The organism is Flavobacterium ponti (assembly GCF_042652765.1).
Taxonomy (GTDB): domain Bacteria; phylum Bacteroidota; class Bacteroidia; order Flavobacteriales; family Flavobacteriaceae; genus Flavobacterium; species Flavobacterium ponti.
This window is the reverse complement of sequence record NZ_JBHSGW010000001.1, coordinates 288,357-346,027: the sequence shown is the minus strand read 5'-3', so window position 1 is coordinate 346,027 and position 57,671 is coordinate 288,357. Positions and strand designations below refer to the sequence as shown.

Sequence of the window (57,671 nt, the reverse complement as noted above, 5' to 3'; positions counted from 1 at the left end):
AAAATCAAATGAAAATAATTATCAAAGTTTGAAATCGAAATCGTTTTTGGAACTTCAAAAAAATAATCCGAAAGAAGCGATTTCGTATTTTGAAAATGCTAAAACGTATTTTTTTAAAACCAATAATTTTACCGCTAGAGAAGTTGCCAAAATGTATATGGATGAAGCTTCTCTTTATTTATTTTTAAAAGATGATACGAAAGCTAAAAACCTTCTTTCAAAAGCTTTACAAACTTTATTGCCTTTAGAAAAAAATATGACTTTGCCCAAGAAAAATAGTTTGTATGCAGAAAATACGTTTCTTGCTATTTTTGATGTTTTAGCACAATTAGAAACCAATTCGCAAAAGAAAATTGATTATTACAACCTGAGTTTTTATGTCAGTGATTTGATAAAAGACAATATTGCTTCACAAGAATCTTTAATAATTCAGCAATTTGATGACCGAAAACGAACTGAAAAATGCCTAGAGACATTTTGGAACGAATATCAAAAAACCAATGAAGATTCTTGGATTGAGAAAGCCTTTTTGTTTGCCGAAAAGAGTAAAAGCGTGGTTTTAAAAGAAAAAAATCAACTCAAAACTTTATTAGAATTACATCCAAAAAATAAAGATTTACTTGTTCAAAATCAACTGACTTCACAACAAGAAAAATTGATAAATAAATTAATACGATTGCAAATTACAGGAGAAAATCCGAACGAAATTGAAACAATAAATTCTGAATTAGCTTCAATTAGTATGGAATTGAAAAGTTATAATGAAAAAATTCAAAAGCAATTCAAAAATGATATTCAAAAACAATTTAGACTTTCTGATTTATTTGATAAAATCGAAAATGATAAAGCTCAATTGGTATATTTCTTTTGGGGAAATGAATCGGTTTATGAATTTCAAATAATTGATGGGAAAATCATTTGGAATCAAATTAAAATCGATGGATCTTTTGCTTCTAATTTAAAGAATTTCATTCACTTTTTTGATAATGCTTCTGTGATTAATAATGATATTAATTTATTTACTAAAACCAGTTTTCAATTGTTTGAAAATTTGAAAATTTCAGCTTTACAAAAAGACAAAAACACCATCATTATTCCTGATGGCTTATTGAATTTTGTTTCTTTTGATGCTTTGGTTACTCAAAAAACGACTTCTAAAAATTATAGTAAAGTTCCTTTTTTGGTGTTTCAAAACAAATTGGCTTATCAAACTAATGCGACATTTTACATTGAAAATATTCCGAGAGAAAAACAAAATACTATTGTCGGATTTTTTCCTGTTTTTGAAAACACCAATGCCGAATTAATGTATTCCAAAGAAGAAGCAAAAGCATTGCAATCTTTAAAAGCTAAATTGTTCATGAATGAAAATGCTTCTAAAGAAAATTTTATAAAAAATTGCAGTAAGTACAATATTTTACATGTATCAACACACGGAACTAGCGGTACATTTAATGAACCAGCAACTTTGGTTTTTTATGATGAATTACTTTTGATTCAAGAATTATATGCTTTGGAAAACTGTCATCCACAATTAGTAGTTTTAAGTGCTTGTGAAACTGGTATTGGAAAATTGCAAAAAGGAGAAGGAGCTATTAGTATTGCCAGAGCTTTTCAATATGCTGGAGCCGAAAACATCTTATTCAGTTTATGGAAAATTAACGATTACGCAACCGCTCAATTGATGACCAATTTTTACAAAAACTTTGAAAAAACCAATTCTTTTTTTGAATCAAATTATCTTTCAAAAATGGACTATTTGCAAAACGAAGAGATTTCTAATGCCAAAAAATCACCTTATTATTGGAGTTCTTTTGTCTATTATGGAAGTATTGATGTTGAAGAAAATAATTATTTTTATTACCTGCTTTTTGGAGGAATTCTAATTATTATTTTACTTTTGATTTATGGAAGAAATTCAAGATTTTTTAAAAGGGAAAAAATACAAAAAGATAAAGTTTAAGGTTTTAAAAACGCAACATTTATTGGTAACTGCTAAAATAAATGGCATAAAAGGAACATTCATTTTGGATACTGGTGCAAGCAATAGTTGTGTAGGTTTTGAAGAAATTATAAAATTTGAATTATTAGCTGAAAATTCAGAAACCAAAGCTGCTGGTGCTGGTGCAACAGGAATGCTTACACAATTATCACAAAAAAATAAATTACAATTGGGAAGATGGAAATCAGAAACTCTAAATTTAGTGGTTTTTGATATGAGTCACGTTAATGAAGCTTTAGTAAGTTATAAAACCAAACCTGTAAACGGAATTATTGGTGCTGATGTTTTATTGCAAGGAAAAGCGATTATTGATTACGCGAATTGCTTTTTGTATTTGATATAAAAAATCCCAAACTCAATTAAGAATTTGGGATATATATTTAAGATTCTGAAACGAATTCAGAATGACAAAAAATCAATTAAAGTTCTAAAGCTTTTTTAGGATTGTTATCCATTAATAATTCCATTGGGTTTTCTAATGCTTCTTTAACAGCTACTAAGAAACCAACAGACTCACGACCATCAATAATTCTGTGGTCATAAGATAAAGCTACGTACATCATTGGATGAATTTCAACTTTACCATCAACAGCAATTGGACGCTCAATAATATTGTGCATTCCTAAAATTCCAGATTGTGGAGGATTGATAATTGGTGTAGATAACATACTTCCAAAAACACCACCATTTGTAATAGTAAATGTTCCTCCAGTCATATCATCAACTGTAATTTGTCCATCACGAGCTCTTAAAGCCAATCTTTTGATTTCTGCTTCAATACCACGGAAAGTCAATAATTCTGCATTTCTAACAACAGGAACCATAAGTCCTTTTGGTCCAGAAACTGCAATTGAAATATCAGCAAAGTCATAAGCTACTTTATAATCACCATCCATCATTGAATTCACATCTGGATACAATTGTAAAGCTCTTGTAACTGCTTTTGTGAAGAATGACATATATCCTAAACCAACACCATTGTGTTTTGCTTTGAATTCGTCTTTATATTGGTTACGGATTTTATTAATTGGTGTCATGTTAACTTCATTGAAAGTCGTTAACATTGCTGTTTCATTTTTAGCAGCTACTAAACGTTCAGCCACTTTTCTACGTAACATTGACAATTTTGTTCTTTCAGAGCTACGAGAACCACCAGTTGGAGTTCCCATTGAAGGCACAGCATTTACTGCATCATCTTTAGTGATTCTTCCACCTTTTCCTGTTCCAACAATGTCAGAAGGTTGAATGTTTTTCTCTTCTAAAATTTTTCTTGCTGCAGGAGAAGGAGTTTGAGAAGCGTATGTTTTCTCAGCTGCTGGAGCTGCTTTTGGTGCTTCTGATTTTTTCTCTTCTACTTTAGGTTCTTCTTTAGTTTCAGTTTTTGCTGATGAATCTCCTTCTGGTTTTGCAGCACTTGTATCAATTAAACATACAACTGCTCCAACTGCTACTGCATCACCTTCTTCTGCTTTTAGTGTGATAATTCCACTTTCTTCAGCTGGTAATTCTAAGGTAGCTTTGTCTGAGTCAACCTCAGCAATCGCTTGATCTTTTTCTACGTAATCACCATCTTGTACTAACCAAGTTGCGATTTCTACTTCTGTAATTGATTCTCCCGGTGATGGGACTTTCATTTCTAAAATCATGTTCTTTTAGTTTAAAAGTTTTCCCTTAGACAAGCTTAGGGTTGTATTTGTGTTGTTTTTATTGAAATAATGTTTTGTCAAAAATCATAGCAATTGCATTTTTTTGACGTTTTTTAGAACGCTCATAACTTCCTGCTGCTGGTGCACTGTAAGCTTTTGGTGATGCTAAACGAAGTTTAACTAAGTCAAAATTCATCAACATATAACTATAAGCTCCCATGTTTTTAGGTTCTTCTTGAGCCCAAACATAGTCATCAACATTTGGATAACTTGCGATAATTTCTTTTATTTGATCGATTGCTAATGGAAATAATTGTTCTAAACGAACTACAGCAACGTCATTTCTTTCTAACTCTTCTCTTTTTTCAATGATATCATAATATACTTTTCCTGTACAGAATACCAATGATTTAATTGCTTTTTTATCTTTTACATTTGGATCATCCAATATTTCTTGGAATTTACCATTTGCCATTTCATCCGCTTTTGAAACTGCTAACGGATGACGTAATAAACTTTTTGGTGTAAACACAATTAATGGTTTACGGAAATTTGTTTTCATTTGTCTTCTCAACAAGTGGAAGAAATTAGCTGGAGTGGTACAATCTGCAATATACATATTGTGTTTTGCACACATTTGTAAATAACGCTCCATACGTGCTGATGAATGTTCCGCTCCTTGGTTTTCATAACCATGAGGTAATAAAAGTACTAATCCATTTTGATTGTTCCATTTGTCTTCCCCAGCAGAAATGTATTGGTCAATCATGATTTGTGCACCGTTAGAGAAATCTCCAAATTGTGCTTCCCAAATTGTTAATGTTTTTGGTGAAGCCAATGCATAACCATACTCATAACCTACAACACCATATTCTGAAAGGTGTGAATTATAGATGTAAAAGTTTCCTTTTTTGTCTTTTATTTTATCAATTAAGATTACTTCTTCTTCTGACTCTTCTACTTTAACAACAGCATGACGGTGAGAGAAAGTTCCTCTTTCCACATCTTGACCTGTAATACGAACATCATATCCTTCAGTAACCAAAGAACCATAAGCTAATAATTCACCCATAGCCCAATCCAAATTATCCGATTCGAAATACATATTCTTTCTATCGTTGATAATTTTCTTAATTTTACTAATGAATTTTTTATCTTCTGGTAATTCTGAAATTGTTTTAGCAATCTCAGTTAATTTAGCTTTTTCAAAAGATGTGTCATATTTTTTAAGCATTTCATCATCTGAAACTTGTTCAAAACCAGTCCATTCATTTTGCATAAAAGGAGTGATAACTGTTAAATCTTTTTTACGAGATTCTTCCAAATTTTCGTCTAATTTTGCTTTATATTTTGCCTCTAATTCTTTTACATATCCAGCATCAATAATACCTTCTTGTTTTAATTTTTCAGCATAAATATCTCGAGAATTTTTTTGTTTAGCAATTGCTTTGTATAAAATTGGTTGGGTAAATTTAGGCTCATCACCTTCATTGTGACCATATTTTCTGTATCCTAATAAATCGATAAATACATCTGAACCAAATTCCATTCTGTAATCTAAAGCAAATAACATAGCATGAACCACAGCTTCTGCATCATCTGCATTTACGTGAAGTACTGGTGACAAAGTTACTTTTGCAATATCTGTACAATAAGTAGATGAACGAGCATCTAAATAATTTGTTGTAAATCCAACTTGGTTATTAATTACAAGATGAATAGTTCCACCTGTTTTAAAACCATCTAAATTTGCCATTTGAATGATTTCATAAACAATTCCTTGACCAGCAATTGCAGCATCACCATGAACAGCGATTGGCAATACTTTTGAAACTTCGTCTGGATATAATCTATCTTGTTTAGCTCTTGCAATTCCTTCAATAACTGCTCCTACTGTTTCAAGGTGTGAAGGATTTGGTGCTAAGTTTAAGTTTATTTTTTTACCTGAATTTGTACTTCTATCTGAAGTTAACCCTAAATGGTATTTTACATCACCATCAAAAGATAAATCATCATCATAATCTTTTCCGTCAAATTCAGAGAAAATATTTTGAGTGTTTTTACCAAAAATATTCGCTAATACATTCAAACGACCTCTATGAGCCATTCCCATTACAAATTGTTCTACTCCTTTATCAGCAGCTGCTTCAATCAAAGCATCTAAAGCTGGAATTGCAGATTCACAACCTTCTAATGAGAAACGTTTTTGTCCAACATATTTTGCATGTAAAAAAGTTTCAAATGAAACTGCTTCATTTAGTTTTCCAAGTATATTTTTCTTTTGTTCTGGATTAAAATTTGGTTGATTGTCATTTATATCTAATCTGTTTTTAATCCAACTCAATTTTCTTGGCTCACGAATATACATGTATTCTACTCCAATTGATTGACAGTACACTTTTTCTAAATGCTTTAAGATATCTGCCAAAGTACTTGGTGGCATATTAACAATCTTAGCAGCATCAAAAACTGTGTTTAAATCAGCATCCGATAAATCAAAATTTTCTAAAGCTAATGTTGGAGTATATGTTCTTCTATCCCTTACTGGGTTTGTTTTTGTAAATAAATGACCTCTTGTTCTGTAGCCATCAATTAAGCGAAGTACATTGAATTCTTTATTTGTTTTTTCGGCAACATGGTCACATGAAAAGTCACCATTTGCAATTTGTTGAGCCACATCTTGAGCTCCAAAATTAGATTGACCAAAGTCAAATCCTTGAAAAAAACTTCTCCAACTTGGTTCAATACCATCTGGATTTTCTAAATATTGTTCGTATAAATCTGCGAAAAATGCAGTATGTGCAGCGTTTAAAAAGGAAAACCTATCCATATTGTGGTCTAAAAAGACATTTTGGTTAAATAATTGCACAAAAGTACAATAATTGCAAATATATTTTACTTATTTTTGGATACATTTATGAATTATTTTGGAAATTTCTCATAGTTTACTAGAATTTCTAAATATTTTACATTTTTATAAAAATTAACCCCTAAAATTTAAAGAAATGAAAATTTATGCTTTAAAAATATATACTACTATAATTACTTTATTTTTATTTCAACTAGCTTTTTGTCAGGAGCCAAGTCAAAAAAGTGAATTTTGGAAAAAGGTTCAATTTGGAGGTGGACTTGGGTTAGGTTTTGGAAATAATTCAACGAATATTTCTGTTGCTCCAAGTGCTATTTATAATTTTAATGAAAAAGTGGCTTTAGGTCTTGGTATTCAGTATAGTTACATTAGACAAAAAGATTTTTATACTTCTCATTTGTATGGTGGAAGTATTATTGGTTTGGTAAATCCGATTCCAGAAGTTCAATTATCTGCTGAATTAGAAGAATTAAGAGTCAATACTGATTTTGAAGACTCAAATTTAAACACCGATAATTTTTGGAATACTGCTTTATTTTTGGGTGCTGGTTACAGAACGAATAATGCAACAATTGGAATTCGATACAATGTTCTTCACAAGGATAGAAATAATATTTATACTACTGCTTTTATGCCTTTTGTAAGGGTTTATTTTTAAAACTTATTCCTAAACCAAACCTTTTGCCATTCTCTTTTTAAGATTAAAAAAGAAACTTGTTCGGCTAATTCTACCAAATCAGAACCATCTAATTTTTTGATTTCAGCTTCTGAAACATCGATAATATAAAGCAGGTTTAAATATTCAGCGAATTTAAACTGGATTAATTTTAGCACCTTTTCATGCACCAAATTTTTAAATTGGAACGGAAAAATATCCAAAGGAATGTCAATAGCTTCATTTGCTAAAGCGAAATCTTTATTTGTCTGCTCAATTAACTTGAAGTATAAATGTTCGTCTTCTGCTTGAGAAATTAAAGAATCGATATTTTTTGGAAACTCAAACATTAAATTTAGACATTTCTATTCATTAATTTTTCTCCAAAAACATATAAAATCTGTTTTTTTTCTTCAGAAATATCCATTTTTTGAAGTGTTTCAAAGGCTTTTTGAGTGTATTCTTTTATAGCTTCCTGAGTAACTTTACTTGCTCCAGATTCGTTGAAAATTGATTTTACAGTTTCGATTTTATCTGAATTATCTTTAGGTTGAATTGAAAATAAATGTAACAATTGATCCTTGTCATCTTTACTGCTAAACTCTAACGCTTTTAAATATAAATAGGTCTTTTTGTTTTCAATAATATCACCTCCTATTTGTTTACCAAAAGTTTCTGGATTTCCAAATGCATCTAAATAATCATCTTGCAACTGAAAAGCGATTCCTAAATTTAATCCAAAATCATAAATTAAATCCGCATTTTCTTTTGAAGTTTCGGCTACAATTGCTCCCATTTTCATGGCTGCTCCAACCAAAACGGCTGTTTTATATTCAATCATTTTTAGATATTCTGGAATTGTAACATCATCACGAGTTTCAAAATCCACATCATATTGTTGTCCTTCACAAACTTCTAAAGCTGTTTTGCTGAATAATTTTGCTAAGTCTCTAAAAACGCTTGGTTCGTAATCTTCAAAATATTGATACGCCAAAATCAACATCGCATCACCAGAAAGAATTCCTGTATTAATATTCCATTTTTCGTGAACAGTTACTTTTCCTCTTCGTAGTGGAGCATCGTCCATAATATCATCATGAATTAAAGAGAAATTATGAAAAACCTCAACAGCTGTAGCTGCTTGCAATGCTTTTTTATAATTGCAATCAAAAATCTCTGCAGTCATTAATGTCAAAACTGGACGCATTCGTTTTCCACCTAAACTCAAAATGTACTGAATTGGTTCGTATAGATTTTTTGGTTCTTTTGCTACAACTAATGAATTAAAATGACTAGAAATAACTTCTTGATATTCTGAAATGGAATGCATCTTTTGGTATTAGAATTATAAAACTTCACAAAAGTAAAATATTTATAGCTAATAACCGCTTAACAAATGAATCAATAATATGAATGTTTCCAAAATGTTAAATTTTGTTAAAAACTTTGGAAACTTTTTTTGTATTCAAAGTTTCCGTTGTAAGTTTGCACTCTAATTTTATCACAAATGAATGTTTCAAGTTTACAATTAAATCACAGCGAATCTGATTTTTTAATCAAAGTAAGAAAAAAAATTACTTCTTATCTTCAGAATAGAGTAAGAAGGTCGAGTGGTTTTGTGATTTTGAAAGATAATACTATTGAAAATGTATCTCTTGAATTTGAACTTGAAATTTCTAAAGACAATATAATTAAGAAAAACGGTATTCTTATTAATGATATGGCTTATACAAATGACAACATCATAAGTTTTAAATCAACTTCATTTCAAAAAATAAACCCAAACATTAATTTCATCAAAGGTTATTTAACCATTAATAACATTACTCAAAGTATAGAACTTGAAGCTTATATCAATGTTTTAAAAGAAAGTGACGAAAAATCTAAAGTGATTTTTGAATTGGTTGGTGAAATTGACAAAAGCAGTTTCAATATTGGCTTAAATGAAAAGGTAAGAATAAACGGAAAAGCAATAGGAAAACAAATAAATATCGAAGGAAACTTTGAATTCAACAGCAACTAAAAATGAAAGACCAAATTTTAAATAAAGCAACTGAAATGTTTCTTACACTTGGATTTAAAAGTGTAACAATGGATGATATTGCTTCCGAAATGGGTATTTCGAAAAAAACGATTTATCAGCATTTTTCAAACAAAGATGCTTTGGTAAAAGCAACTACAACTAATCTTTTTGAAACAATTTCTTGTGGAATAGATGAAATAATTTTGGCAGATAAAAATCCAATAGAAGAGCTTTTTGCTATTAAGGAATTTGTATTGAAAAATTTAAAAGACGAAAATACTTCTCCAATCTATCAATTGCATAAATATTACCCAAGAATACATAAATCGTTAATGCTTAAGCAATTTGACAAAATGGGAAGTTGTGTTGTTAAAAATTTAGAAAAAGGTATTTCTTTAGGGCTTTTTAGAAAAGACATTAACAAAGATTACATCAGTCGTTTTTACTTTTCTGGTATGAATAGTATTAAAGATGTTGAACTTTTTAATCCAGAAGTTTTTAGTCTAAAAGATTTACAAGCTAAATATTTAGAATATCATTTGAGAGGAATATGTACTCCAAAAGGAATAGAGCAATTAGAAACAATTATAAAAACCAAATAAATAATAAACAATAACCAATGAAACAAACAATAATAATCACGCTTTTATTATTTGCAAGTTTAATCAATGCACAAGACAAAAAAGAAACTTACTCTTTTACGTTAGAGCAAGCTATTGAGCATGCACTTCAAAATAATTATAAAGCCATTAATGCAGCCAGAGATATTGAATCTGCTGAACAAAAGAAATGGGAAACAACAGCAAGTGGTTTACCTCAACTTAATGCTGGTTTAGATTACATCAACAATTTTAATCTTCAAAAACAAGGTGTAACGGGTAATGCATTTGGTCCTTCAGCTGGTGGTGATCCTAACGCAGTTTCAACAATTGCTTTTGGAACAAAACATAGTATGAATGCAAGAGCAACATTGAGCCAATTAATTTTTGATGGCTCTTATATTGTAGCACTTCAAGCATCAAAAACATATTTGCAATTTTATCAAAACTCTAAACAAAAAACAGATAATGATATTCGCGAAATGGTGACCAATTATTATGGAAATGTCTTATTAGCTCAAGAAAATATTTTAATTCTTGAAAAGAATAAAGCAACTCTTGAAAAGAACTTATTTGATACTAAAGAAACTTATAAAAACGGATTAATTGAAGAAGAAAGTGTAGAACAACTTCAAATTACATTAGCTTCTGTAAATAGTAGTTTGAGTAATGTTACTCGTTTAATTGATGTTTCTAACAAAATGTTAAAAATTACATTGGGTCTTGACATTGATGATGAATTAATCTTAACTGAAAAGTTAGATGATTTAACTTCAAAAAATGTTGATTTAACTTTTGGAAGTAATTCATTTAATGTGGCAAATAATATTGATTATAAAATTGCTGAAAACTTTAAAGAGCAAAGAAGGTTAGAATACAAATCTCAAAAAGCAACAGCTCTTCCTTCAATGTCTGCTAATTTTAATTTTGGATATAATTCATTTGCAAATAGTTTTGATTTTCTTAAACAAGATCAACCTTGGAATAATTATTCCAATTTAGGAGTAAGTTTAAACGTTCCTATCTTTAGTAGTTTTGGAAGAAAAGCAAAAAACCAACAAGCAAAAATTGCTTTTGAACAAGCTGAAACGCAATTAACAGAAGCAGAACAAATGCTTAAACTTCAATATGAATCTGCAAAAAGTGAATATGAATATAGCATTGAACAATACGCAACTTCAAAATCAAATTTAAATTTAGCAGAAAGAATTGAGAAAAAACAGCAAATTAAATTTATAGAAGGATTGTCTACAAGTTTTGAATTTACTGAAGCGCAAAGACAATTATATTCTGCACAACAAAGCTACCTTCAATCTATGATTGATGTTATCAATAAGAAGACAGCTTTAGACAAAATCACAAATAACTAATACAATAAACATAAAAATGAAAAAAATATACCTAATCCTAGCAACATCACTTATACTAATTTCATGTGGTGGTGACAAAAAGAACTCTACTGCTTCTCTTATTGAAAAAGGAACTTTAGAACAATTGAGAGCAAAAAGAACTGAATTAGTCGCTCAATCTGATGAATTAAGAAAAGAACTTGAATTATTAGACAAAGCAATTGGAGAAAAAGATACTAATGAAAAGTTAGCACTAATCACAACTTTCCCGGCAAAAGATACTATTTTCAATCACTATGTAGAATTACAAGCTACTGTTCAAACTAAAGAAAACTTGATGTTGAATGCAGAATATGGTGGAATTCTACAACAAGTATATGTTACTGAAGGACAAAAAGTTTCTAAAGGTCAAACATTAGCTCGTATTGATGATGGTGGTTTAAGCTCGCAATTGGCTCAAATGGAAACGCAAGCTGCTTTAGCAAAAACAACTTTTGAAAGACAACAAAATCTTTGGAATCAAAAAATTGGTTCAGAAATTCAATTCTTACAAGCCAAAACAAATTATAATGCACAATTAAAATCTTTAGCTCAAATGAAAGCTCAAATTGCAAAAACAGTTATTAGAGCTCCATTCTCAGGAACTATTGATGAAATTGCAACAGATAGAGGAAGTGTTGTTGGACCTGGAACTCCAGTAATGAGAATTGTAAGTTTAGGAAATATGTATTTAGAAGCAGAAGTTCCTGAAAAAAATATTGGAAGTATTAAAAAAGGGTCAGATGTAATTGTAGATTTTCCAGTTTTAGGAGAAACCTTGAACACAAAAGTTACTCAAGCTAGTAATTACATCAATCCAGAAAATCGCTCATTTACAATTCAGGTGGCTGTTCCAAATAAAAACGGAAAAATCAAACCAAACCTTTCTTCTAAAATCCAAATTAAAGATTACTCAAATCCAAAAGCAATTACAGTTCCAACAAGTATTATTTCTGAAAATGCTGATGGAGAACAATTTTTATACATTGCACAAAATCCTGATAAAAATGGTAATGCAATTGCAAAAAGAGTTATTGTAAAAGTTGGATTATCTCAAGGTGAATTAGTAGAAATTGTTGATGGAATTAAAGATGGTGATTTAATCATCAGTGAAGGTGCTCGTAGCGTTAAAGACGGACAAAAAGTATCTATAATCAAATAATCAAAAAGAAAATATGAGTACTAACAATAATAACGAATTTAAATTATCGTCTTGGGCTATTGAAAACAAGATGACGATTTATGTAGCAATGGCACTGTTTCTGTTTTTAGGATTATCTGCCTATTACAATATGCCAAGGGAAGATTTTCCTGAAATTAAAGAAACTAAAATTTACATTAGTACAGTTTATCCAGGAAATACGGCTGAAGACATTGAGCGTTTGATTATTGACCCTTTAGAGGAAGAAATTAAAAACGTTAGTAATGTGGTAAAAATTCTTTCTACTTCTCAAGAAGATTATGGAATTATCACTGTAGAATTTGATGAAAAAATTTCAGTTGAAGCAGCAAAACAAAAAATTAAAGATAAAATTGATACAAAAACGGGTGGTGAAGATTGGCCAGTTTTTAATGGTGCTAAGGTTGAACCAAACGTTTTTGATTTAAATATTTCTGAAGAAGTTCCAATTCTAAATATCAATATTCAAGGTGATTATCCTATTGAACAATTAAAAGTTTTCGCTGAACATTTAGAAGACGAAATTGAAGGTTTGGAAGAAATCAAACAAGTAGATATTCGTGGAGCTCAAGAAAAAGAAGTTGAAGTTGCTGTTGATATTTATAAAATGATGGCTTCAAGAGTAAGTTTTGATGATGTTATCAATGCAATAAGAAATGGTAACGTTACAATGTCTGCTGGTAACTTGATTGCAAATGATCAAAGAAGAACCATCAGAATTCTTGGTGAAATTGACAAACCTACAGATTTAGAAAACTTTGTTGTTAAAACACAAGGTGGTCCAGTTTATTTAAGAGATGTTGCAAAAGTTACTTTCAAAGAAGTTGACAAAACTACTTATGCAAGAGAATTTGGAACTAGTGTTGTAATGCTTGACGTTAAAAAACGTGCTGGTAAAAACATGATTGAAGCAACTGAAAAAATCAAAGAAAAACTGGAAGATGCCAAAGAGAACTATTTTCCAAAAGATTTAACTATTTCGGTAACAAATGATCAATCTTCTAGAACTTTAAATCAAGTAGATGACTTAGTAAATAACATTATTTTTGGTATCATCTTAGTAGTTGGTGTCTTAATGTTCTTCTTAGGTTTTAGAAATGCATTATTTGTCGGATTTGCAATTCCAATGTCAATGTTCTTGTCATTCATGATTTTGAATGCTTTAGGATACACGATGAATACCATGATTCTTTTCGGATTAATTATGGGATTAGGAATGCTCGTTGATAACGGAATTGTGGTTGTAGAAAACGTCTATCGTTTGATGGAAGAAGAAGGAATGAGTCGTATTCAAGCAGCTAAAGAAGGAATTGGAGAAATTGCTTTGCCAATTATTATTTCAACAGCTACAACAGTTGCAGCCTTTGTTCCTCTTGGTCTTTGGCCTGGTGTAATGGGACAATTTATGATTTATTTCCCAATTACATTATCTGTCGTTTTAGGTTCTTCCCTATTTGTAGCTATATTTTTCAATTCTGTTTTGGTCTCTCAATTCATGGATATCAATGAAAAAATATTAACCAAAAAACAATTAATTCGCTTAACCTTAATATTAGGTAGTTTTGGTTTAGTTATTTTAATTTTTGGAGGAGCAATGAGAGCTTTGGGTTCTGTAATGATTTTTACAGTGCTAATGTTTTGGTTGTATAAATATTTTATAAAAGGACTTACACTTTCATTTCAAAACAAAATTTTAACTAAATGGGAAAATGGTTACGAAAAATGGTTGCGTTTTTTCCTAACAGGTAGAAAACCTATTTACACTACAATAGGAATGATTGTAATGTTTTTTGCAGTAATCATGTTGTACTTTGGATGGAGCGTTGGAAGTGGAAGAACTAAAGTTGAGTTTTTCCCTGATAACAAACCAAATCAAGTTATTGTTTATATTGAATATCCTCAAGGAACAGATATCCAAAAAACAAATGAAATCACTAAATCCATTGAAAAAAGGGTTTATGCTGTGCTAGATAGTAAAGAATATGTCTATACTGAAAATGGAGAAACTGGAAATTATTTAGTAGAAAACGGAGTTTCTCAAGTGGGTGAAGGTGCAGGAAATCCTCAAACAGATGGTGGTTCTACTGCAGAAATGCCTCACAAAGGAAAAATTACCATTTCAATGAAAGAATATAAATTTCGTGATGGTAGAGATTCTGAACAATTACGTCAAAAAATTCAAGAAGCTTTAAAAGATATTTATCCTGGAGTTACAATTTCTGTTGAAAAAGATGCTGTTGGTCCTCCAGCTGGTTATCCAATCAATATCGAAATTAAAGGTGATGATTACACAGAATTAATCATAACCGCGGAAAGAATGAAAGATTTCTTAACGGCTAAAAACATTCCTGGTGTGGACGAACTTAAAGTGGATGTTAACAAAGACAAACCAGCCATGAAAGTGGTAGTTGATAGAGAAAAAGCTGGTGAAATGGGTGTTTCTGCTGGTCAAGTTGGTAATCAATTAAGACGTTCTATATTTGGTGAAAAAGCTGGAATCTATAAAAAAGATGGTGAAGATTATGATATTTATGTTCGTTTCAATGAAGAAAACAGATATAATAAAAGTGCGATTTTTAATCAAAACATCACTTTTAGAGACCAAGCTTCTGGACAAATCAAAGAAATTCCGGTTTCTACGGTAGCTAGTCAAAAAAACACTTCTTCTTTTAGTGCTATCAAACACAAGCAATTAGATAGAGTTGTGGTTTTATATTCTGCTCTTTCTCCTGGTTTTACTGATGCTGGTGCTGTTGTTGCTCAAATCCAAGCTGAAATGGCAGAGTTTGATGCTCCAAAAACAGTGAAATTTGATTTCACAGGACAAATTGAAGAACAAACAAAACAAATGACATTCTTAATGGGTGCTTTGGTAACAGGTTTATTCTTGATTTTCTTAATCTTAATTTTCCAATTTAATTCAATTTCAAGACCAGCAATTATTATGGTGGCTGTATTTTTGAGTTTCATTGGTGTATTCTTAGGATTAATGGCAACAGGTTGGCCGTTTGTTATTATGATGACCATGATGGGAATTATCTCTCTCGCAGGAATTGTAGTAAACAATGGAGTTGTATTGCTCGATTACACTGATTTACTTATTGCTAGAAAAAGAAAAGATTTGGGCTTACCAAAAGATGAAATTTTGAGCAATGAAGATGTTTTTGAAGCTATTGTAAAAGGTGGAAAAGCTCGTTTAAGACCTGTATTGCTAACAGCAATTACAACAGTCTTAGGTTTAATTCCTTTAGCAATTGGTTTCAATATTGATTTCTTTAGTTTATTTGCAACTGGTAATCCTCATATTTATATGGGTGGTGATAACGTTATTTTCTGGGGACCATTAGCTTGGACTGTAATCTTCGGATTAATCTTCGCTACATTCCTAACATTAATTGTTGTGCCTGTATTATTCTATTTGGTAAATAGATTAAAAAACAGAATGAAAAATAGAAAAAATCATTCTAAAACTATTGCTGAAATAGGAGATTAAATTCTAATCATATAAAAACTCCTTAATTATTAAATAAATTAAGGAGTTTTTTTTGCAATCCAAAGTTTTGAATTTACTAAAATCAAAAAGCTCCTTACAATGTAAGGAGCTTTTTTTAAATGAACCAATTAAGTTTTAATTTTTAACTAAAACTTCTTTAGACCATTTACGAACATCAGCAACTCTATTGTCTGAATAATCAACTTCGTTTAAAGTATCATCAGTCCAAAAGAACCATTTTCCTACTTTAACTCCGTTATTATATTCTCCAATAGCTTCTTTATTTCCATTTTCATTGTAAGAAACCCATTTTCCCTGCAACTTACCGTTTAAATAGTTTCCTTCTTGTTTAACTTGACCGTTATCGTGAAAATATGTTGCTTTAACTTCGTTTCCTACTACTTCAAATTTTGGCTGAATTTCTTGTGCATAAAAAACACCTGAAATCAACAATGCTGCCATAATTACTACTTTTTTCATCTTCTTTCTTATTAATAGGTTAATTTTATTAAACCAAATGTACAAAATTAATTTACAATAAAAAAACTTTTTCTTAACAATTTGGTAACATTGGAAAAATAATCATAAAAAAACCAGCAAAAATTTGCTGGCTCTTAAAATAGAATTTATGTGAGATTAATTCACTAACTCACTTAATACTTTATCTAAATCTTCAGAAGAAGGTCTATCTGCATTTGCATTAACAATATTTCCATCTGGTCCTATTAAAATAAATCTTGGAATTCCATTAATGCCATAATCCTTAACAAATTGAGAATTCCAATCGTTATCAGCAAACAATTGTACTCCTCCTAATTGCTTATCGTCAACCATAGCTCTCCATTTATCTTTGTCTTTAAGCTTGTCAATTGAAATACTTACAAACTCGATATTTTTTCCATGATATTTTTCTTCAGTCTTTTTCAAAAAAGGAATTTCTGCTCTACAAGGACCACACCAAGTTGCCCAAACATCAATATAAACATATTTACCTTTGAAATCCTCAAGTTTTGTTACACCACCTTTATGATTTTCATAAGCAAAAGATGGAGAAGGATTTCCGTTTAGTTTTTTAATTTGTAAATTCTCAGTATACATCCTTTGCATTCCAGAGAATTGTTGCGTCATCATTTTTTTAATAGTAGCTTTAAAAGTCTCATCCAATTTCCCTTTTTCTAAAGATTCAAAATCAGCTGTCTTTTTAGCTTCAAACATTTTATTGAATTCTTCACTTTCTTTATCAAAAGCCGTTAATTCAAATTGTTCATCTTTTAATGCTTTTTGAGCCATAAAATTGTTTTCTTCAGCTCCTTTTCCTTTATAAACTATAGATTCGTCGAACTCTTTAGTATTCATAGTCATGGCTAAATCATCACCATTTTTTAAATACATTAAAGATGATTCAACCCCATCTGAAAATTGATGAATCCCATCAGCTGTTTCTAAAGTAGCTTCAAAAACACCATTTTTATTCACAGGAATAATCTGTTTAAATCTATTTGGACCATAGATAGTTAACGTATCACTATTTCTATTTTCAATTTTTGCTGAAAACTTTACAGCACTTTTTTTCTCTGTTTGTGCAAACGATATAAAAACCGAAAGCAACAATAAATAAGTTAATTTTCTCATGTTGATTTAATAATTTACGTAAAGTTATATTTTTTATTCGAAAAAAAATCAAAAAAAAGTTAAAACACAGCTTTTTAAAATGTTTTAATACTTCAAAAATTGAATTTTATATTACTTTTGCACCCAAGACCAAAGGTCAAACAATAAGAAATAAAAATAGTTGTAAATGTATAGAAGTCACAATTGTGGAGAGTTAAATATTTCACACATCAATAAAGAAGTTACACTGGCTGGTTGGGTACAAAAATCTAGAGATAAAGGGTTTATGATATGGGTAGATTTAAGAGATCGCTATGGAATTACTCAATTAATCTTTGATGAACAAAGAACAGACAAATCCGTTATTGAAAAAGCAAAATCATTAGGTAGAGAATTTGTAATTCAAATCAAAGGAACCGTTATTGAACGTGTTTCTAAAAATCCTAATATGGCAACAGGTGATGTTGAAATTTTAGTCACTGAACTTACTATTTTAAATGAAGCACAATTACCTCCTTTTACCATTGAAGATGAAACCGATGGTGGTGAAGATATTCGAATGAAATATCGTTATTTAGACATTAGAAGAAATCCTGTAAAAAATAATTTACTTTTCCGTCATAAAGTATCTATGGAAGTTAGAAAATATCTTTCTGACCAAGGTTTTTGTGATGTAGAAACACCTTATTTAATCAAGTCAACACCAGAAGGAGCACGTGATTTTGTGGTGCCAAGTAGAATGAACGAAGGTCAGTTTTATGCCTTACCACAATCTCCTCAAACGTTCAAACAATTGTTGATGGTTGGTGGAATGGATAAGTATTTTCAGATTGTAAAATGTTTCCGTGATGAAGACTTACGTGCAGACAGACAACCTGAATTTACACAAATCGACTGTGAAATGGCTTTTGTAGAACAAGAAGACATTCTGAATATGTTTGAAGGTTTAACACGTCACTTATTAAAAGAAATCAAAGGAATTGAAGTAAATAAATTCCCAAGAATGACGTATGATTATGCGATGAAAACCTACGGAAATGACAAACCAGATATTCGTTTTGAAATGAAGTTTGGTGAGTTAAACGAAGTAGCACAACATAAAGAATTTGGCGTTTTCAATTCAGCTGAATTAGTAGTGGGAATTGCTGCTCCAGGTTGTGCCAATTACACCAGAAAAGAAATTGATGCTTTGATTGATTGGGTAAAACGTCCTCAAGTTGGTGCCTCAGGAATGGTTTATGTAAAATGTGAAGAAGACGGAACTTTCAAATCATCTGTAGATAAATTTTACGCCCAAGATGATTTGAAAAAATGGGCTGAAGCAACCAATGCAAAAGCTGGAGATTTAATTTTAGTTCTTTCTGGAAATGCAGATAAAACTAGAACACAACTTTCTGCTTTAAGAATGGAAGTTGCAACTCGTTTAGGTTTACGTAAATCAGATGAATTTGCTCCACTTTGGGTTGTAGATTTTCCTCTATTAGAATGGGATGAAGAAAGTGGAAGATATCACGCTATGCATCATCCATTTACTTCTCCAAAACCAGAAGATATTAAATTAATTGAAACTGAACCAGGAAAAGTAAGAGCAAACGCTTACGATATGGTATTGAATGGAAACGAAATTGGTGGAGGTTCTATCCGTATTCACGACAGAGAATTACAGTCAAGAATGTTTGATTTACTAGGATTTAGCAAAGAAGAAGCCGAAGCTCAATTTGGATTTTTAATGAATGCTTTCGAATTTGGAGCACCACCTCATGGAGGTTTAGCTTTCGGATTAGATAGATTAGTTTCTATTTTAGGAGGACAAGAAACGATTCGCGATTTTATTGCTTTCCCAAAAAATAATTCAGGAAGAGATGTTATGATTGATGCTCCTGCAAAAATTGATGATACTCAATTGAAAGAGTTATCTATTAAATTAGATTTAAAATAAATGAAATATCTCGTTAGAATATTGTTTTTAATTGTTGTCGGTTTTGTAGCTTTTGGTTACTTCTATAAAAACAATGGCAATAATGAAGGTGACAAATGGATAGGAATTGGTGTCTTAATTCTTGCTTTTGTCTTGATGCCTGTTTTTATTTATCATAGATATAGAAACAAAAAATTGAAAGATTTTGAGCTGAATTTTAACCTCAAAGAAGAGGAAGATACTGAAAATCAATAAAATTATTTCAAAAAAATCTTTTTTATGTCAATTAAAAAATTATCTTTGAGCATTATTAATAATTTTTACAATACAAAATGAGAACAGGAAAAGTTAAGTTCTTCAATGAATCAAAAGGTTACGGTTTTATCACAGATGACGAAACTGGAAAAGACATTTTCGTACACGCAAGTGGAATGAGAGTTGAGTCATTAACTGAAGGCGAAAGCGTTAGTTACGAAGAAGAAGAAGGAAGAAAAGGTAAAGTAGCTGCACAAGTTGTAGTTATCGAAGACTAATATATATTATTTTTTGATTACCCAAGTACAACGCTCTGCAACTGCAGAGCGTTTTTTTTGTGCATAATTTTAACGTGTGTTTTATAAATTTAGCAACCATATGTTTTAAATTTGTAAAATGTATGCTCTAGTCGATTGTAATAATTTTTATGCTTCATGCGAACGTGTTTTTCAACCACAATACGTTGGCAAACCTATTGTTATCTTGTCAAACAACGATGGATGCATCATTTCTAGAAGTTATGAAGCAAAAGATTTAGGCATTCCAATGGGTGCTCCTGAATTCAAAATCAGAAATGAGTTAAAAGAAAAAAACGTGAAAGTATTTTCTTCTAATTATGCTCTCTATGGTGATTTGAGCAATCGTGTAATGAAAATTTTGGAAGGCTTTACTCCAAATGTAGAAGTATATAGCATTGATGAATCTTTTTTGAATTTTGATGGAATGAGTATTGAAAATTATCACGATTATGGAGTTAAAATAAAAGCAAGAATCAATAAATGGTTGAGTATTCCGGTTTGCATTGGCTTTGCTCCTACTAAAGCTTTGTCTAAAGTTGCCAATAAAATTGCCAAAAAATACCAAGAACGCACTCAAGGAATTTACGTAATTGACTCCGAAGAAAAACGCACCAAAGCTCTAAAATGGACTAAAATTGAAGATGTTTGGGGGATTGGCTATAGATTAACCAAAAAAATGAAAGCCAAAAACATTTTAACTGCTTATGATTTTACCTTACCTCACAACGAAAATTTCATTAAAAAAGAAATGGGAGTTGTTGGTTTACGTTTAAAATATGAATTAGAAGGAAAATCTGTTTTAGAACTTGAAGAAGCTCCTTCTGCAAAAAAAAGTATTGCCATCACCCGAAGTTTTGACGGAAACATAACGACTTTTAACGAAATGAAAGAACGTGTTTCAACTTTTGCAACGGTTTGTGCTGAAAAATTACGCAAGCAAAACTCTTGTTGCTATGGTGTTATTTTATATTTACAGAAAGATAAATTCAAAATAGAAAAACAGCGTTATAGTTTTTACAAATTAGAAACGCTCTCTTTTGCCAGTAATTCAAACATTACTATTAGTAATTTGGCAATTAAAATGTTAAAAGAAATATTTGAAGAAGGAGCAATTTATAAAAAAGCAGGTGTAATTGTAACAGAAATTATTCCCGAAAATCAAAAGCAATTTCATCTGTTTGAAGAAGAAAATCCAAAACACCAAGCTTTGATGAAAGTGATGGATGATTTTCATAAAAAAACAGGAGAACGCAAAATAAAACTTGGAAATCAAGATCTACGTAGAACTTGGAAAATGAAGCAAAATCATTTATCAAATAAGTACACAACAGATTTCAAGGAAATCTTAAAAGTCAAATGTTAATTCAAAATGAACACAAACAATAAAATACATTTTTTTGTTCCAGATTTTGAGAATCAAATCGAACTACCCTACATTTCTAGCGGAATAAAAGCTGGCTTCCCATCTCCTGCAGCCGATTTTGATGAAAGTAAAATAAGCTTAGACAATGTTTTAGTTAAAAACAAAGAAGCAACATTTTATGCCAAAGCCAGTGGAAACTCTATGACTGGAGCAGGAATAGATGATGGTGACATTTTAGTAATTGACAGAAGCATTGAACCTCAAAGCAACAAAATAGCCGTTTGCTTCATTGATGGAGAATTTACTGTCAAAAGAATCAAGATTGAGAACGAAGATGTTTATTTAATGCCTGAAAATAAAAACTACATGCCCATTCAAATTTCAGAAGAAAACAATCTAATCATTTGGGGAATTGTTACCTATGTGATAAAAAAAGTATAAGAAAAATTCTCAAAATAAAATTAAACTAACATATAATCTACTGAAAAACAAGTTATAAATTCTCTTTTTTCTATATTTGTAAGTCACATAAATTTAAAATTATGAAAAAAGATTTACTTATTTTTTTGGGAATTATATTATTTTCAAACTTAAATTTTGCACAAGATAGGATTTGGAATGAAGTTTCAGAAGAACAGATTGTAAGTTCAAAAAAACTAGAGAGAAGTTCTATTCCTTCAGAGTTTAAACTTTTTTCCCTAAACTTAGACATTTTAAAACAACGTCTTTTAAGTGCTCCAAATGATTTAAGCGGGCAATTTTCTAATGTAGTAATTGCTTTTCCAAATGCAGATGGTGAAATGATGAATTTTAGAATTTATAATTCACCTATAATGGAAGATGGTCTAGCTGAAAAGTTCCCAGATATTAAAACTTTTTTAGGTAAAGGTATTGATGATTCCACAGCAATCATGAGAATTAGTATTACGCAATTTGGATTACATGTCATTACATTGTCTGGTAACTCTGGAGCTGTTTTCATTGATCCTTATACCGCAGATTTAAAAAATTATATAGTTTATAAAAAGTCAAATCTAACAAAAACTAAATCCTTTGAATGTAATTTTGATGAATTAAATCATGATGCATTTAATCCATTAACTGAAAATAAAAATAGTACTGCTAAAACTAGTGATGGTAACTTTAGAATTTATAGATTAGCGATGGCTTGTACTGGTGAATATGCAGCATTTCATGGTGGTACTGTTGCTGCTGCCCAAGCTGCAATAGTAGTAACAGTTAATAGAGTTAACACAATTTATGAAAGAGATTTTTCAGCTCGATTAACTTTAGTTTCAAACAACAATCTCTTGATTTATACAAATGCTACTACTGATCCATATACTAACAATAATGGAGTTACGATGCTTGGTCAAAACCAAACTAATGTAACTGCCGTAATTGGTTCTGCAAATTATGACGTTGGTCATGTTGTAAGCACAAACGGAGGTGGAATTGCTGGTTTAGGAGTATTTTGCAACAACAGTCAAAAAGCAAGAGGTGTAACAGGAACAAATTCTCCTGTAGGTGATCCATTTGATATAGATTATGTCGCTCACGAAATAGGACATCAATTTGGTTGTAATCATACTTTTAATGGAGATGAAGGTTCTTGTAGTGGTGGAAATAGAAATAATTCAACAGCAGTAGAACCTGGAAGCGGAACTACCATTATGGCTTATGCTGGTATATGCTCTCCACAAAATGTTCAATCAAATTCTGATGCTCATTTCAGTTTTATAAGTATTCAAGAAGCTAATTCGTCAACATTGTTTGGTACTTCTTGTGCTACAGTTATTTCAAATGGAAATTTTGCTCCACTTGTAGATGCAGGCCCAGATTACACAATTCCTAAAGGAACTGCTTTTATTTTGAAAGGTTCTGCTACTGATAATAATGGTGATGCCCTAACCTACTGTTGGGAACAAACAAATAATGAAATTTCTACTCAACCACCATTACAAACATCAACTAATGGCCCAAATTTTAGATCTAGATTACCTTCTGCCTCTTCTGATAGATACATGCCAAGAATAGAAGATGTAATCAATAATAATTTAGCTCCAACATGGGAAGTTGTTCCAAATGTAGCTAGAACGATGAATTTTGCATTAACTGTTAGAGACAATAGAGTTCCAAATGGAGGACAAACAGGCAGAGATGACACAGTGATTACAACATCAACTGTTGGTCCCTTTTTAGTTAATTCACCAAATACAAATGTGTCTTGGCCAGTTGGTTCAAATCAAAATATTACTTGGGATGTTGCTGGAACTGACGCAAATGGTATTAATGCTACTTTTGTTGATATTTTACTTTCTACAGATGGAGGTTTTACGTATCCAATATTATTAGCTAGTAAAGTTCCAAATGATGGTTCAGAATTAGTTACTATGCCAAACTCAACTGGCACAAACAGAAGAATAATGGTAAGAGGTAATAATCATATTTTTTATGACATATCAAATACTAACTTTACAATAAACGCATCGGCAGCAACTTATGCACTTTCTTATGACGGAACAATAGATGGTCAAAACAAAGCTGTTTGTCAAGGTGATGATGTTTCTTATGATATTAAATATGAAACAATAGGTGGTTTTTCTGCTAATACAACTTTTAGCGTTTCAGGAAACCCCGTTGGAACAATAGCCACATTTTCTCCATCTACAGTGAATTCAAATGGAACAGTTACAATGACTTTATCAAATACAGATTCAGTCAGCCCTGGCTTGTATACAATGACTATTACTGGAACATCTGGAAGTACAATAAAAACTGTGAACCTTTATTTACAAATTAGAAATTCTGCTTTTTCTCCAATGACTTTAACTAGTCCAGCTGATGGGTCATTTGCACAACCAACAACTTTTGATTTACAATGGAATGCTGATTCAGCAGCAACGAACTATGATCTTGAAGTAGCTACTGATGTTGATTTTAATTCTATTTTCTTAACTGCAAATACTGCTTCTACAAGTTACCAATTAACTAGTTTGTCTGAAAATACAAATTATTTTTGGAGAGTGCTTCCTAAAAATGAAGGCTGTCAAGGAGTAATTAGCCCAATATATAGATTTACAACTGGGCAAAATTCTTGTTCTAATGTAAGCTCTACAAATGTTCCATTAACCATTTCAGCAAGTGGAACACCAACAGTAAATTCAACTTTAACAATTCCTACCTTAAATAATGTTACCATTTCTGATATAAGTGTAACATTAAATATTACACATTCTTGGATTAGTGATTTAACTGTTACTTTAATTAGTCCATCAGGAACTGAAGTACAATTATTTTCAGGTCAATGTGCCGATAATAATAATGCTATAGCAACATTTACCACAAATGGCACAATCTTAAGTTGTGGAACAAATCCAGCAATATCAGGAACATTAGCTCCATCAGGTTCTTTTAGTCCACTTATTAATACAAATTCTCAAGGAACTTGGACATTGAGAGTATATGATGCTTTTAATCAAGATGGAGGAACTATAAATAGTTGGAGTTTAAATATTTGTTCAATTCCAAATACTGCATTACCATGTGGAGCAATTACAACAACTTGGAATGGAAGTACTTGGTCAAATGGTTATCCAGTTAGTAATGTAGCTGCAGTGATTAATGGTAATTTAACTACTAATCGAGATTTAGAAGCTTGTTCGTTAAATATTATTGGAAACTCAAATGTAATTCTTTCATCCGGTGATAATTTTATTATTGAAAATGAAGTTAATATAGAAAATACTGCAAGTTTAACACTTCAAAATAATTCAAATCTAATTCAAATTGAAGATGCTTCAAACAGTGGAAATGCAACTGTTTTTAGAGAAACAAACCCTTTAAAACGATTAGATTATGTATTATGGTCAAATCCTTTAGCAAGTTCACAGACTTTAAAAAACTTCTCACCTGAAACATTAAACAACAGGTTTTACTATTATAACACACAAGCAAATGCTTACAATGTAATTGCTAATCCGGTTTCAACAACACTTCAACCAGCTAATGGATATTTAATCAGAATGCCAAATAATCATCCTACAACTCCTACAATATGGACAGGGCACTTTACAAGTGGTGTGCCAAATAACGGAAATTTTGTTGTTAATTTAGCCTATTTTGGGTCTGGTTTTAATTATAATTTAATTGGAAACCCTTATCCTTCAACGGTTAATGCTGAAACATTTTTAATAAATAATGCCTCAGATATTGAGGGTGTAATTTATTTATTTAGAGAAGAAAATAATGCCGCTGGAAGTGGATATGCAACATACACATTAGGAGGAGCAACTACAACTACTGCTACTAGTCCAATTCCAAATGGAACTATACAAGTTGGACAAGGTTTTGTTGTTGCTTCAAAAAACACTACAAATCCAAAGGTAACTTTTAGCAACGATTTGAGAGTAGACAATAATAACAATCAGTTTTTTAGAATGAATTTTGAAAAGTCAATTTTTCAAACATTAACGTTAGAAAAAAATAGAATTTGGTTAAACTTAACCAATGATAATGGGTTTTTCAGTCAAATGATGATAGGTTATATTTCAAATGCAACTTTAGGTTTTGATAATTTAATTGATGGAAAATCGATAAATGATAGCCCAACATTTTTAAGCTCTTTGATTAACAATGAAGAATATACAATTCAAGGAAGACCATTACCTTTTGATAATCAAGATATTGTTTCTCTTAAGTTCAAAACACAGATTGCAGGTAATTTTACTATTTCGATTAATAATTTTGATGGATTGTTTGAAGGAAATCAAGAAATTTACTTAAAAGATAATCTATTGAATGTAACACATAATATTAAAAATAGTCCTTATACATTTACAAGTGCAATTGGAGAATTTGATTCTAGATTTGAAATAGTCTATCAAAATTCTGTTTTAGATTCAGTAAATTTTAACCCAAACAATGAAATTTTAGTTTCAACTGAAAATAACCAAATTAATGTTCGTTCAAATAATCAATTGATTCAGGAAATAACAATTTTTGACATATTAGGGAGAAATTTAAGTTCAAACTCAAAAATTGAAAATAATGATTTTATAATTTCTAATATCCTTCCAACTAGACAAACTTTGATTGTAAAAATTTTATTATCAAACGGAATTACCGAAGTTAGAAAAATTCAGTTTTAATAAAACAACATTGTAAATATAAAGAAAAAAGCCTCAAGAATTAACTTGAGGCTTTTTGTACCTTGGGTGGGAATCGAACCCACACTCCGAAGAACACGAGTTTGAGTCGTGCGCGTCTACCAATTCCGCCACCAAGGCTGCTGTAAATTAGGATTGCAAATGTAATAATTTTTTTAATTAAAAAAGAAAAATACTTCAAAATATCCTTTCAGAGTTAAAATTAATTTCTAAATTTGCACCTCGTTAAAGCGACACACAACTAACTAACTACTAAACAACAAATTAACATGCCACATCAAGAACCAGAAGCAAAAGTGTTTGCCTGTTCTCAGAGCGTGTACTTAGCGGAAAAAATTGCCGAGAATTATGGTACAACGCTAGGAAAAATAACGTTCTCTAAATATAGTGATGGAGAATTCCAACCTTCTTTTGAGGAATCAATAAGAGGATTAAGGGTTTTTCTTGTTTGTTCTACTTTTCCAAGTTCAGACAATTTAATGGAATTATTGTTAATGATTGATGCTGCTAAAAGAGCTTCAGCACGTCATATTACTGCAGTAATACCTTATTTTGGTTGGGCAAGACAAGACAGAAAAGATAAGCCTAGAGTACCAATTGGAGCAAAATTAGTAGCTAAACTATTAGAAACTGCAGGAGCAACTCGTATTATGACAATGGATTTGCATGCTGATCAAATTCAAGGTTTCTTTGAAAAGCCAGTAGATCATTTATTTGCTTCTACTATCTTTTTGCCTTACTTGAAAAGTTTGAATCTTGAAAATCTTACAATTGCTTCTCCTGATATGGGTGGTTCAAAAAGAGCATATGCTTATTCTAAATTTTTAGAATCAGATGTTGTAGTTTGCTACAAACAACGTAAAAAAGCAAATGTTATTGACACTATGGAGTTGATTGGTGATGTAAAAGGAAGAAATGTTGTCCTTGTTGATGACATGATTGATACAGGAGGCACACTAGCTAAAGCTGCTGATGTTATGATTGAAAAAGGAGCTTTAAGCGTTAGAGCAATTTGTACGCATCCTATTTTATCTGGTGATGCTTATGAAAAAATAGAAAATTCTAAATTATTAGAATTGATTGTTACAGATTCTATTCCATTAAAGAAAGAATCAAACAAAATAAAAGTTGTAAGTTGTGCTAATTTATTTGCAGAAGTAATGCATATGGTACAAAACAACAATTCCATCAGTGGAAAATTTTTAATGTAGAAATATTAATTAATTTATATATATTTAAAATGAAGTCAATTACAATTAAAGGACAAGAAAGAGAAAACGTAGGTAAAAAGGCAACTAAAGCCGTACGTGATGCTGGAATGGTTCCGTGTGTTATATACGGTGGAGACCAACCAGTGCATTTTGCAGCAGACGAAAGAGCATTCAAAGGATTGGTTTACACTCCAAATGCACATACTGTTGTTGTTGAATTAGAAAGTGGTAAAAAAATTGATGCTATCTTACAAGATATCCAATTTCACCCAGTTACTGACAAAATTTTACACATCGATTTCTTCCAATTACAAGATGATAGAGAAGTTATCATGGAAGTACCAGTTAAAGTTACAGGAAAATCTCCAGGTGTTATGGCCGGTGGTGTTTTACGTTTAGCTCAAAGAAGACTGAAAGTAAAAGCTTTACCAAAAAATTTACCTGATTTTGTTGAAGCAGATATTACTCCATTAGAAATGGGTAACAAACTATATATTACAAAATTACCTACTGCTGATTTTAAATTCATGCACCCAGACAATACTGTTGTTTGTCAAGTAAGAATTTCTCGTGCTGCTATGAAAGCTGCTCAAGAAGCTGCAAAAGCAGAAAAAACAGCTGGAAAGAAAAAATAATCTTTTTCAAAATTATATTAAAAGCATCAGTTTATTCTGGTGCTTTTTTTTTTTTGAATTGTTTTTTCTAACTATAAAATTTAAAAAATAGTATTTTTACAAAATGAAATGGATATTCAATATTTTCAAACAAAAACAAATAGAAACAATTGACCCAATGAAAAAATTTTTAATTGTTGGACTAGGAAACATAGGTTCAGAATATGTAAACACTAGACACAACATAGGTTTCAAAGTATTAAATCACTATGCCAAAAAAGAAAATATAGATTTTCAAACCGCAAAACTTGGAGAAATAGCACAACACAGAATCAAAGGAAGAACTGTTTTTCTTTTAAAACCAAATACATATATGAATCTTAGCGGAAAAGCCATTAAATATTGGTTAGAAAAAGAAAATATTCCTAAAGAAAATTTATTGGTAATTACAGATGATCTAAACCTTTCTTTTGGAACAATAAGAATAAAAGGAAAAGGAACAGATGGAGGACATAATGGATTAAAAAATACGCAACTTTTATTAAATTCTTCTGAATATCCAAGATATAGGTTTGGGATAAGTGATGAATTTAAAAAAGGGCAACAAGTTAATTATGTATTAGGAGAATGGTCCGATGAAGAAAAAGCCAAACTTGAAGAACGATTAAATATTTCTGCTGAAATAATAAATTCTTTTATTTTAACTGGTTTAAATGAAACTATGAATCTATTTAATGGAAAATAATAAAGGATGCTAAAATAGCATCCTTTATTGTATTTTAAATAAATTTTTGAAATTTATTCAACAACTATTTTCTTAACTTCTTTTCTGTTTCCATCTTGAACTGTTACAAGATAAATTCCTGAAGCTGTATTATTTAATTGTAATTCTTGGTTAAACAATCCATTATTTTGGAAAGATTTAGTATAAACTTGTCTTCCTCTTAAATCATGAACCATAATATTTACATCATTACCAGTTTCAGATGAAAACTGTACTGTAAAATTACCATTATTTGGATTTGGATATAAAGCAAAATCTGTCAATCCAAAAGATTCATTTGAAAGAAGAACAGGTACATATTCAGATTTACATAATTGAATAGTAAATGAATTAAATAATGCATTAGCAACATTTGAATCAACAACCGTATCTTTAAAATAAATCAACCAGCTACCCGCACTATTATTCCCATTATATCCATTAATATTTGTTGTAGAATAAGGTAAAAAAGGACCTCCACTAGTAACAGACGCACAATTTACAGCAGTACCTGCAGTGTCAAACCATTTGTCCATATTTGCCGTTGTACAAGTATTACCATACCATAAAGCAGTATTTAATGATGTTTGCCATGGAGCTTTTATTAACAAACTAAACTGCCCAATATTTGGATGCGTAACATTCGCATAAAAATTTGCATCAGTTATAACAAATGAATCTGGAACAGTAAGAGACATTCCTGGATAAGAATTGTCAGAACTTTCAGTAATTGCAGCATTTAAATTAAAAGGATAATCTGTACAAACATCTTGTAATTGATAAGCAACATTTCCAATAGCTATGTTTTTTGTATTAATGTCGTAATAAATATTTCCTGTTGGCTTAACCATTACTCTGCAGTAAGCTGCATTAATTGAAGGAACAGTAATAACATAAGAACCATTATTTGGCACATTTGAAGCCAAAGTAGTTGTAAAAGTTTGACCACCATCTGTTGATAATAAAATATCTACGTTTGTTGAACCTACTAATGAAGTTGTTCCATTAACTGTCCAAGTAATAGTTTGTGAAGAACCTTGAGCCCAAACAATTTGGTCTGTATTTTGTGAAGTTACATCAAAAGGTCCAGTTGTTGCAGAAACGGTTAAAAGCATCTCATCAACTCCTGTTTGACCACCACCAGCAACATTATCTCTAGCCATTAAACTAAAAGTCATAACTCTAGCAACTGAATTTACTGATTCCCAATCTGCTGTTAGAGTATTGTTTAATACACTACTTAATTTTGGCATATATCTATAAGGAACTGTTTCTGGATTTCTTGATCTCCAGTTTGGCCCATTAGTTTTAGTTGGGGAAACTAAAGAATTTGTGGCTCCTAAACCAGGTGATGTAGCATCATTATTTTGCTCCCAACAATAAGTCAAAGGATTTCCTCCAGAATCTGTTGCAGAACCTGTTAAAATAAACGGAGTGCTTTTAGGAATTGTCCAATCAGAACCAGCATTGACAACTGGTGTGCCATGAGTAATGGCTGTATTTGTTGTACATGTTTTAGACAACAAATTAGTCTGAATTTGTAAGATACTTCTATAAGTAAAATAATCATCAGAATGTGGTTGAACATCAGTTGCACCAGTAATTCCTGCATACCCCATAATAGTTGATCCTGAACCTGGTTCTACATTTACTGAATTATTTTCTGTACCCATAGAAAAAGTGTGATTTGCACCTAATTGATGTCCCATTTCATGAGCTACATAATCAATATCAAAATTATCTCCAGTTGGGATTCCATCAGCTGGGGATGTATAACCACTTCCTTTACTTCCGTCAGTACTACAAACACAACCAATACAACCAGCATTTCCTCCACCTCCAGTTGCTCCAAATAAGTGTCCAATATCGTATGTTGTAGTTCCTAACATATTAGTTAAGGTAGTTTGTAATTCTCCATTCCAAGCACCACCTGCTCCAGTTGAAGCTGGAGAATATGGATCAGTTATAGGGTTATAGTATATTACATTTACACTATTTGCTGTAATATTCATGTGAATAGCTAAATCTTTTTCAAAAACACCATTAACTCTAGTCATTGTTGCATTATAAGCTGCTAAAACTAATCCTGATTGCGCAGCACTTGTAGCTCCAAAATAATTTGCATATTCAGCTGTACAAGACATTGCCAATCTAAATGTTTTCAATACTCCATTATCAGATTTTAAAGCGTTTGGTGTTAATTGTATCCCAGAAATAATTTCATGATCCACAGTTGAACAAGTAAAAGGCAAATTTCCTTTCACTCTAGATGAATTATAAACAGCATAAACAGAACCATCTTTCGAATATGGCTCAATAAATTCATTATTTTTTCCAGCTCTAAAAATCATAGCCTGTATTCCATTTTGATCAACACTAAGTCTTACTTGAGCGAATTTATCATCGATTCCTATACCAACATAAGAACGAATACTTGGGTATTGTGCTTGCAAATCTGAATCAAAGTTTGATGCTTCAAAAAACTCATATCTTTCCATTTCTCCATTTACATTTGGTAATGAAATTATTGTATTTGATTTTTTTGCAACAAATCTATCAGGTGAAGATTGCAGTAATTGCTTTAAAGTTTCAACATTTCCTTGAAACAATTTAAATTCTTGAGGGAAAGATTGTCTTTCCACATTTTTGTTAACTTTTTTTACATCATTTTTTGTAGCAGATTTCCAACTATTGCTGGTCTGTGCATAAAAACTAGATGAAATTAGCATACTAAAAGTAAATAGTAATAATTTTTTCATGATTAATTATTTAATAGGGGGTAAATATATTAAAGTAATTTTATTTAAACTAAAAAAAAAAGCAAGAAATATTATAATTAACATTTCTTGCTTTTTGGTAAATAAAACACTATTTACTATTCAACAACAATCTTTTTAACTTCTTTTCTTGACCCATCTTGTACAGTTACTAGATAAACCCCAGACATGATATTATTAAGTTGAATTGTTTGATTGAATAATCCATTATTTTGATATGTTTTTAGAAAAACTTCTCTCCCTCTCAAGTCATGAACTCTAATGTCTATATTATTAGATGTTTCTGAATTAAATTGAACCGTAAAATTACCACTATTTGGATTAGGATATAATGAAAACTCAGAAAGCCCAAAAGATTCTGAAGTTAAAACTGCTGTTTGTGAGCAAATTTCAACAGACCAATTTTGAATTGTTCCTGTATCTCCAACATAATAATCAACAGCTAATAAAGTCCATGTGCCACTATTATCTTTACCATTTAAAGTTGCCAAAGAGCCAACTGGTTTCCATGTCCCTGAAGTAGCAGTACAACCTGTGTTAGGAACAACAGCTGCCGCTGCATCGTCAAAAACATATTGCAGACTACCTGGAGCATCATCACAATTTCTATTCCATAAAACAACTTGAGTTCCATCTGGATGATTCATTCCAATAACTAAATCTTCTATATAAGTATGTGTAAACCCTAAAGTTACATTAACATCTGAAATTGTGTTAGTGGGTGTAGGTACAACTAATGTTTTTGTAACAACTGCACCAGGTGTATTTGCTCCAGTTCCATCAGGAACAGACAGAGCAGTATTATTAGTATATGTATCACAAGTTGTGCTTACGATATAACCTACTGCAAAATCTTTTGTGTTTATATCGTAATAAATATTTCCAGTTGGCTTAACCATTACTCTACAATAAGGTGAAGCTACATTTGGAACGGTAATTACTTCAGATCCATCATTTGGTGTATTAGAAACTAAAGTTGTAGTAAATGTTTGACCTCCATCAGTAGATAAAAGAATATCAACATTTGATGAACCAACTAAAGAAGTTGTACCATTAACTGTCCATGTTATAGTTTGAGTTGAACCTTGAGTCCAAGAAATTCCGTCTGTTGCTTGAGAAGTGACATCAAAAGGACCTACTGTCCCTGAAACATTAACAATCATTTCATCAAAGCCAGTTTGAGCACCATTGGCAACATTATCTCTTCCTGTTAAAGTAAAGTTTAATGTTCTAGCTACTGAAGAAACAGACTCAAAATCTGCAGTTAATGTATTTGCCAAAACACTTTCTAATTTTGGCATATATCTTATTGGAGTAGTTTCTGGATTTCTTGATCTCCAATTAGGACTTGTAGTATTTGTAGGAGACACAACGGTAAAAGCAGATGTTGCACTATTATTTTGTTCCCAACAAAATGTTAGTGGATCATTATTAGGATCTGTTCCAGAACCTGTTAAAATAAAAGGGGTGCTTTTTGGAATTGTCCAGTCTGGCCCAGCATTAATAACAGGAGCACCATGAGTTATTGCTGTTGTTGTTGGACAGGTTTTAGACAGTAAATTTGTTTGAACTTGTAAAATACTTCTGTGTGTAAAATAATCGTCTGAATGTTGTTGAACATCTGTAGCTCCAGTAATTCCAGCATATCCCATTATTGAAGACCCAGAACCAGGTTCAACATTTACTCCTGTTCCTTCTAAACTCATTGAGAAAGTATGATTTCCTCCAAATTGATGTCCTAATTCGTGAGCTACATAATCAATATCAAAATTATCACCTGATGGAACTCCATCTGCAGGAGAAGTAATACCTCTTCCTTTAGTGCTTCCTGTTCCACTAACGTTACCATCTACACAAACACAGCCTATACAACCTGCATTACCTCCACCACCAGAAGCACCAAACATATGACCTACATCATAAGCTGCATTATTAGCTGCTAAAGAAGTTGATGGTCCCGTTAGAGATGTATTTAACGCCACCTGGAGTTGTGTATTCCAACTTGATAATGTAGTGTAAGGATCTGTTGCTGGATTGTAATAAATTACATTTGTTGTTTGTGCAACAATGTTCATGTGAACAGCAAAATCATTTTCAAATACACCATTAACTCTTGTCATTGTTGCATTAAAAGCAGCCAAAACATTTGCAACTTGAGCAGAACTTGTTGCTCCAAAATAATTAGCATACTCTCCATTACAAGATAAAGCTAATCTAAAAGTTTTTAAAACTGCATTATTTGCTTTTAAAGTCTCTAAATTTCCATTTGCAATGACTGCATGGTCTTCAGTAGAACAAGTAAATGGAAGTTTTCCTTTATTTCTAGAAGAATTATAAATGGCATAAACAGACCCATCTGCTGAATATGGCTCCATAAATTCATTTTTCTTACCTGCTCTGAAAATCATTGCTTGAATTCCACTTGGATCAACACTCAATCTAATTTGAGCGTACTTATCATCAATTCCTACACCTACATAAGATCTAATTTCTGGAAATTGAGCTTGTAAATCTGCTTCAAAATTTGAAGCTTCATATACTTCATATTTCTCTAACTCACCATACATGTTTGGTAACGAAATAATTGTATTAGATTTGATTTTTGAGGATCTATCTGGTGCAGACTGTATTGATTGTTTAATTTGATCAACATTAACTTGATATAATTTAAAATCCTGTGGAAATGATAGCCTATCCACTTTTTTGTTAGTCTGCCCTACTTGAGCTCTAGAAACTTCTTTCCAATTCTTGCTTGTTTGAGCAGAAATTGATGAAGAAATTAACGCAATAGAAGCGAAAAGTAAAAATTTTTTCATAATTTAATGGTAAATAGTTAGTTAACAAATTTAGTAAAAATAAATTATTTTATAACAAAAAAACATTTTATTTTATTCTGTTAGGATTATACATATCAATATCAATACTTTTGTATTTATTTATTTATTTTGAAGACATTCCATTCTATATTTGATTATACCAAAAGCAAGAAAAGCATCTTAACGTTAGGAACTTTTGATGGTGTGCATATTGGACATCAAAAAATCTTAAGAAAATTAGTTAATGAAGCAAGAAAAGAGGATTATGAAAGCATCTTGTTGACTTTTTTTCCTCATCCAAGAATGGTTTTAAAGCAAGATTCAAAAATTCAATTATTAAATACAATTAGAGAAAAAACAAAATTGATTGAAGAAAATGGTGTTGATAATTTAATTATACATCCTTTTGACACTACTTTTTCTGAACTCTCTGCAGAAGATTTTGTAAAAAAAATTCTAATTGATCAACTAAATCTTGGCAAAATCATAATTGGTTATGATCATAAATTTGGTAAAAACAGATCGGCTGATATAAATGATCTTATTGCTTTAGGTAAAAAATATGATTTCGAAGTGGAACAAATTTCTGCTAAAGAAATTGATGATATTTCAATTAGCTCCACTAAAATTAGAAATGCTCTATTAGATGGTAATATTGAACTAGCTAATATTTATTTAGGAAACAATTATAGTTTGTGTGGAGGCATTATTGAAGGTAAGAAAATAGGCAGAACCATGAACTATCCAACTGCCAATCTTAAAGTTGATGAAGATTATAAATTAATTCCAAAAAATGGTGTTTATATTGTTTCTAGCTTTATCCATAACAAAACTATTTTTGGAATGATGAACATTGGAAAAAACCCAACAGTAAATGGAGTTTCTGAAAGTATAGAAATCCACTTTTTTGATTTTGACAAAGAAATTTATAATGAAGAAATCTGTGTAAACTTGATTTCAAGAATTAGAGATGAAAAGAAATTTGAGTCTTTAGAGCAATTAAAAAAACAGCTCAATTTAGATGAAATATACTCTAAAAATTATCTTTCAAAAAATGTATGAAATCAATTATTTATAAAAACATAGACAACTCACCATTAATACTTTTTCGAATATTATTTGGCTTTTTAGTTGCTGCTGAAAGTTTTGGAGCAATAATGACTGGATGGGTTAAAAGAGTTTTTATTGAAACGCATTTTACTTTTACATTTATTGGATTTGAATGGCTAGAAATCTTACATGGAGAAATTATGTATCTCTATTTTATAGTCATGGGAATTTTAGGCATTTTAATAATGCTTGGAGCAAAATATAGATTTGCTATGATTTCATTTACTCTTTTATGGGCTGGTGCTTATCTCGCTCAAAAAACAGCTTATAACAACCATTATTATTTATTACTTGTAATTAGCTTTTACATGTGTTTTTTACCTGCCAATAAATACAAATCTTTAGATGCTAAATGGAATCCAAAAATTAAATCAGAAGTGATGCCTTATTGGGTTTCTCTTTTGTTTATAATTCAAATTAGTATCGTTTATTTTTTTGCAGCTATTGCTAAATTTTATCCAGATTGGCTTGATGGCACTTTTACTAAAAATTTGCTATTAGGCTCAACAGACATTGGATTTATAAAAAACATGTTCTCTAAAAAATGGTTTTATTTATTCATTGCATATGCTGGAATTTTTTTCGATTTATTGATTGTTCCTTTTTTACTATTTAAAAAAACAAGAACAATTGCATTTATTGCATCTTTATTTTTTCATATTTTTAATGCAATTGTTTTACAAATTGGTATTTTTCCATTTTTTGCTCTTGGGTTTATTTTATTTTTTTATGAACCAGAAACTATTCGAAAAATATTCTTTAAAACTAAAAATACAATTATTGATGACTCTTCTTATGATATAAAACATAAAAAAATAATTCAATATATATTAATTCCTTTATTATTAATACAATTAGTACTACCCATTAGACATCATTTTATAAAAGGAGATGTACTCGTCACAGAAGAAGGTCATCGATTAAGTTGGAGAATGATGCTTCGTCAAAAAAGTGGTTATATTCAATTTAAGATTGTTGACAATGACACAAAAAAAACAACACCTTACTATTACAATAAAAATTTATCATACAAACAAGTTAATGCTATGACCACAAAACCAGATTTTATTTGGCAATATTGTCAACGTATTAAAAAAGAATATGAAGGTAAAAATATTTCTATTTTTATTGACTGTAAAAACTCAATTAATCACAAACCCTACCGAACTCTAATTGATCCTAAACAAGACTTTGCTAAAGCTAAATGGGATTATTTTTCACATAATGAATGGGTTCTTATTGATTAATTTAACTAAATTTTAAACAATGTAAATCGTTTATTTTTAATTATTTTTCATAACTTTAACATTAAAAATAGAGAATTATGAAAAATAATGTTGAATTAAAAAACGGTATTGTGATTTTTCTTGGTATAGGAATATTTTTCCTTTTAATGGATTTTTTAGGCCTTGCCGACAAGAATTACTTGAGAATTTTAAATGCTTTTATTGTTCTTTATGGAATTAATGAAACAATAAAAACAAATAGCAAAGCTGGAAAAACTGATTATTTAGAAAATTTAGTTTCAGGATTTAAAACAGGTGTTATTGGTGTTTTTTTAGGAATTGTTGGTCTAATTGTATTTATTTACATCAAAGGTGGTGAATCTTATTTAGACAGGCTTTCAAACACTTTTTTCTTTGGTGAAGACAATAATATTATCAAATATTGTAGTATATTATTCTTTGAAGGTATTGCGTCAAGTTTAATTGGTTCATTTACATTAATGCAATATTGGAAAGATGTGGAACTTAAAGCAAAAGTCTAAAACTAAAATTTTCTTAATATTATAATAATATAGAAAACTCTTTAATAAATTTGTTCTATGTAAAAAATAGAACTATTTATGTCTATACAACTACAAGAAATTGAACGTGTAAAAACCATAACTAAAAATGATTTTTACAACAAATATTTTATGACGCAAACCCCAGTTGTCATTGAAAATTTAATTGATGATTGGCCAGCCTATTCTAAATGGAATTTATCTTATATTAAAGAAATTGCAGGACATAGAACAGTACCTCTTTATGATGATAGACCAGTTTCTCATAAAGATGGATTCAATGAAGCGCATATAAATATGAAAATGAGTGATTATGTTGATTTGCTAGAATCCAAACCAACTAATTATCGAATTTTTTTATACAATTTAATGAAAGAAGTTCCAGTGCTTCATAATGACTTTAAGTGGCCCAAAATTGGACTTAGATTAGTAAAACAATTACCAATGCTTTTTTTTGGAGGAGAAAACGCTAAAGTTTTTATGCATTATGATATTGATTATTCTAACATTTTACATTTTCATTTTCATGGAAAAAAAAGATGTGTCTTATTTGCTCCTAGTCAAACTGAATATTTATATAAAGTACCTTTTTCATTAATTTCTAGAGAAGATATCGATTTTGATAATCCAGATTATGATAAATTTCCAAAATTAAAAAACGCTAGAGGTTTTGTTTGTGATTTGAAACACGGTGAAACACTTTATATGCCTGAAGGATATTGGCACTATATGAAATATATTACTCCAGGTTTTTCTATGAGTTTAAGAGCATTTCCATCAAAACCAAAAAATCTAGCTAAAGCATTTTATAATGTTTTTATAATGCGACATTTTGATGTAATGATGCGTAAACTAAAAGGTCAAAATTGGATTGATTATAAAAACCAAAAAGCTTTAAAATAAAAAAAGAATTACAATATGCAACCCTTTTTATCTAACTTAGTTTAAATTAATAAATAATTTTCTTTGTAACTATTTTTCCATCTTCTAAAGTAGTTTTAACTAGTATTGCTTCTTTTGTTGGCATTAATTTTTCTAAAACAACTTCTGTTGAGTTGATGTCGTTTTTATCATAAATTTTTCTTCCTAAAACATCAAAAACCAAAACTGATTTTATGTTCTGAGAAGCTAAAAGAGATACCTTTTCATTTGAAACTATAATCAAGCCATTTGCTATTTCAAAATTTTGATTACTCAAAACAGTATCGGTATACCTTAGTACAAATCTATTATTAAATTCTCCAGCAATTGTTGAGAAGTTATAGGGAGCTTGTTTTAAATCGTGAATTACATTTAGCAATTTATCCTCTAAATATATATTTTGTGATGCATCTGAAAACAAACCATCAACAGCAGAAATTGCAATTGTGTAGTTACCTGACACTTGAATAAATACTCCTAATGGAACTGTATCATTTTGATCAAAAGGAACTGGCCTTCCTTGAATAGCTTGTTTTTGTGTATTAATTAACGAATAAATCTTGAAAGAATCCACATCAATCAAAGCATCGTATAATCTGTCTTTTGCCAAAGTAGCACCAGGAACATATCCAACCACAGTTCTAGTTAGTTGATTATTTGGAGAAATTAAATCCAACCAAATTCTACTTTTTTCAATTGTTGTTGCTGAATTACTGTTTTTATAAAATTCTGTGTTGTCTAATAAAGACCCATTTATAACATCTCCTCTATATTCATTTTTGAAAACAACATCAGCTGTAGCAGGAATAATATCAGAAACAGGAGGAATAACATCTGTTTCACCATCTTCTAACATTCTGACAAAGAATCCTTGTCCAGAAGCAATTTTACCATTAAATACTGCTGGTATTGAAGTAGCAGTTCCGTTGTATATAATATAATCATCTTCCGTATAATTATATTGAAAATTTTGATAAAATGGACTAGGTATAACTGCTGGCAAAGTTCCATGCATCCAGATTCTAACACTTCCTTCAATATTAGTATTATCTAATAAAAACAAATCAGCATCGATTGCAGATGGATATGGGTTTCCAAGTAAGTTCCAACAATCATCAATACCGCTAACGCTTCCTCTTGATATTAATTTATTAAATTGACCATTAAACGGTTTTCCACCTTGAAAAGTGATTGGTAAATTTATTGCTGTAGCTGAACCATTTGAAGCTCTTGCAATGTATCCTTGTCCTTGAAACATGTTTCCAGAAGCACCAAACCAGTTTCCTTGTGTACCATTTGTATTTGGAGCAGCTGTTATCCATTCGTATCGATGTGAATTTGGCAAATTAACTACATCAAAATTTTCTACTGGTGATGACCAATATACATAATCTAAGTTTCTCGCTTGAGCAATTCTTTTTACTTGAAATTTTGTTCCAGTATATGTTCCATCATTTGAATCTATTTCATTGACTTGAATTAATTGACCATCATTTTCAATAATAATATCTCCATCTAATTGTAATTTATTATTTACTTGAACATAATCATTAGGTTCTACTGTAACTGTTTTTGTTGCACTTACGGTCAAATCTCCTTGAGCTATTAAATTGTTAGAAATTGTTGTATCAAAATCATTATTCAAAATCACACTATAAAAAATTTCTGTACCAATAGGATCTAATGATGTTATAATTTGGGGAATTGAACCATCAAAATGAATCGTTCCATTTCCTTGATCAAATGCTATTTCATCTACTAAATTTGACCAATCTCCATATAAATGTAAAGTTCCATCAGCTGTTAAGTCATTTCCATCATTCATGTCTAAAACTCCGGTTCCATCAATAATTAAATTTCCATGAACTTCTAAAATATTATTGATGTTTGAAGTAATTTCTACTTTTTCACCTGTAATGGTTAAATTTTTTGCTTTAGCAACATTACCATAAGTTGATGCAAAAGGAGCTGTTGCATCTACAATAGCTGCATTGTTAAACGTTGTATCTTCAACCAAGACATTAACCATTTCATCTGGCACTCTTAAAGTATCCCAATTTCCACAATTAAACCAATTCGTATCTTGTCTTCCTGTCCATTTACCATTCACATATCCACTTATAGCAATTGTCATTGCAGGACAAGCAGTACTTCCTTTGTAATCATAACCCCCAGCATTATAAGAAGAATTATCTACATAAGTATCCCAATTAGCTGTATTATTAATTAAAGAAATCCAATCTAATCTTCCATTTGTAATTGTTGAAAAATCCGGGTTTACTGGATCATTAAATTTAACTTTTGACTCTCCAACTACATTAGTTGTAAAACACTCTGATGAAGGATAAATTGTTGAGTGACTTGTGCTTCCTGTAGGTCCACCTGGACTTGTATCCCAACCACTTTCTGTCCATCCATATAAAACGGTTCCGCTATAAGTACTATTATGCGAAGTGTCATTCACCCAAACACCACCTTGCATAATCCACATATCATCGTCGCTATTTAGATTAAATCCACCAATTGATCCACCACCTAATGCAGTTTTAGTCCAATTTGTATCAATTGAACCACAAGAATAAATATCAAAATGTGATGCACTAGTTACATTACCAGTATTAGATTCAAATGTTAGAATTGTTCCTTTTGGTAAAGTTGAAGTAGTTCTAGTAATAGAAATTAAACCCTCAGTTCCTCCCCAAAGTCCTGCATACCTTCTTTCATATCCATTATCTGTGATAAAAATCTGAGTTCCAGGTAGAATATCTTGAAAACAAACAAATGATATTTGGTCTGTTCCTCCTGTTCCAATACTTGTATTAACAGCAAGAATTGCTAAATCACCTGGTTGAAGAGTTGTGATAGCTGTAATGTCAAAAAATACACTTGTTGTTGAAAGTAATCCAGTTGCTGATGCATTTAAAGTAAATGAAGTTCCAACAGTTGTATGTATAATTCCAGAAAAAGTTGCTAAACCAGCGCTTGCGATAGAAGTAAGTGGTGAGCCTGTAATAGTTCCTGTACTTGTTATAGATATTGTTCCTGAATAATTTAAGTCTATATTTCCGTTTACATCAGTTCCAGCAATTATTACATCTGTCATTCCTGAGTTAACACCTGTTGTAATTGGTTGCTGAATAAAAGTTAAATGTGTTGCAATAACTTGTAAAACATTTTGTCCATTAGTTGAAGAAGCTGTTGAAAAACTGGTAAATTGTGAACCTGATGAAGCTGCTATTGCATTGGCATTAGAAATACTAAAAACAAAGTCATCTCCATCTACATTTGATCCAGAATTGTTTGGACTTGTTTGCACTGATAACCTTAATGATAGTGTTACACTTTCGTTATCAGGAACCGAAATTAAAGGTACTCCTGTGAAAACTATTTGATTTGTAGTTACTACTCCATCTGCAATTTTTGTTGCTCCATTGAAAAGTGCTACAGCCTGAATTGCATCTGCCCAATCATTAATTTGGTTTCCAGCAGCTTGAGTAAGCGTTAATGAATTTACAATTGTAGCAAAAGTATCTAAATCTGAAGTACTTGCTCCACCATCTCTGATTGTAAATTGCCAAACTTGAATTCCATCTGCTGTTGTATTTATGGTAGCATCATTTTCTATTGAAGGTACAAATGCAACTTCACCACCAGCAGAAATAATATCTGAAAGTATTGAATTTTGTCCAACTCCAGTAAAATTAATCATGTAAGGGTTTTCAGAATCTGTAGTATCATTATTAGGAATACTTATACTTCCTGTAAAAGTTCCTGTAGTTAATGGATTGAAAGTTATAGTAAAAGTTGTAGTTCCAGCTGGTAAAACAGTAGAACCATAGTTTATTGATAAAGAGTAAACTCCTCCTCCAACTACTGTTGCTGCTCCTAGATTAAGATTTTCTAACCCCAAATTTTGAATAGTGAAAACCACATTTGTTGTTGAATTAACTGTTTGCGTTCCAAAATTATAAGTTGAGTTTGTAAGGTAATTTGTTGCTCCTTGTTGAATATTTATTTCTGCTCTTTTAAATGGACTTCCAGCTGTGTAATGGTTTTCACTAGTTAAAGCTCCAGTTGCAGTAGTTAAACCTGTTAAAATAATTGTATTTGAACCACCAATTACATTTGGTCCTTCTGTCCAAGTAGATGTAGCATATCTTCCAGACTTATAATTTGATTCGGTTCCATTAATATCAACGGGTAAATAAGTACCTATTACATTATAGGTTGCATTAGTAATTCCAGAACCTATTAAATTCCAATATCTTGTAATATAATCTGTTGGTGCTTCATTATTAGGCTCTTTTGAATCTTCTACATTTAAACTCACATACCCTGAACTAAATGTTCCTGTTGTGAAATTAATTGTAATAGGAGAATATTGAGAACCATCAGCTGAAGCTACTCTATCACCAATTGGAAATGTAAATGTACCTATTGCGTTAAAGTTTTTCCTTAAAAATCCTCCATCAGTATAATCAGCAATTATATAATTTGAAGCATTTCCTCCTGTAATTAATCCAGAATTTGTAATTAAAAGAGTTCTATTTGTTGTATTTATAATTCCATTGGTCAATAATAAAGTACTGTTTATAGATAAATCAGTTCCTAAATCAAAACCAATAACTCCTGCTTGTCTATTTAAAGTTAAATTTCCTAAAATTTGAGAACCTGTTGTAAATCTTAAAGTTCCAACACTTCCGTTTCCAAATAAAATTAAATTTGAAGTTGTACTACCTTTAAAAGTTCCTAATCCTGAAATTGTATTAGCAACACCAACAGTTCCAATAGTTAATGTTCTAGAATTGATATCAAAAATGTCATTTGCACTGCTAAAAGAAATTGCATTTCCACCAGCTGGTGCAGAAATAATTATATTACTTGCTAATTGAATCGTATTTGTTCCTGATGAAGGTTGTTGCACAACATAAGGTATGGTTAAAAGTGGAGTTGATGTAATGGTTTGAGTGCCATTTCTTGTAAAAAAAATTGCCCTTCCGTTTCCATTAAAAACTCCGTTGTTGGTAAAATTTCCGTTTAAACGCAAGTCATCACCAATAGCATTTCCTAATGTAAAATTTCCATTATTAACTATATTTCCTGCTACGGTTAATGTGCCTCCAGAAGGACCTAATCCATAATCCATGTAAAAACTAGAACCAATATCGATAGTTAAATCTCCAGCTATAGCTTTATTTAAGGGTGTTCCGTTGTTATAATCAAAAGTTGTGTTATTACTTAATTGAACATTATTTGGATAACCTGGTGTTGTTCCTATTGTTCCAACCCCATTAAAAATCCATTCTATTCCTCTATTAAAAATTCCATTTGTATTATAAAGCAATGTTGAACTTGCTCCATGAATGGGTGCATTATTAAAAAATCCTCCACCATTTATTCTACAAGTTCCATTTAATGTTAGTGTTGAACTACCAAATGTAATACCAGCAGCCGTTGAAAACAAACCATTAACGGTTCTGTTTGTTCCAGCATTTAGAGTTACTCCACCGCTTAAAACACTTACATTAAAAGGACTATTTGTAGTTGGCCAATATACATGTGTATTATCAACATTATAACTTGTTGAAGTATTAAAGTTTAAAGAACCAGTTGTTGCATTGTAAGTAAAAGTTCCTGTACCAGAAGCAAAACCACCATCTCTCAATTCAAAGGTTCCGTTTACTTGAGTGTTTCCATTTCTAGTCAGTGAAGTATTTGTATGAACTATATGTCCAGTAGAAATTGTAACATTATCAGAATCTAAAGGCACTGTTCCAGTGTTCCAAGTTGAACCCACATTCCAATCTCCTGATGTTACTGAAATTGGACCAGTTGGAGTTACTGTTCCATTTAATGTAAAATCATCCAGTCTAAATGTTCCTCCTGTTGCAGAAGCTCCTGATAGTGAAATTACAACAGTAATTGTACCTGTTAAATTTGATACTGGACTAGCAACAGCTGTTGTCCCTATTGTTGCTCCTGTTGTTGGAACCGTACCACTTCCTACCGCAATTCCATTAATAGTCATTGACCAATTCTGTGCACCAGTATTACTTCTTCTCCTCCAAAAATCAAAACTAGCAACGCCCATTTGATAACCAGTAGCAACGTTAAAAGTTAAAGTTATTGTTGGTGTTCCAAAAGAATCATTTAGAGAAATTGCTTGACCATTACTTCCAGCGAAACTAGTCCATCCTCCGGTGCTGTTTGACCATGAAGATGTATTTAAATTTGTATCAAAAATTACAGGTGCAACTGTATAAGGATGAGCAGAAATAGTAGTTGTACCAAAGTTATGTTGATAAATCTGCCCCCAACTAACTATTGAACAAAACAGGATTATAAGAAGAGTTATTTTTTTCATTTAAGCGCTAAATTTATGTGTCTATTTTTTTAAAAAACAGAACATAAATTTATAGTTTTTTTAAACAAAAAAATAAATAACAATCTAATTATTAATACATTAATAAAATAAAATCCATTTGTCGATGAAAAACAAACTTTAATCGATGAAAATTTATTATGGATAGAATTTCAGTTTTTTCTAAACAATTTTTTAACTTTATAGTTATGTAAGAATTAAGATAAACTTTATTATTTCATTCATTTTGTAAGTTATAAATTACTTCATTATGGTTTGTTTACGCTTTAAATGAATTAAAACTTATGAAGAAAATAAAATTTTGTTACATCTTAATTTGTAAATTGGTGGATATATTTTAAATTTTAATCCATTTCAAAAAGAATAAAGTGCAAAAAGATAAAAAAAAGTCATTATCCTTTGATGAAACACGCAAAAAGCTAGAGTATTATTGTGCTTATCAAGATCGTTGTCACCAGGAAGTGTATCAGAAAATGTTTTCTTTTAATTTAACTTCTAATGAAAAAGAAGAGGTAATGGTTTATTTAATCAATAATAATTTTCTAAATGAAGAACGTTTTGCTCAAAGCTTTGTTAGAGGAAAACACAACTATAAAAAATGGGGAAAAACTAGAATTACCAATGAATTAAAAGCAAGAAATATTTCATCTACAATTATAAAAATTGCCTTAAAAGAAATAAATGACTCACTCTATTTTGAAGCTTTTGAAGAATTAGCTAACAAACATTGGGAAACAATTTCAGAAACGAATCTCATGAAAAAAAGAAAAAAATTCTGTGATTATTTTATGAGAAAAGGTTGGGAAAATGAATTGATTTATGAAAAGGTGAAGGAGTTGGAGAAGAATTGATAATTGATACTTGTAAAATAAAAAATCCGTTACAACTTAGGAGTTATAACGGATTTTTATTTAGAGATTTTTTTACTTGAATGTGTATTTTAAACCAAATAATAAATTTCCTTTTGGCATTGGAATTAAACTTGTCTCAGAATATTCAGCATTTAAAATGTTATTTGCATAAACTGATAATTCCATGTCATTTAATTTGTAAACTGCACTTAAATCGACCACATTGTAACTTATGCCTGATGTTCTTTCTAAATAACGATAAGAAATAGCATTAGTAAAGTTTCTAAACCATTGCATTTGATATGAACCAACTAATTGATGCTTCAAAGAATTAATAGAATATCTCGATTCTGCTGCTGAAGTTTGCTGAATTTCATCTTCAATAAATGTATAACCAATATTAATTTTTTGACCTAAATTATTCAAGTTGAATTTGTAATCAAACTGTGTTTCAAACCCTTTTGTATTTACATCTTGAATGTTCAAAGGTGTAAAAGTTACATCAGAAGGATTTAATCGTACGTAATCAATCAAATCATTAGAATCTCTGTTGAATCCAACTAATGAAAGGTTAAATCTATTGGTATTCCAACGAATTCCTAATTCTTGTGCCAAAGCATCTTCTGGTTGTAAATTTTCATTTCCAATAGCTTGTGGTCCAATGTAATATAAATCTGTGTAAGTTGGTACTCTATAGGTAAACCCAACATTTCCATACACTCTTAAATCGTCAGTTATTTTATACCCTAAATCAATTCCTGGAAATAATTTGTTGTCAAAATCTGAAAAATAAGAAGCTGCAATTCCTGGAGTTACATCAAATTTGTCATTTAAAAACTGAAAACGATGCTCTAAAAATAACGTCGCAATTTCTCTTTGATTGTCTCCTAAATTGTTACTTCCAATATAATATTTAGAAAATTCTACTCCAAAACCAGTTGTTCCTAAATTTGAATCATAAGAACCATTTAATTCTGCAGCTACTTTATTGGTAATGTGTAAATTTCTATAAATTGAAGGATTGCTTCTGATGTAAATATATTCATCTTGATTTCTTCTCCAATAAACTCTTGGCTTCCAAGTCAAATTTCCTTTTTTAATTACAGTTGAAAAACCAACTAAACTTGCTTGCGTTTCTTCATATTGTTGCTTTGCTGTTGGAATTCCATAAAATCCATTCGCTCCAAACTTTCTTTCAGAATGAGTCGCAATTAAGTTAATTGGCAGTTTATTTTTATTAAACTGACTTTTAACAAAAATATTTTGATTATCAAAGTCTGTATTTTCTCTATATCCATTTGAAAAATTCTTGCTAAAATGAACAATATGACTGCTGTTATCTAAGTTAATTGAACCAGTAGCTTCAGCCATAAATTGATCATAAGAACCTGTTTGCAATTTGGTTACTAATTCGTTTTGAGAATTGCTTTTAGTTACAATATTAACAGCTCCAGAAAAAGCATTTTGTCCAAAAATACGAGCTGCTGGTCCTTTAATAATTTCAATTCTTTCAATAACTTCAATCGGCAAAGCTAAATTTAATGTATGATGTCCTGTTTGTGGATCATCTACTTTTATACCATCAATCAACAATAAAGTTTGATCAAATCCACCACCTCTAATGTATAAATCGGCTTGCATTCCGTTTACACCTTGTCTCCTTACATCAATTCCTGCTACTTGTTGTAATGCATCTGCTACATTTGTTATTCCTAGTTTCTGAATATCAGAAGCCGTTACAATTTGAATGGTTCTTGAATTTTCATCAAAAGGTAAATCAATTCTTGAAGAAGTTACTATAACTTCACGTAAAGAATCTGTTTTCTGTTGTATATCTTGTGCTTTCCCTAGTAAAGAAAAGAAAGTTAAAAAAGCTACAAAGATTGAATTTTTCATAATTTTTAATTGTTTATTTTAAAACGCTGCAAAATTCGTAACTTTCCGGACGAGTAATATAGTCCAGTTATCAAATCATGAATAGTCCGGTTAATGATCTTCTAAAACAGTTAATTCATTTTGAAAAAAAGAGCTCCACTGCAGTTTTTATTCAAATTTCTCATCAAATTATTGATGCGATTCAACGTGGTTATTTGACAAAAGGAACTTCTTTACCTGGAAGTAGAACCTTGAGCCAACTTTTAAATATTCATAGAAATACGGTTGTAGCAGTTTATGAAGAATTAGCTTCACAAGGTTGGGTTGAAATTATTCCTAATAAAGGAACGTTTATTTTAGTACCTGAACAGAAAACAGCAACTATTAAAGCGATTTCGTATCCCATAAATCAAGATAATGAATATGCTAAAAAAACAGGATTTGATTTCAAACCTTCGTTTCATTTAGCTACTGTTTCCGAAACACTTCAAACAAAATACACATTAAATGACGGACAACCCGATTTGCGATTGCATCCTGTTCATCAGTTTTCTAAATGGTATAGTGCTTCCATGAAACGAAAGACTGTGGTTTCTAAATGGAATGAAAATACTAACTCAAAACATTCTGTTTATGAGAATCAATTGTGTAATTACCTGAATGCTACTCGTGGTTTTCATATTGAGCCAAAAAATTTAATCAGTACAAGAAGTACAGAAATGAGTTTGTATATCGTATCACAACTCTTATTGCAACCAAACGATTTAGTTTTAGTTGGAAATCTGAGTAATTATGCTGCGAATATGATTTTTCAGCAAGTTGGTGCTACAATTCATACTATTCCAATTGATGAAAATGGTTTAGACATTGATTACATCAAAAAACATTATTTAAGAAAATCGATTCGTTGTGTCTATGTTTGTTCCAATAGACATTATCCAACTACTCATACATTAAGTGCTGAACGAAGATTGGAACTGTTGAAATTAGCTAAGGAATATGAATTTGCTATTATTGAAGATGATTATGATTATGATTTTCAGTTTGAAGGTTCAGCAATGTTACCCATGGCAAGTTCAGATGCAAATGGAAATGTGATTTATTTGGGAAAATTGGGGCAATCATTGTTTCCAAGTTTTCAAACTGGGTTTGTTGTGGCTCCTTATAATTTGATTGTTGAGGCCAAGAATTATTTAAAGATGTTAGATAGACAAGGTGATGTTGTACAGGAACAAATGTTGTCTGAATTGATTTATGAAGGAGAAATTCATCGATTAATTAAGAAAAACACCATTCAATATAAGCAGAGAAGAGATTTTTTGTGTGAAATGCTATCCAAATACTTTAAAAAAGGAGTTCAATGGACAAAACCTTCTGGTGGATTAGCCATTTGGCTGCAATTTGAACCTAAATTTTCCTTGGTAAAATTAGCTGAAGTAACTGAAAAAAATGATTTACAACTACCAAAAACAATACTTTATCAAAATAAAAATATTTGTGCCATTCGATTTGGATTTGGACATTTGAATGAAGAAGAACTTGAAATTGTGGTAAAAAAACTAAAATTAGCTTATGATTTAGTTACGAAAAAATAATATTTTTTATTCTTTTTTAATATTTTTTTATTGTTATTCGATAATTTTTATATATTTGCCTAAATAATTTTAATTAAATAAGTATGGAAATTAAAATCACAACTAATCAAATCTTGAAGGTATTAGAAATACTTTCGTGGATCATTTTCATTGGATTATGTGTGGAAGCTGGTGCAATTGTAATCAACACCTTTATTTCGCTTTTTATTAATCCTGCTGGTGTTGAAAATTTTTGGAAAGGAAAGGAATATTTATCCAGCCTTTACCAATACGATTATGGCTATTTTATGGTTGTAGCAATTATTATGTGCATTGTTGCTATTTTTAAAGCCATAATGTTTTATCTAATTATAAAAATGTTTGTTAGTAAAAAATTGGATTTCTACAAACCTTTTAGTTTGGAATTAAGACATTTCATTACTAGACTATCGTATCTTGCTTTTGGAATTGGATTATTTTCTATTTCTGGTGATAGATATTCCGAATTGCTTTCAAAACAAGGACTTCAAGCAGCTAACTTGCAATTGTTAAATCTTCAAGGAGCTGACGTCTGGTTATTTATGGCTGTTATACTTTTTATTATTTCACACATTGTAAAAAAAGGAATTGAGATTCAAACGGAAAATGAACTAACCATATAAATTATGAGAAAACTAAATATTTTAAAAGCGATTGTAGACTTTGTGTGGATCATGTCATTTATAACAATTCCAGCAATACTTTCATTTTTCGGTTATGTATTACTTAGTGATGAGCCACTTGGCATTCCAATTACTTTAAATGGTGTTGAAGTAGAAGTAATAGATTTTCAGACGAAGATTCTATTCCTTTTTATATTACTTGCTGCTCTACTAATTCTATACTGTCTTTTTTTATTCAGAAAAATTTTAAGAGCTTTTCAAAAGCGTAAAATATTTGATTTAGAAGTAATCAAAAATTTAAATACAATTGGAATCTTATTATTAATTTCTGCTCTTTTTACTGGAATTCCAGCATTTCTAGTTAAACTATTAAGAAAAGAAGTAAGTTTTGAAATGGGATTGAATTCTTATGTAATGCTTTTTTGTTTAGGACTATTTTTTATGGTTTTAAGTGAAGTTTTTACCATTGCAAAAACACAAAAAGAAGAAAACGAATTAACCATATAACTATGCCAATAATTGTAAACTTAGATGTAATGCTAGCCAAACGTAAGATGAAAAGTAATGAATTGGCAGAGAAAGTTGGAATTACTGTTGCTAATTTGTCTATCTTAAAAACAGGTAAAGCAAAAGCAATTCGATTTTCTACTCTTGAGGCTATTTGTGAAGAATTAGAATGCCAACCCGCTGATATATTGGAATATGTAAAAGAATAAATAACATTAAATATAAATAAAAAAGCCAAACAATAACGTTTGGCTTTTTTTATAATAAGTTTGTTGTATTAGTCAGCTAAAACAATAACTTTATTTTCATTCATTTCGATTGTTCCAGAATTGATTGGTAACCAAAATGTTTGCTCATTAACTTTATTGAATTTAGAAATAAACTCTTTTTCAATAGTGATTTTTGGAGCATTAATTTTAACATTACCTTTTGTTAATAAAGAAACAATTGGTGCGTGATTATTCAATATTTGAAACTCACCATTAACTCCTGGTAAAGCTACTGAAGTAACTTCTCCTTTAAATAATGTAGCTTCTGGTGATACTATTTCTAAAATCATATTTATTTAGTTAATAGTTGATGGTTGATGGTTGATGGTTGTATTTCTAACAACTAACAACTAACAACTAACAACAAATTATGCTTCTGATAACATTCTTTCTCCAGCTTCGATAGCTTCTTCGATAGTACCTTTAAGGTTGAAAGCAGATTCTGGTAAGTGATCTAATTCACCGTCCATAATCATGTTAAATCCTTTAATAGTTTCTTTGATATCTACTAAAACTCCAGGAATACCTGTAAATTGCTCAGCTACGTGGAATGGTTGAGATAAGAAACGTTGTACACGTCTTGCTCTACCTACTACTAATTTATCTTCTTCAGATAATTCTTCCATACCAAGAATTGCAATAATATCTTGTAATTCTTTGTAACGCTGTAATATTTCTTTTACTCTTTGAGCACAAGCATAATGATCTTTTCCTAAGATTTCTGGAGTTAAAATTCTTGAAGTAGAATCTAATGGGTCAACCGCAGGATAAATACCTAACTCTGCAATTTTACGAGATAATACCGTTGTAGCATCTAAGTGAGCAAACGTTGTTGCTGGTGCTGGATCCGTTAAGTCATCCGCAGGAACGTAAACCGCTTGTACAGAAGTAATAGAACCTGTTTTTGTTGATGTAATACGCTCTTGCATCACACCCATTTCTGTTGCTAAAGTTGGTTGGTAACCTACCGCAGATGGCATACGACCTAAAAGAGCCGAAACCTCTGAACCTGCTTGTGTAAAACGGAAGATGTTATCAACGAAGAAAAGTACGTCTTTTCCTTGTCCATCTCCTGCTCCATCACGGAAATATTCAGCAATAGTTAATCCTGATAATGCCACACGAGCACGAGCTCCAGGTGGTTCGTTCATTTGTCCGAAAACGAAAGTAGCTTTCGAATCTTTCATGATATTTTTATCTACTTTAGATAAATCCCATCCACCATCTTCCATTGAGTGCATGAAATCATCACCGTATTTGATAATTCCTGATTCTAACATCTCTCTTAAAAGGTCATTTCCTTCACGAGTTCTTTCACCAACTCCAGCAAATACTGAAAGTCCACCATGTCCTTTTGCGATGTTGTTAATTAATTCTTGGATAAGTACTGTTTTACCAACACCTGCTCCACCGAATAATCCAATTTTACCTCCTTTTGCATAAGGCTCAATAAGGTCAATTACTTTAATTCCTGTAAATAATACTTCAGTAGCTGTTGATAAATCTTCGAATTTAGGTGCATTTCTGTGAATTGGCAAACCACTAGCTCCAGCTTTTGGCAAATCTCCTAATCCGTCAATTGCATCACCAATTACGTTAAATAAACGTCCAAAAACTTCTCCACCAATTGGCATTTGAATTGGAGCACCAGTAGCAACTACTTCAACACCTCTTGCTAAACCATCTGTTGAATCCATTGAGATAGTACGAACTGTATTTTCTCCAATATGAGATTGTACTTCTAGTACTAATAATGTACCATCTTTTTTAGTGATTTCTAATGAATCGTAAATTTTTGGAAGTTCGATACCTTCTGTGCTGAAAACTACGTCAACAACTGGTCCGATAATTTTTGAAACTTTTCCTGTAACTTTAGACATTACTTATGTATTTATTTAATAGCTATTTACTGTTGAAAAAAAGATGCTTTTTTCCGTGTGCAAAGATAGTTTTTTTCAAAACACTTTTGCAATTTATTTTTTGAATTTTTTGCAATAAAAAAGCGAAATCTTTCAATTTCGCTTTAAATATACTATTCTACGGTTACTGATTTTGCTAAATTCCTAGGTTGATCGACATTACATTCGCGTAAAACCGCGATATGATAGGACAATAACTGCAAAGGAATTGTAGTTAACAATGGTGTTAATGCTTCAGTAGCTTCAGGGATTTCAATAACATGGTCAGCTAATGCTTTTACTTGTGTATCTCCTTTAGTAACAACAGCAATAATTTTACCACTACGTGATTTAATCTCTTGAATGTTACTTACCACTTTATCATAATGTCCTTTATTGGGTGCAATTACAATTACTGGCATTGATTCATCAATTAATGCAATTGGCCCGTGCTTCATTTCTGCTGCTGGATAACCTTCTGCATGAATATAAGAAATTTCTTTTAATTTTAATGCTCCTTCTAAAGCTACTGGAAAATTATAACCTCTTCCTAAATATAAACAATTAGGTGAATCTTTATAAATTGCTGCAATTTGCTTTGCCACTTCATTCGTTTGAAGCGCTTCTTCAACTTTTTCTGGAATTAATTCTAATTCTAATAAATATCTTTGGTAGTCAGAATTATTCATAGTTCCTTTTGCCTTAGCTAAACGTAATGCTAACATTGTAAGAACTGTAATTTGAGTTGTAAATGCTTTTGTAGATGCGACACCAATTTCTGGACCTGCATGAGTATAAGCTCCTGCATGAGATTCACGAGAAATTGATGAACCTACAACATTACAAACTCCAAATACAAAAGCTCCGTTTTCTTTAGCTAATTTAATAGCTGCTAAAGTATCAGCCGTTTCTCCTGATTGAGAAATTGCGATTATAACATCGTCTTTGTTTATAATTGGATTTCTATATCTAAATTCTGAGGCATATTCTACTTCAACAGGAATTCTAGCAAATTCTTCGATAATGTATTCAGCTACTAATCCTGCATGCCAAGATGTTCCACAAGCTATAATTAATATTCTTTTAGCATTCGTAAATTTTTCAAGGTTATCTTCAACACCAGCCATACGAATAATTCCCTTATTAGCTAAAAGTCTTCCTCTGTAGGTATCTTTAATAACACTTGGTTGTTCATAGATTTCTTTCATCATAAAATGATCGTAACCTCCTTTTTCAATTTGCTCCAAATTCATCTGAAGCTCTTGAATATATGGGTCAACTAATGAATCATCTTTGATTTTTCGAACTTTAATTGGTTTATGCAAACGCACAATTGCCATTTCTTCATCTTCTAAATAAATAGCATTTGATGTATATTCTATAAATGGAGAAGCATCCGAAGCAATGAAATATTCGTCTTCACCAATACCTAGTGCTAATGGACTACCTAAACGAGCTACTACAATTTCGTCTGGCTTCCCTTGATCAATTACTGCAATAGCATACGCTCCTACAACTTGATTTAAAGCAATTTGAACCGCTTTACCTAATTTACATTTTTCTTTTTTCTTAACTTCTTCAATTAAATTGATTAACACCTCTGTATCTGTATCTGATTTGAAAGTGTAACCTCTTTTAATCAATTCTTTTTTAAGTGGTTCATAATTTTCAATGATCCCATTATGAATAATTACTAATTTACCAGAATTTGAAAAATGAGGATGAGAATTCACATCATTTGGAACTCCATGAGTTGCCCAACGAGTATGTCCCATTCCAACTAAGCCTTTAGTGGTTCCTTCCTGTTCAGCTTTTAATTCTAAATCTGAAACTTTCCCTTTGGTTTTTGATAATTTTAAATCTGTTCCGTCAAACAAAACTAGACCAGCACTATCATAACCTCTATATTCTAATCGCTTTAATCCTTTTATTATAATTGGATAAGCTTCTCTATGCCCAATGTAACCTACGATTCCACACATATAATTAATTAATTAGGTTCCGTGTAATAAATTTCTAGTTTTAATTTTTTATCAGGGTCTGTACTTTGTGTACCATATAAAACTGTTCCCAAAGGGTTCATTACTGAAGCAACAGGTACATATTTTATTTCATCAGAACCAATAGTAAATGGTGTTTTTAAAAATGCATTTGTAACAATTCCAATACTTTCAGTTACAACCAACCCTAATCGAGCATTTCCATTATTATTAGGATTTGTACCATTTAAAACATTATTTATATAGTCAGTAATTCTAATTTTGTACTTTGTGCCTCTTCCATCACTGTCTTTTTGAATAATACCTCCATGAATATATTTATTAAATTTAGGACTTGAACCAACAGAAATATCTGCATAATAATCCAATAAAGGTTTATTATTGGTTGCGTCAAATAAATAGACTCTTTGTGGTTCATAATCAGCACTTAACATTGTTGTTTGGTCTATATAAAACACCAAATTTGCTTCATTAATTAACCATTTCTTTGCTTTTAATGTTGCTAATTCTGCATCGTTAAAAACATCAATATAAGCAACTGAACCATTTACACCTCCTTTTAAATGTAATTTCCCATCATTATTATTTCCCAATAATGCTTCAGAATATGAAGATGTAATATTTGAAAATTCTAATAAATTAACAGAATTACTCTTTTTAGTACCAGTTTCAGAATAGCCCATTTGAAACTTTAAAGAACTTTTTAAAGCTAATTCAGGATTAGTTACACCATCTTCAAAATAATAATGATATTGAACTACTAACTCCGCTTTAGAAAAATCTAACTTAACAAGAGATCCTTGATTTGTAACATTTTCTTCAACTTCAAAATACAAACCTTTAAAATATTGTTTAAAAGTATTGTTATTGTATAGTTTTCCTAGAGCAACAGCATCTAATATTCTTGATTTAAAAACTGATTGATTCAAATTTAACCAAATACCTGGTAACTTTCTTTCTTTAATAACGTATTTATCTGGATCATTAGTTAACTGATCTTCACTATCATAATATTGACCATTGCCATTAGTTTTGTATATAAGTATTTCTTTATTGTCAAAAAAGAATTCAGTATTCTCATTTACATCACCATTATTTAAAACTTGTGCTCCTTTATAATTATCTATTGTTGGTTTAAAGTCAGAATAATATTTTTGTGTAGTTTGGTTATTCGTTGAAGGGTCAAAATCTCTTAAGTAATAACCGTTCTCATAAACTTTTAAATTAAATTTAGCCTCATTATCACCATATAAAGAATCTATTCTATAAACCCTATCACCTTCATTACTAGTGCTTTCTAAAGTACTATAAAAAGGAATATAAACATAAACTGAATCCTTGACTGGATCTATGTAATGATTATAACCAAGACTAGGGTCAGGATTTACCATTTCAATTTGAGAAACAAAATGAGCTTTAGTGGTACCAAAAACAGAATTACTGTAAATTCCCAGCGAATTTATAGGCAAATTATTTGTTTGAACAGCTCCAGTTGGCTTAATATAAGAATTAAGATTTTCAGCATTGTATTTTTCAAAATTAAAATGCTCATCACCTACAATATCTGAGCCTAATGTGTTAAAATCCTTATCACACGAAATAAAAGTAAAAGCAAATAAAAGTAAAAGTGCTTTAGTGAATGTATTCATAAATTTTATTTTAAAACCTTGTTTTTTAAGAAATCTGTGTAAACCTCATTGAAGCTTTCTTTTGGGGTGAAAGGTAAAAAAGGTTTTTTTGAACTTTCTATAAATTTTGTTAAACTTGAAGACAAATCACTAGACGCAACAACAATACCATCTGAATGCTGTATTGATGCCATCAATAGGTTTTCATAATTAGGTTTTTTTAAGTCTGAAATACTCTTTTCAGGAATTTCATCAAAAATCATCTTGTTAATCAAATTAACATCTAATTCTCCATCAAAAGATTGATTATATACTGAAGTTATAATTTTTGTCTCATTAAAAATTCCTTCGTTTTTATAATAATGCTTCAAGTAAATTGGCAATAAAGAAGCCATCCAACCGTGAACATGAATTACATCTGGAACCCAATTTAATTTCTTAACAGTTTCCACAACTCCTTTTGCAAAAAAGATTGCTCGTTCATCATTATCTGGATATAGAACACCTTCTTCATCAGAAAATGTAGCTTTTCGTTTAAAATATTCATCATTATCAATAAAGTAAACCTGAATTCTTTCTTTAGGAATTGAGGCAACTTTTATAATCAGAGGCATATCTACATCATTTACCACCAAATTCATTCCTGATAGACGTATAACTTCGTGTAATTGATGTCTTCGTTCGTTAATATTACCATATCTAGGCATGAAAATTCTAATTTGCCCTCCTAAATCATTAATCATTTTTGGTAATTCATAAGATTGTATTGACACCTCGTTTTCGGCTAAGTAAGGAACTACTTCAGATGACACATACAAAATCCTTTTATCCTCCATAAAATTGTTTATTTTCAAATTGTAAAACATGCAAAATTACAAAATTTTATGTATTTATCTACTAAAATAGTAAGTTTGCAGTCAATTTATTATTACTATTGATGCAAATTTTTAAAGAAAAAGCACTTTTAACTGCTTATTTAAAAACAATTTGGGACAAAAATTGTGCCATAGGTTTTATCCCAACAATGGGTGCTCTTCATCAAGGTCATCTATCATTGATAAAGAAATCTATTCTAAACAACGATTATAATGTAGTTAGTATTTTTGTTAATCCAACGCAATTTAACAATAGTCAGGATTTAGAAAAATACCCTAGAACATTAGAAAGAGATATTGAAAAAATAAAAACAGTTTGTCCAGGTTGTATTGTTTTTGCTCCTTCTGTAGATGATATTTACGAAGGCAAAACCAATTCAATATCATTCAATTATGATGGAATTGAAAATGAAATGGAAGGAAAACATCGTCCAGGACATTTTGATGGAGTTGGTACTATAGTAAAAAAATTATTTGAAATCGTTCAACCTACAAATGCTTATTTTGGAGAAAAAGATTTTCAGCAATTACAAATTGTTAAAAAACTAGTTTCAAAAAATAATTTAAAGGTAAATATCGTTGGGTGTCCTATTTTTAGAGAAGAAAATGGTTTAGCTATGAGTTCAAGAAATGAAAGACTTTCAAAAACAGACAGAGAAGAGGCTTCAATAATTTATAAAACA

42 protein-coding genes and 1 tRNA gene (2 of these 43 cut by a window edge) are annotated in these 57,671 nt (G+C 30.6%); 27 read left to right on the top strand and 16 right to left on the bottom strand.

Annotation, left to right across the window (positions count from 1 at the left end):
• Both ACFO3U_RS01450 and ACFO3U_RS01445 read left to right on the top strand, forming a co-directional pair.
• On the top strand, positions 1-1,963 hold the 3' portion of the coding sequence (locus tag ACFO3U_RS01450; RefSeq protein ID WP_379737722.1) for a CHAT domain-containing protein. The gene continues 635 nt to the left of window position 1, outside the view; 1,963 of the gene's 2,598 nt are visible here — the last part of the coding sequence; its start codon lies beyond the left edge, outside the window; its stop codon occupies positions 1,961-1,963.
• Positions 1,908-2,345 (top strand): retropepsin-like aspartic protease, encoded by a 438-nt coding sequence (locus ACFO3U_RS01445; protein ID WP_379737720.1) that lies wholly within the window; start codon positions 1,908-1,910, stop codon positions 2,343-2,345. Before ACFO3U_RS01450 ends, ACFO3U_RS01445 begins: the two co-directional genes overlap by 56 nt.
• Positions 2,346-2,421: 76 nt before the next feature.
• Here the strand turns inward: ACFO3U_RS01445 and odhB are convergent, their stop codons facing one another.
• Entirely contained in the window at positions 2,422-3,648 is a 1,227-nt protein-coding gene (gene odhB / locus ACFO3U_RS01440; protein WP_379737718.1) for a 2-oxoglutarate dehydrogenase complex dihydrolipoyllysine-residue succinyltransferase, read from the bottom strand.
• 58 nt (positions 3,649-3,706) lie between these two features.
• Positions 3,707-6,478, bottom strand: a complete 2,772-nt coding sequence (locus ACFO3U_RS01435; protein WP_379737716.1) for a 2-oxoglutarate dehydrogenase E1 component — start codon at positions 6,476-6,478, stop codon at positions 3,707-3,709.
• A 175-nt stretch (positions 6,479-6,653) separates the two neighbouring features.
• Here ACFO3U_RS01435 and ACFO3U_RS01430 point away from each other — a divergent pair, with 175 nt between their 5' ends.
• The gene (locus tag ACFO3U_RS01430) at positions 6,654-7,175 is read left to right on the top strand and encodes a hypothetical protein (protein ID WP_379737714.1); all 522 of its coding nucleotides are present in this window, start codon (positions 6,654-6,656) and stop codon (positions 7,173-7,175) included.
• Here ACFO3U_RS01430 and ACFO3U_RS01425 read toward each other — a convergent pair.
• Positions 7,172-7,522, bottom strand: a complete 351-nt coding sequence (locus ACFO3U_RS01425) for a hypothetical protein (protein ID WP_379737712.1) — start codon at positions 7,520-7,522, stop codon at positions 7,172-7,174. The genes ACFO3U_RS01430 and ACFO3U_RS01425 overlap by 4 nt on opposite strands.
• A 5-nt stretch (positions 7,523-7,527) precedes the next feature.
• Positions 7,528-8,502: a polyprenyl synthetase family protein gene (locus tag ACFO3U_RS01420; protein ID WP_379737710.1), complete on the bottom strand. Its 975-nt coding sequence runs from the start codon at positions 8,500-8,502 to the stop codon at positions 7,528-7,530.
• Between the two features lie 177 nt (positions 8,503-8,679).
• Between ACFO3U_RS01420 and ACFO3U_RS01415 the strand changes: the two genes are divergently transcribed.
• The 5 genes from ACFO3U_RS01415 to ACFO3U_RS01395 are packed head-to-tail and all read left to right on the top strand — an operon-like array spanning position 8,680 to position 15,855.
• The gene (locus ACFO3U_RS01415) at positions 8,680-9,195 is read left to right on the top strand and encodes a YceI family protein (protein WP_379737709.1); all 516 of its coding nucleotides are present in this window, start codon (positions 8,680-8,682) and stop codon (positions 9,193-9,195) included.
• Between the two features lie 2 nt (positions 9,196-9,197).
• Positions 9,198-9,797, top strand: a complete 600-nt coding sequence (locus tag ACFO3U_RS01410; RefSeq protein WP_379737707.1) for a TetR/AcrR family transcriptional regulator — start codon at positions 9,198-9,200, stop codon at positions 9,795-9,797.
• A 17-nt stretch (positions 9,798-9,814) separates the two neighbouring features.
• Positions 9,815-11,164: a TolC family protein gene (locus ACFO3U_RS01405; RefSeq protein ID WP_379737705.1), complete on the top strand. Its 1,350-nt coding sequence runs from the start codon at positions 9,815-9,817 to the stop codon at positions 11,162-11,164.
• 16 nt (positions 11,165-11,180) lie between these two features.
• On the top strand, positions 11,181-12,344 hold the full coding sequence (locus ACFO3U_RS01400) for an efflux RND transporter periplasmic adaptor subunit (RefSeq protein ID WP_379737703.1): 1,164 nt from the start codon (positions 11,181-11,183) through the stop codon (positions 12,342-12,344).
• A 13-nt stretch (positions 12,345-12,357) separates the two neighbouring features.
• A complete protein-coding gene (locus ACFO3U_RS01395) occupies positions 12,358-15,855 on the top strand; it encodes an efflux RND transporter permease subunit (RefSeq protein ID WP_379737701.1) in 3,498 nt (1,165 codons plus the stop codon).
• Between the two features lie 135 nt (positions 15,856-15,990).
• Here the strand turns inward: ACFO3U_RS01395 and ACFO3U_RS01390 are convergent, their stop codons facing one another.
• On the bottom strand, positions 15,991-16,335 hold the full coding sequence (locus tag ACFO3U_RS01390) for a toxin-antitoxin system YwqK family antitoxin (RefSeq protein WP_379737699.1): 345 nt from the start codon (positions 16,333-16,335) through the stop codon (positions 15,991-15,993).
• A gap of 156 nt (positions 16,336-16,491) precedes the next feature.
• Positions 16,492-17,487 carry a TlpA family protein disulfide reductase gene (locus ACFO3U_RS01385; RefSeq protein WP_379737697.1) on the bottom strand — a complete coding sequence of 332 codons (996 nt, stop codon included), beginning with the start codon at positions 17,485-17,487 and terminating at the stop codon, positions 16,492-16,494.
• A 166-nt stretch (positions 17,488-17,653) separates the two neighbouring features.
• Here ACFO3U_RS01385 and aspS point away from each other — a divergent pair, with 166 nt between their 5' ends.
• The 6 genes from aspS to ACFO3U_RS01355 all read left to right on the top strand — a co-directional run bounded on the left by aspS (position 17,654) and on the right by ACFO3U_RS01355 (position 26,451).
• Positions 17,654-19,405, top strand: coding sequence for an aspartate--tRNA ligase (gene aspS / locus ACFO3U_RS01380; RefSeq protein WP_379737695.1), 1,752 nt, complete (start codon positions 17,654-17,656; stop codon positions 19,403-19,405).
• The gene (locus ACFO3U_RS01375; RefSeq protein WP_379737693.1) at positions 19,406-19,639 is read left to right on the top strand and encodes a hypothetical protein; all 234 of its coding nucleotides are present in this window, start codon (positions 19,406-19,408) and stop codon (positions 19,637-19,639) included.
• A gap of 77 nt (positions 19,640-19,716) precedes the next feature.
• A complete protein-coding gene (locus ACFO3U_RS01370; RefSeq protein ID WP_026717616.1) occupies positions 19,717-19,917 on the top strand; it encodes a cold-shock protein in 201 nt (66 codons plus the stop codon).
• A gap of 118 nt (positions 19,918-20,035) precedes the next feature.
• Positions 20,036-21,301, top strand: coding sequence for a Y-family DNA polymerase (locus ACFO3U_RS01365; protein WP_379737691.1), 1,266 nt, complete (start codon positions 20,036-20,038; stop codon positions 21,299-21,301).
• 6 nt (positions 21,302-21,307) lie between these two features.
• Entirely contained in the window at positions 21,308-21,742 is a 435-nt protein-coding gene (locus ACFO3U_RS01360) for a LexA family protein (protein ID WP_379737689.1), read from the top strand.
• A 101-nt stretch (positions 21,743-21,843) separates the two neighbouring features.
• Positions 21,844-26,451: a reprolysin-like metallopeptidase gene (locus ACFO3U_RS01355; protein ID WP_379737687.1), complete on the top strand. Its 4,608-nt coding sequence runs from the start codon at positions 21,844-21,846 to the stop codon at positions 26,449-26,451.
• Between the two features lie 58 nt (positions 26,452-26,509).
• On the opposite strand, the gene ACFO3U_RS01350 is transcribed toward ACFO3U_RS01355, so the two are convergent.
• Positions 26,510-26,589 (bottom strand) — tRNA-Leu (locus ACFO3U_RS01350).
• Between the two features lie 149 nt (positions 26,590-26,738).
• Here ACFO3U_RS01350 and ACFO3U_RS01345 point away from each other — a divergent pair.
• The 3 genes from ACFO3U_RS01345 (at position 26,739) to pth (ending at position 29,039) form a co-directional block, all read left to right on the top strand.
• Positions 26,739-27,680, top strand: a complete 942-nt coding sequence (locus tag ACFO3U_RS01345; RefSeq protein ID WP_379737685.1) for a ribose-phosphate pyrophosphokinase — start codon at positions 26,739-26,741, stop codon at positions 27,678-27,680.
• A 29-nt stretch (positions 27,681-27,709) separates the two neighbouring features.
• Positions 27,710-28,315, top strand: a complete 606-nt coding sequence (locus ACFO3U_RS01340; protein WP_379737683.1) for a 50S ribosomal protein L25/general stress protein Ctc — start codon at positions 27,710-27,712, stop codon at positions 28,313-28,315.
• Positions 28,316-28,418: 103 nt separating this feature from the next.
• Positions 28,419-29,039: an aminoacyl-tRNA hydrolase gene (gene pth / locus ACFO3U_RS01335; RefSeq protein WP_379737681.1), complete on the top strand. Its 621-nt coding sequence runs from the start codon at positions 28,419-28,421 to the stop codon at positions 29,037-29,039.
• Positions 29,040-29,092: 53 nt separating this feature from the next.
• Here pth and ACFO3U_RS01330 read toward each other — a convergent pair whose 3' ends face one another.
• Both ACFO3U_RS01330 and ACFO3U_RS01325 read right to left on the bottom strand, forming a co-directional pair.
• The gene (locus ACFO3U_RS01330; protein WP_379737679.1) at positions 29,093-31,816 is read right to left on the bottom strand and encodes a zinc-dependent metalloprotease; all 2,724 of its coding nucleotides are present in this window, start codon (positions 31,814-31,816) and stop codon (positions 29,093-29,095) included.
• Positions 31,817-31,932: 116 nt separating this feature from the next.
• The gene (locus tag ACFO3U_RS01325; protein ID WP_379737677.1) at positions 31,933-34,650 is read right to left on the bottom strand and encodes a zinc-dependent metalloprotease; all 2,718 of its coding nucleotides are present in this window, start codon (positions 34,648-34,650) and stop codon (positions 31,933-31,935) included.
• Positions 34,651-34,779: 129 nt separating this feature from the next.
• Between ACFO3U_RS01325 and ACFO3U_RS01320 the strand changes: the two genes are divergently transcribed.
• From ACFO3U_RS01320 to ACFO3U_RS01305, 4 genes are all read left to right on the top strand, one after another.
• Positions 34,780-35,712, top strand: coding sequence for a bifunctional riboflavin kinase/FAD synthetase (locus ACFO3U_RS01320; RefSeq protein WP_379737675.1), 933 nt, complete (start codon positions 34,780-34,782; stop codon positions 35,710-35,712).
• Positions 35,709-37,007 carry an HTTM domain-containing protein gene (locus ACFO3U_RS01315; protein ID WP_379737673.1) on the top strand — a complete coding sequence of 433 codons (1,299 nt, stop codon included), beginning with the start codon at positions 35,709-35,711 and terminating at the stop codon, positions 37,005-37,007. The genes ACFO3U_RS01320 and ACFO3U_RS01315 overlap by 4 nt, the downstream gene beginning before the upstream one ends.
• Before the next feature lie 77 nt (positions 37,008-37,084).
• Complete coding sequence (locus tag ACFO3U_RS01310; protein WP_379737671.1) at positions 37,085-37,528, top strand: hypothetical protein; 444 nt, start codon at positions 37,085-37,087, stop codon at positions 37,526-37,528.
• 78 nt (positions 37,529-37,606) lie between these two features.
• A complete protein-coding gene (locus tag ACFO3U_RS01305; protein WP_379737670.1) occupies positions 37,607-38,449 on the top strand; it encodes a cupin-like domain-containing protein in 843 nt (280 codons plus the stop codon).
• A 46-nt stretch (positions 38,450-38,495) separates the two neighbouring features.
• Here ACFO3U_RS01305 and ACFO3U_RS01300 read toward each other — a convergent pair whose 3' ends face one another.
• Positions 38,496-44,831, bottom strand: a complete 6,336-nt coding sequence (locus tag ACFO3U_RS01300) for a T9SS sorting signal type C domain-containing protein (protein WP_379737668.1) — start codon at positions 44,829-44,831, stop codon at positions 38,496-38,498.
• A gap of 386 nt (positions 44,832-45,217) precedes the next feature.
• Here ACFO3U_RS01300 and ACFO3U_RS01295 point away from each other — a divergent pair, with 386 nt between their 5' ends.
• A complete protein-coding gene (locus tag ACFO3U_RS01295) occupies positions 45,218-45,700 on the top strand; it encodes a regulatory protein RecX (protein ID WP_379737666.1) in 483 nt (160 codons plus the stop codon).
• Positions 45,701-45,772: 72 nt separating this feature from the next.
• On the opposite strand, the gene ACFO3U_RS01290 is transcribed toward ACFO3U_RS01295, so the two are convergent.
• Positions 45,773-47,596, bottom strand: coding sequence for a TonB-dependent receptor plug domain-containing protein (locus tag ACFO3U_RS01290; protein ID WP_379737664.1), 1,824 nt, complete (start codon positions 47,594-47,596; stop codon positions 45,773-45,775).
• A gap of 77 nt (positions 47,597-47,673) precedes the next feature.
• Between ACFO3U_RS01290 and ACFO3U_RS01285 the strand changes: the two genes are divergently transcribed.
• The 4 genes from ACFO3U_RS01285 to ACFO3U_RS01270 all read left to right on the top strand — a co-directional run bounded on the left by ACFO3U_RS01285 (position 47,674) and on the right by ACFO3U_RS01270 (position 50,527).
• Positions 47,674-49,170, top strand: a complete 1,497-nt coding sequence (locus tag ACFO3U_RS01285) for an aminotransferase-like domain-containing protein (protein WP_379737662.1) — start codon at positions 47,674-47,676, stop codon at positions 49,168-49,170.
• 83 nt (positions 49,171-49,253) lie between these two features.
• The gene (locus ACFO3U_RS01280; protein WP_379737660.1) at positions 49,254-49,811 is read left to right on the top strand and encodes a DUF2975 domain-containing protein; all 558 of its coding nucleotides are present in this window, start codon (positions 49,254-49,256) and stop codon (positions 49,809-49,811) included.
• Between the two features lie 3 nt (positions 49,812-49,814).
• On the top strand, positions 49,815-50,318 hold the full coding sequence (locus ACFO3U_RS01275; RefSeq protein WP_379737658.1) for a DUF2975 domain-containing protein: 504 nt from the start codon (positions 49,815-49,817) through the stop codon (positions 50,316-50,318).
• Positions 50,319-50,320: 2 nt separating this feature from the next.
• Complete coding sequence (locus ACFO3U_RS01270) at positions 50,321-50,527, top strand: helix-turn-helix domain-containing protein (RefSeq protein ID WP_026717633.1); 207 nt, start codon at positions 50,321-50,323, stop codon at positions 50,525-50,527.
• Between the two features lie 68 nt (positions 50,528-50,595).
• Here the strand turns inward: ACFO3U_RS01270 and ACFO3U_RS01265 are convergent, their stop codons facing one another.
• The 5 genes from ACFO3U_RS01265 to ACFO3U_RS01245 form a co-directional block, all read right to left on the bottom strand.
• The gene (locus ACFO3U_RS01265; RefSeq protein WP_379737656.1) at positions 50,596-50,877 is read right to left on the bottom strand and encodes a F0F1 ATP synthase subunit delta/epsilon; all 282 of its coding nucleotides are present in this window, start codon (positions 50,875-50,877) and stop codon (positions 50,596-50,598) included.
• 78 nt (positions 50,878-50,955) lie between these two features.
• Complete coding sequence (atpD, locus tag ACFO3U_RS01260) at positions 50,956-52,467, bottom strand: F0F1 ATP synthase subunit beta (RefSeq protein WP_379737654.1); 1,512 nt, start codon at positions 52,465-52,467, stop codon at positions 50,956-50,958.
• Between the two features lie 152 nt (positions 52,468-52,619).
• Complete coding sequence (gene glmS / locus ACFO3U_RS01255) at positions 52,620-54,467, bottom strand: glutamine--fructose-6-phosphate transaminase (isomerizing) (RefSeq protein ID WP_379737652.1); 1,848 nt, start codon at positions 54,465-54,467, stop codon at positions 52,620-52,622.
• 8 nt (positions 54,468-54,475) lie between these two features.
• The gene (locus ACFO3U_RS01250) at positions 54,476-56,134 is read right to left on the bottom strand and encodes a DUF4270 domain-containing protein (protein WP_379737650.1); all 1,659 of its coding nucleotides are present in this window, start codon (positions 56,132-56,134) and stop codon (positions 54,476-54,478) included.
• Positions 56,135-56,139: 5 nt separating this feature from the next.
• Entirely contained in the window at positions 56,140-56,949 is an 810-nt protein-coding gene (locus ACFO3U_RS01245; protein ID WP_379737648.1) for a glycogen/starch synthase, read from the bottom strand.
• Between the two features lie 101 nt (positions 56,950-57,050).
• Here ACFO3U_RS01245 and panC point away from each other — a divergent pair, with 101 nt between their 5' ends.
• Positions 57,051-57,671 carry the 5' portion of a pantoate--beta-alanine ligase gene (gene panC, locus ACFO3U_RS01240; protein ID WP_379737646.1) on the top strand. The gene runs 228 nt beyond the window's last position, so 621 of the gene's 849 nt are visible here — the first part of the coding sequence; it begins with the start codon at positions 57,051-57,053; its stop codon lies off the right edge, out of view.

Coding starts and splice junctions, on each gene's coding strand:
- ACFO3U_RS01355 (WP_379737687.1), top strand. CDS start 21,844: ATGAAAAAAGATTTACTTATTTTTTTGGGAATTATATTATTTTCAAAC.
- ACFO3U_RS01410 (WP_379737707.1), top strand. CDS start 9,198: ATGAAAGACCAAATTTTAAATAAAGCAACTGAAATGTTTCTTACACTT.
- glmS (WP_379737652.1), bottom strand. CDS start 54,467: ATGTGTGGAATCGTAGGTTACATTGGGCATAGAGAAGCTTATCCAATT.
- odhB (WP_379737718.1), bottom strand. CDS start 3,648: ATGATTTTAGAAATGAAAGTCCCATCACCGGGAGAATCAATTACAGAA.
- ACFO3U_RS01385 (WP_379737697.1), bottom strand. CDS start 17,487: ATGAGAAAATTAACTTATTTATTGTTGCTTTCGGTTTTTATATCGTTT.
- ACFO3U_RS01395 (WP_379737701.1), top strand. CDS start 12,358: ATGAGTACTAACAATAATAACGAATTTAAATTATCGTCTTGGGCTATT.
- ACFO3U_RS01270 (WP_026717633.1), top strand. CDS start 50,321: ATGCCAATAATTGTAAACTTAGATGTAATGCTAGCCAAACGTAAGATG.
- ACFO3U_RS01345 (WP_379737685.1), top strand. CDS start 26,739: ATGCCACATCAAGAACCAGAAGCAAAAGTGTTTGCCTGTTCTCAGAGC.
- ACFO3U_RS01250 (WP_379737650.1), bottom strand. CDS start 56,134: ATGAATACATTCACTAAAGCACTTTTACTTTTATTTGCTTTTACTTTT.
- ACFO3U_RS01305 (WP_379737670.1), top strand. CDS start 37,607: ATGTCTATACAACTACAAGAAATTGAACGTGTAAAAACCATAACTAAA.
- ACFO3U_RS01290 (WP_379737664.1), bottom strand. CDS start 47,596: ATGAAAAATTCAATCTTTGTAGCTTTTTTAACTTTCTTTTCTTTACTA.
- ACFO3U_RS01405 (WP_379737705.1), top strand. CDS start 9,815: ATGAAACAAACAATAATAATCACGCTTTTATTATTTGCAAGTTTAATC.
- ACFO3U_RS01330 (WP_379737679.1), bottom strand. CDS start 31,816: ATGAAAAAATTATTACTATTTACTTTTAGTATGCTAATTTCATCTAGT.
- ACFO3U_RS01325 (WP_379737677.1), bottom strand. CDS start 34,650: ATGAAAAAATTTTTACTTTTCGCTTCTATTGCGTTAATTTCTTCATCA.
- ACFO3U_RS01415 (WP_379737709.1), top strand. CDS start 8,680: ATGAATGTTTCAAGTTTACAATTAAATCACAGCGAATCTGATTTTTTA.
- ACFO3U_RS01280 (WP_379737660.1), top strand. CDS start 49,254: ATGGAAATTAAAATCACAACTAATCAAATCTTGAAGGTATTAGAAATA.
- ACFO3U_RS01360 (WP_379737689.1), top strand. CDS start 21,308: ATGAACACAAACAATAAAATACATTTTTTTGTTCCAGATTTTGAGAAT.
- ACFO3U_RS01375 (WP_379737693.1), top strand. CDS start 19,406: ATGAAATATCTCGTTAGAATATTGTTTTTAATTGTTGTCGGTTTTGTA.
- ACFO3U_RS01265 (WP_379737656.1), bottom strand. CDS start 50,877: ATGATTTTAGAAATAGTATCACCAGAAGCTACATTATTTAAAGGAGAA.
- ACFO3U_RS01340 (WP_379737683.1), top strand. CDS start 27,710: ATGAAGTCAATTACAATTAAAGGACAAGAAAGAGAAAACGTAGGTAAA.
- ACFO3U_RS01285 (WP_379737662.1), top strand. CDS start 47,674: ATGAATAGTCCGGTTAATGATCTTCTAAAACAGTTAATTCATTTTGAA.
- ACFO3U_RS01435 (WP_379737716.1), bottom strand. CDS start 6,478: ATGGATAGGTTTTCCTTTTTAAACGCTGCACATACTGCATTTTTCGCA.
- ACFO3U_RS01370 (WP_026717616.1), top strand. CDS start 19,717: ATGAGAACAGGAAAAGTTAAGTTCTTCAATGAATCAAAAGGTTACGGT.
- ACFO3U_RS01425 (WP_379737712.1), bottom strand. CDS start 7,522: ATGTTTGAGTTTCCAAAAAATATCGATTCTTTAATTTCTCAAGCAGAA.
- ACFO3U_RS01420 (WP_379737710.1), bottom strand. CDS start 8,502: ATGCATTCCATTTCAGAATATCAAGAAGTTATTTCTAGTCATTTTAAT.
- ACFO3U_RS01365 (WP_379737691.1), top strand. CDS start 20,036: ATGTATGCTCTAGTCGATTGTAATAATTTTTATGCTTCATGCGAACGT.
- ACFO3U_RS01400 (WP_379737703.1), top strand. CDS start 11,181: ATGAAAAAAATATACCTAATCCTAGCAACATCACTTATACTAATTTCA.
- ACFO3U_RS01430 (WP_379737714.1), top strand. CDS start 6,654: ATGAAAATTTATGCTTTAAAAATATATACTACTATAATTACTTTATTT.
- ACFO3U_RS01445 (WP_379737720.1), top strand. CDS start 1,908: ATGGAAGAAATTCAAGATTTTTTAAAAGGGAAAAAATACAAAAAGATA.
- ACFO3U_RS01245 (WP_379737648.1), bottom strand. CDS start 56,949: ATGGAGGATAAAAGGATTTTGTATGTGTCATCTGAAGTAGTTCCTTAC.
- ACFO3U_RS01390 (WP_379737699.1), bottom strand. CDS start 16,335: ATGAAAAAAGTAGTAATTATGGCAGCATTGTTGATTTCAGGTGTTTTT.
- ACFO3U_RS01300 (WP_379737668.1), bottom strand. CDS start 44,831: ATGAAAAAAATAACTCTTCTTATAATCCTGTTTTGTTCAATAGTTAGT.
- pth (WP_379737681.1), top strand. CDS start 28,419: ATGAAATGGATATTCAATATTTTCAAACAAAAACAAATAGAAACAATT.
- atpD (WP_379737654.1), bottom strand. CDS start 52,467: ATGTCTAAAGTTACAGGAAAAGTTTCAAAAATTATCGGACCAGTTGTT.
- aspS (WP_379737695.1), top strand. CDS start 17,654: ATGTATAGAAGTCACAATTGTGGAGAGTTAAATATTTCACACATCAAT.
- ACFO3U_RS01310 (WP_379737671.1), top strand. CDS start 37,085: ATGAAAAATAATGTTGAATTAAAAAACGGTATTGTGATTTTTCTTGGT.
- ACFO3U_RS01275 (WP_379737658.1), top strand. CDS start 49,815: ATGAGAAAACTAAATATTTTAAAAGCGATTGTAGACTTTGTGTGGATC.
- ACFO3U_RS01315 (WP_379737673.1), top strand. CDS start 35,709: ATGAAATCAATTATTTATAAAAACATAGACAACTCACCATTAATACTT.